We start from the raw sequence: 41,772 nt of genomic DNA, 5'->3' as shown, positions 1-41,772 counted from the left end.
GCTTCAGCGCCGCCTCGAAACCGAGCAGTCCCAGGCCATCGAGCGAGAAGATCACCTCGATCAGCATGGATGATGTGAACAGGATACCAATGAAGGCAGCCGGAAAACCGGCAATCACGATCAGCATGGCATTGCGGAACACATGGCCATACAGCACCTGATTTTCCGGCAGGCCCTTGGCACGCGCGGTCTGCACATAATGTTTGTTGATCTCTTCCATGAAGGAATTTTTGGTCAGCATGGTGAGGCTGGCAAAGCCGCCCACCACCATGGCGGTGACCGGCAGCACCAGATGCCAGAAATAATCCAGCACCTTGCCCAGCAGGCTGAGATCGGCCCAATTGTCGGATGTCAGCCCGCGCAAAGGAAACCATTGCAGAAAACTGCCACCGGCAAACAGCACCACCAGCAACACGGCAAACAGGAAGCCGGGAATGGCATAGCCCACCACGATCACCGCCGAGGTCCAGATATCGAAGCGGCTGCCATCGCGCACCGCCTTGGCGATGCCGAGCGGGATCGAGATGAAATACACCAGCAGGCTGGTCCACAGCCCGAGCGAAATCGAAACCGGCAGCTTCTCGACAATCAGGTCGATCACCGGCCGCGAGCGGAAATAACTTTCGCCAAAATCCAGCCGGGCGAAATTGCCCAGCATCAGGAAGAACCGCTCATGCGCCGGCTTGTCGAAGCCGAATTGCTGCTCGATCTTTTTGATGAAAGCCGGATCGAGCCCCTGGGCGCCGCGATATTTGGCACCGGCATCGCCGCTGGCGCCAAGCACGCCGGGTGTTGGGCTGCCGCCGCTCATCTCACCGCCGCCGGCTGTGCCGGAAAGCCGGGCGGTGGCATCCACCGCCGTGCCGGTGACCTGGGCGATCACCTGCTCCACCGGTCCGCCCGGCGCAAACTGCACCACCACAAAATTGATCACCATGATGCCCAGCAGCGTGGGCAGGATCAGGGCTAGGCGACGGGCGATATAAGCGAGCATGGGCCTCGGGCGCTGGTTTTTGACACGGCGTCAGACACTACCGATAGCAGCATAACCGAGCTGCGGCCGCAAAGCATTGGGTTCAATGCCAGGACAGACAATTCTGCTTGATTGTTCGTTTTATGTTCTATATCATTATGGGCGAGGCGGGAAACCAGAAACAACCGGAATGCATCATGACCGACAACCACACCGCCGCTGACCATCTCAGCGAAGCCAAGCTCAAATTCCTGATGCGGGACAAGCGCTACTGGCATCCCCGCCATGCCGATCCGGCCTTCCAGGCCATGATCACCAGTGGTTTCCGCCGCCTTTATCCCACGCCCGGGCAGGCACACGATGCGGCAACCGACGAGACCAGCAATGGCCCGGTGCATGTGGATGCACACAAGCGCAGCGGCATCCCGGTAAGTGACTATTATCGCAGCCGGCCCGGTCAAGCTGACGCGCCCACCCCATCGACCACGAAACACAAGCAGCGCAAGCACCTCCCCCCACCCGACCGCGATGACATCACGCCGGAGGAATTATACGATATTTTGGATTTCGATCCGAATGGAGCGGGCAAGTATCAAGTCGGCATTAAACATCCAGCGTATGCGACTATCGCATCCCAGATTCTGACGCCGAGGGCCCACTCTATAACAAAAGAAGAGTATGGCTCTGCAATAGCCAAAGATGACGAAGCGGATGCGTTTCGTCACGCCTACATATCTTTCGAAATGACAAAAAACTTTGGACCTGAGGTAGCAAAAGCTTTTGGCGACGCCCATGAAATTAGCCACCCAAATAATGGGCCAGAACGGATGATGGATTTGTATAACAATTATATTGGGCGGCAATTAGCCTCTGATGAGGCAAACAAGAAACGCTCGACCAGGGACGAAGTACGGCAAGCAATTCAGGAAGGGCGCCTTCGTCTAAAACCCTATACTTTATCGCAAAAAAATCACCACAATGAATAAAGCAGCCTTCTTGGGAAAACTACTTAAGGCAATGGCCGCAGTTGCGGGTATTTATATGATTCTACCGGAATGCCTGTCGCAGCGGGTGATCCTGGTGAATGCCGGCAGCTCTCCGCTCGAAAAGCTCACTCTTTCTCTAGCTGACAGCCAAGGTAGAGAAATCGCCTTATGGCAAGGCAGCCTGCCAGCTGCACGCACCATCTTCCTTGGTTTTGATGCCCCTTATGCCCCCTTCACCCATATCCTGGCCGGGCAACGCAGCGGAGCGGCATTTCGCCACGAGTTCGGCTATTTCTATGGGCAAAGCCGCGAAATGGTTATCGTCGCCGATAGCAGCCTTTCCAACCACCATTGGGATGATGAACTACCCGCCTGCATCATGGGCCGCGGCTTTGATTGCTGGATAGACCGCATCCTCGCACCCTTCCGCAGCCATGTCTGCCGGCCTTGGTAAACGCTGCTGCTTCAGCGCCGCAGGCCCACGGCGCGGTCCTTGGCCGGATCGATCCACCAGGTTTCGAGCAGGCCGAGATCATAAGCCGGTTTTTTCGCCGGGCGGCCGAAGCGGTCCCAATAAGCCAGCTTGTAGGTGCCGCTATACCAGTTCGGGATCACGTAATAGCCCCACATCAGGGCGCGATCCAAGGCGCGCGCGGCAGTGACTGATTCCTCACGGCTGCGGGCGCCGACAATACGCTCCACCAGCGCATCCACCGCCGGATTCCGGATGCCGGAAAAATTGAAGCTGCCGGTGATTTCGGCGGCACGGCTGCCCCAGTAATTGCGCTGCTCAACGCCAGGGGTGAGCGGCTGTGCGAAGCGGCGCATGATCACATCGTAATCGAAGGCGCGCATGCGGTTTTCATAGGCTGAGACATCGACGCTGCGGATCGTGGCCTGCACGCCGATACGTTGCAGGCTGGCGATATAGGGATTGAGGATGCGCTGAAAGCTCGGCTCAAACAGCAGGAATTCGATGCTGAGCGGTTCGTTGCTGCCCTTCAGATACGCTTTGCCATCGCGGATATCGTAGCCGGCCTGGCGCAGCAAAGCCTGTGCCTTGCGCAGATTGTCGCGGTTGGCGCCGCTGCCGTCACTTTGCGGCGGCTGGTATTCCTGAGTGAAAACCCGGGGCGGCAAGGCGGCGCGATGCGGCTCCAGCAAGGCCAGTTCGGCTGCACCCGGCAAACCGCTGGCAGCAAGATGTGAATTCTCGAACATCGAGCGGGTGCGTTTATACAGGCTGTAGAACAGCGTCTTGTTCATCCACTCATAATCGAAGGCGTAATTCAACGCCTCACGCACCAGCGGATCGGCCAGATGCGGCCGGCGCGTATTGAGGAAAAACGCCTGCACGCCGGAGGGTGTTTCATCGGGCAGCACCTCGCGCTTGATGCGGCCCTGCTGCACTGCCGGCTTGCCATCATAGCTGGTGGCCCAAACCCGGGCGGTGATCTCAAGGCGGAAATCATATTCGCCGGCAAAGAAGGCTTCTGCGGCGATATCGCGGTCACGATAATAATCGTCGCGCACGCTGTCGAAATTATAGAGGCCGCGATTGACCGGCAGGTCGGCAGCCCACCAATCCGTCACGCGGCGGAAGGTCAGGCTGCGGCCGGCATCCACACGATCGATGCGATACGGCCCGCTGGCCAGCGGTGGTTCGCTGGTGGCGCGGGCGAATTCACGGCCCTGGAACCATTTTTTCGCCAGGATCGGCATCCCGGCCACAATCAGCGGCAGGTCGCGCCGGCTCTCGCTCGGCTTGAAATGAAACACCACCCGGCGCGGCCCTTCGGCTCGCACGCTCTCCATATCCGCCAGCACCAGCTGATATTGCGGGTGGCCTTCCTTCAGCACGGAATCGAAAGTGAAAACCACATCCTCGGCGGTAATCGGGCTGCCATCATGCCAGCGCGCCTTGGCATTGATCGTGAAGGCGGCCCAGGCGCGCTCCGGTCCCAGCTCCACGCTTTCAGCGATCTGGCCATACATCGCGTCCGGCTCATCCGCCGCGCGGCTCATCAGGCTCTGATAGACCAGAGCAAGGCTCTGCGCCGTAACCCCCTTGAGGATCAGCGGGTTTAGGTTGTCATAGCTTTCAAGCTGCCACTGGCGCAATTCGCCGCCCTTGGGCGCCTTGGGATCGACATAATCGAAATGTGCAAAGCCGGGCGGGTATTTCAGATCGCCAAAAGCCGAAAGACCATGGGAGCCTTGCGCGAAGGCAGGCAGGGCGGCAATGCCGAGCATCAGCCCGGCCAGGATCGATATGGCTCGCATCAGCCCATCGTAGCGCGTGGATGCGCATTTTTATAGACTTTTAGCAACGCTTCGGCATCCACATCGGTATAACGCTGGGTGGTGGATAGCGAAGCATGGCCAAGCAATTCCTGAATGGTGCGCAGATCGCCGCCCTGGCCGAGCAGATGGGTGGCGAAGCTGTGGCGCAGGGCATGCGGCGTGGCGGTTTCCGGCAGCATCAGGGCGCGGCGCGCATCGCGCATCGCCTTCTGCATGATGGCCGGATCAAGCCGCTTGCCGCGCACGCCAAAAAACAGCGGCCCATCGGGCGTGATGGCATAGGGGCAGAGCCGCACATACTCGGCCACTGCCTGGCGCACCACCGGCAGGATCGGCAGCAGGCGCTGCTTGTTGCCCTTGCCGGTCACGGTCAGGCTGTCGCCACGCGGCTGGTCGCGGCCATTCAGGCCGATGGCTTCGCCCAGGCGCAAGCCGGCGCCATAAAGCAGCAGCAAGACTGCCGCGTCGCGGGCTTGCAGCCAGGGCTCGTCGCGCGCCGCCTCGGCTTCGCCAATCACTGCCTGCGCGCCTGAAAGGCTCAGCGGCTTGGGCAAAGCCTGCTTGCGCTTGGGCGTGCGGATCAGGTTGGCGGCGGCATTCACGGCATGGCCCTGGCGTAGCAGGCGGCGGAAAAATCCGCGCACACAACTGAGCTGGCGTGCCAGCGAGGTGGCCTCCAGGCCATCCAGGCGGCGCCGATTCAAAAACGCGCGGAAATCCGCCGGGCGCAAAGCCGCCAGATCGGCCAGGCTGGCCGGGCCGCCGAGATGCTCGGCCAGGAAAGCGAAAAACGCCGCCATATCCTGGCCATAAGCGCGCAATGTGTGGCGCGAATAGCGTTTTTCCTTGGCCAGCCAATCATACCAGCCCCGCGCCGCCAGGGTGGCATCCTCGGCCGCCAGCACAAAAAAGGCCGGCGCGGGCTGGGCTGCGCCGTCGCTCACTGCCGTGGCAGGTTGAGCCATGCGCGGATGCTCCGTTCCAGCACCCCGGCCAGGAAATTCAGCAATTCGGTGCCATGCTCGGGTTCAAACTTGCCCTTGTCACGCGAGCCGAGCGCCAGCAGCGCCGGCGGCGTGCCGGGGCCAAAATGCAGCCGCGCCAGCGCATCGGATTGCACCAGATCCGCAGCCGGGCCGTAGATGCCCGGCGCCACACCGCTTTCGGCACGCAGCAGGCTGGGCACGGCAAAGCCGAGCAGATCGTCGATACTGCCCGGCGGCAGTACATAGACGCTGCCTGAGGCCAGCCCCAGCATCTGGCGCGGATCGCCCTCGACGCACAGGCTGATCACATCCACGTCCAGCAGATCGGTCCAATCCTGGGTGGCGATATGCACCAGATGCTCAAAACTGGCGGCTTCCATCAGCATCAGCACCGCTTCATGCACGCGGGCGGTTATGCTCATATTCTGCCGCCCGGCATCAATCAGCGCCACGCCAACCTGGTTGGCACGCGCCAACTGGCCTTGCAGCCGCTGCACCATGATGCGTTGCAGGTCGGTAACATTATCCGCCACCGGTTCACGTTCCGGCGGCAGCAGCACGGCGCAAAGCTCGGGATGCCGCACCAGCAAATCGGGATGCTGTTTCAGCCAGGCAATGACGCGCGCCTCATCCAATTCACCCGCGCCCAGGTTGGCGGCAGCCGGCAGGCGGTCCGGGGCCGACATCAGGCTTTGCCCAGAATGCTCTGGCCGCTGGCCTTCCAATCGGCCAGGAAGGCATCCAGGCCCTTGTCGGTCAACGGGTGTTTGTAGAGCTGCTTCAGCACGTTCGGCGGCAGGGTGCAGATATCGGCGCCCAGCTTGGCGGCCTGCACCACATGGATCGGATGGCGCACGCTGGCCACCAGCACTTCGGTCTTGAAATCGGTGTAATTGGCGTAAATCTGCACAATATCGGCAATCAGGCCCATGCCATCCTGGCCGATATCATCCAGCCGGCCGACAAAGGGCGAAATGAACGTGGCGCCAGCCTTGGCGGCCAGGATCGCCTGCGCCGGCGAGAAGCACAGCGTCACATTCACCATGATGCCCTGGTCCGACAAAACCTTGCAGGTGCGCAGGCCATCCGGTGTGAGCGGTACCTTGATGCAGACATTGGCAGCCAGGCCGGCCAGGCGGCGCGCCTCTTCCATCATGGTGGCATGATCGGTGGCGGTGACCTCGGCCGAGACCGGCCCGGGCACCAACCGGCAAATTTCCTTGATCGTGGTCAGGAAATCCTTGCCGGTCTTGGCCACCAGAGAGGGATTGGTGGTGACACCGTCAAGCAATCCCGATTCGCTCAAAGTGGCAATTTCGGCGACATCCGCCGTATCGACAAAGAATTTCATGGTCCTCTCAACTCGTTCTGGCCCAGACCGCCCCAATCCGTGGGCGCCTGGGTGGCACTTGCATCGGCCCGGATGGTATAAGCCGTTGGTTAATAATATCCGATCAAACCGGTCCTGTCCGCCCAATGTCTGCGCCTCACCCTAATCTGCTGCGTGTGCTGCTGCCGCTGCCGCTGGGCCAGCCGCTCAGCTATCTGCCGCCGGCTGACAGCCCTGTGCCGGTGCCGGGCCAATTGGTGCGTGTGCCGCTGGGCAACCGCGACCTGCTGGGCGTGGTGTGGGACGGCGCCGCCGAGCCGCTGGCGCCCGGCAAGCAGGCCAAGGCGATCATGGCTGTGCATGATGAAATGCCGGCTTTGCAACCGGCCTTGCGGCGCTTTATCGACTGGATGGCAGGCTACACCCTGAACCCGCCTGGTGCCGTGCTGCGCATGTGCCTGCCGATGCCTGACGCGCTGATCGGTCCGCCACCCAGCCGCAGCGTGCTGGATGCCGCGCCGCTGCCGCCGGAGCTGCGGCTTTCCGCCGCCCGCCAGCGTGTGCTGGCCGTGGCGGCCGAACGATCCGGCCTGAGCCAAGCTGACCTGGCCGAAGCCGCCGGGGTCAGCCCCGGCGTGGTGCGCGGCCTGGTCGATCTGGGCGCCCTGCGGCAACGTGCCGTGCCATCCGACCGCCGCAAGCAGGAGCCCGATGGCGCCGCCATCGGCCCGGCCTTGAGCGATGGTCAGGCGGCAGCGGCACAGCAACTGGCGGCGGCAGTGGCGGCGCGTGAATTCTCGGTGCTGCTGCTGGAAGGCGTGACCGGCGCGGGCAAGACCGAAGTGTATTTCGAGGCTGTTGCCGAGGCTTTGCGGCTGGGGCGCCAGGTGCTGGTGCTGATCCCGGAAATCGCTCTGACGCAAGCCTGGCTTGATCGTTTTGAGCGCCGCTTCACCGGCCAGGCTTGGCCATGGCATTCAGAACTCAGCCCCGGCCGCCGCGCCGAAACCCTCCGCGCCATCGCCGCCGGCAGCGCCCGCGTGGTGGTGGGCGCACGCTCGGCTTTGTTCCTGCCCTATGCCGATCTGGGCCTGATCGTGGTGGACGAGGAGCATGATGCCTCCTACAAGCAGGAGGAAGGCGCGATCTATAATGCGCGCGACATGGCGGTGGTGCGGGCCAAGCATCAGGCCCTGCCGGTGATCCTGGCCTCTGCCACGCCAAGCCTGGAAACCCTGCATAACGCCAAGCGCGGGCGCTATGTGCATGTGCCGCTGCCCGAACGCCATGGCGGCGCCAGCATGCCCGAGATTGCCGCCATCGACATGCGCAAGCAGCCGATCTCGCGCCAGCGATTCATCAGCCCGGCGCTGCAAACGGCAATGCAAACCACGCTGGCGCAAGGCGAACAGGGCATGTTGTTCCTGAACCGGCGCGGCTATGCACCCCTGACCTTGTGCGGCGCCTGCGGCCATCGCCTGCAATGCCCGAACTGCACCGCCTGGCTGGTGGAACATCGCGCCAAAGGCCGGCTGCAATGCCATCATTGCGGCTTTCAGACCCGGCTGCCGGAAACCTGCCCCTCTTGCGGCGAAGCCGACCGTTTCAAACCCTGCGGCCCGGGCGTGGAAAGGCTGGCCGAGGAAGCCGCCGAACTTTTCCCCGAAGCGCGCATTGCAGTGATGGCTTCCGACACCATGACCACGCCGCGCCATATCGTGGAATTGCTGGAACGGGTTGAGCGGCGCGAGGTGGATATCCTGATCGGCACCCAGATTGTGGCCAAGGGGCATCACTTTCCGCTGCTCACCCTGGTGGGTGTGATCGATGCCGATCTGGGCCTGGCCGGCGGCGATCCGCGTGCCGCCGAACGCACCTGGCAATTGCTGACCCAGGTGGCCGGCCGAGCCGGCCGCGCCGAACGCCCCGGCCGCGTGCTGCTGCAAAGTTTCATGCCGGAACATCCAGTGCTGGCAGCCATGGCGCGCGGCGACAGCGCCGGCTTCCTGGCCGCCGAACTGGACGAGCGCCGCCGCGCTGGCATGCCGCCCTTTGGCCGTCTGGCGGCTCTGATCGTCAGCGGCCCGGATCAGGCCCGGGTCACCCAGACCGGGCGCGACCTGGCCCGGCTGGCGCCCGGCCATGGCAACAGCGACCTGCGTGTGCTCGGCCCGGCCCCCGCACCGCTCGCCTTCCTGCGTGGCCGGCATCGCGAAAGACTGTTGCTCAAAGCCCAGCGTAATACCGATATTCCCACCGTGCTGCGAGAATGGCTCTCGAAGGTAAAGCTACCCTCAGGTGTAAAACTCAGCGTTGATGTCGATCCATATAGCTTTTTATGAGCCGGCGCCTATACAACGTCTCCATGCTCAAGATTTCATCTTCTGCCCGCACCACCGCCGCACTCCTTGCCTTGCTGCTGCTTGCCGGTTGCAACGAGGACACATCGGCGCCGACCAAACGCCATACCGGCATTTCCGATTTTGAGCGTTTCATCAACAAGACCGGCGGCATGAAGGGCTTACGCACCTATCCCAAGTCGCGCACCCAGATTCTGGCCGATAGCGGCCTGGGCGTGATTTATGACGGCGCCCGCACCGAGGCTGAAGTGTTCCGCTTCCGCGATACCAAATCAGCCGATGAAATGCTGCCGGCGCTCAAGGCCGTGCGCCAGAGCCTTGGCGAAAGCGAAAACTGCGTCAAACGCGGCTATTTCATTGCTTGCGGCGAAGAAAAATTCGTCGACGTTTTCCGCAAGTGGGAATGAGGCGGGGCCGATAGGCCTGCTGCCTCATTCGTAACGGCCCGCTTTATTTCCGCGCATAACCGATTGGCACCAATGCCTGCTCGATCTCGCTGAGGATGGCGGGATCGTCGATGGTGGCCGGCATACGGAATTCTTGGGCATCGGCCAGTTTCTGCATGGTGCCGCGCAGGATTTTGCCCGAGCGTGTCTTGGGCAGGCGCTTGACCACAACAGCCTGTTTGAAGGCGGCCACCGGGCCGATCTTCTCACGCACCAATCCGACCAGCTCGCGCAGGATTTGATCCTCGCCCTTCACCGTGCCGGATTTCAGCACCACAAAGCCAAGCGGCACCTGGCCCTTGAGCGGATCGGCCACCCCCACAACGGCACATTCCGCAACATCGGGATGACTGGATAGCACTTCCTCCATGCCGCCGGTGGATAGCCGGTGGCCGGCGACATTGATGATGTCGTCAGTGCGACTCATGATGTAGATGTAGCCATCTTCATCGATGAAGCCGGCATCCCCGGTATTGTAATAACCCGGGAAGCGCGCCAGGTAGCTTTTCTTGAAGCCTTCGTCATTCTGCCACAGGGTTGGCAGGCAGCCCGGCGGCAGCGGCAGCTTGATGGCGATATTGCCGATGGTGTTCGGCTCGAGCACCTGCACGCCATCATCGTCCAGCACCTGCACGTCATAACCCGGCACCGCACAGGTGGCCGAGCCATGTTTCACCGGCAGCAATTCCAGCCCCATGAAATTGGCCGAGACCGGCCAGCCGGTTTCGGTCTGCCACCAATGGTCGATCACCGGCTTGTGCAGGATATCCTCGGCCCAATGCACTGTATCCGGATCGGCGCGCTCGCCGGCCAGGAACAGGGCGCGGAAAGCCGAAAGATCGTATTTGCCGATCAGTTCGGCGCGCGGGTCTTCCTTCTTGATGGCGCGGAAAGCGGTCGGCGCGGTGAACAGCGCCACCACCTTATGCTGCTCGATCACGCGCCAATAGGCGCCGGCATCCGGCGTGCCGACCGGCTTGCCTTCATAGAGCAGCGAGGTGGCGCCATAAATCATCGGCGCATAAACGATATAGGAATGCCCCACCACCCAGCCGACATCCGAAGCGGCCCAGAACACTTCGCCGGGCTTGACGCCATAGATATGCTCCATCGACCAGTGCAACGCCACAGCATGGCCGCCATTCTGCCGTACCACGCCCTTGGGAATGCCGGTGGTGCCAGAGGTGTAAAGCACATAAAGCGGATCGGTGGCCGCCACCGGCACACAATCCACCGGCGCTGCCGCAGCCATGGCGGCATAAAAATCATGGTCGCGGCCGGCAATCATCTGCGCTTCGCACATCGGGCGTTGATAGATCAGGCAGGCCGATGGCTTATGCGTCGCGATCTCGATGGCCTGATCCAGCAGCGGCTTGTATTCCACCACCCGGCCCGGTTCCAGGCCGCAGGATGAGGCGATCATCAGCACCGGCTTGGCATCATCGATGCGGGTGGCCAATTCACGCGGCGCAAAACCGCCAAACACCACCGAATGCACCGCGCCGATACGGGCACAGGCCAGCATCGCCATCACCGCTTCCGGCGTCATCGCCATGTAGATGATGACCCGATCACCCTTTTTCACGCCCAGGGCGCGGATGGCGCCGGCCAGCTTGGCCACGCTGTCGCGCAATTCGGCATAGCTGTAGCTGCGGATGGTGTTGGTCACCGGGCTGTCATAGATCAGCGCGGCGCGATTGCCATGGCCTGCTGCCACATGGCGATCCAGCGCATTATGGCAGGTATTCAGCTCGGCGCCGGGATACCAGCGATAGAAGGGCGGATTGCTGCCATCGAATACCTGATCCCAGGGCTTCGACCACTCGATACGCGCCGCCTGGCGCTGCCAGTAACCCAACGGATCGTTCTTGGCTTCGGCATAGGTTGCCTTGTAGAGCCCTTGCATTTTTATCCTCCCGCTAACTGGCGCCGCTTCAGGCCGCAACCAGGGCCGCCTTGGCGGCATCATATTCGCGCTTCATCCGCGCCACCAACTCGGCCACCGGCAATACATCCTGGATGCTGCCGGTACCCTGGCCAGCGCTCCAGATATCGCGCCACACTTTCTTGTCGCCGCCGCCTTCGGTGCCAAAATTCATCTTGCTCTTATCGGCTTCCGGCAGGTTCTCCGGGTCCATGCCCGTGGCCGCCACGCTTTTTTTCAGGTAATTGCCATGCACGCCGGAGAATAGCGAGGTATAGACAATATCGGCCGCCGCGCTGTCGATAAGCATCTGTTTGTATTCCGGCACCGCATTGGCTTCCTCGGTGGCGATGAAGCGCGTGCCGATATAAGCGAAATCGGCGCCCATCGCCTGTGCCGCCAGAATCTGCGCGCCATTCGAGATCGTGCCTGACAGCGCAATCGGCCCATCAAAGAAGCTGCGCACTTCGGCCACCAATGCAAAGGGTGAATGCGTGCCGGCATGGCCGCCAGCCCCGGCGCAAACCAGGATCAGGCCATCAACGCCGGCTTCCAGCGCCTTTTTTGCATGGCGCACATTGATCACATCATGCATCACAATGCCGCCATAGCTATGCGCTGCCTGCACCACTTCGCTGGGCGCACGCAGCGAGGTGATGATCATCGGCACCTTGTGCTTGACGCAGATTTCCATGTCATGCATCAGGCGGTCATTGGAATGATGCACAATCTGGTTGACCGCAAACGGCGCCACCGGCTTGTCGGGAAACTTGGCAGCATAGTCGCCCAATTCGCCGGTAATGCGCGTGAGCCATTCCTCCAGCACATGCTTGGGCCGCGCATTGAGCGCCGGAAACGAACCGACCACACCGGCCTTGCATTGGGCGATCACCAGATCGGGGGTCGAGACGATGAACATCGGCGAGCCGATCACCGGCAAGGACAGCCGGCCCTTGAGCAAGGCGGGGACAGACATGGCAACTCCTCGTTTCTGCGTTTCCGGTATTGAGATTAACGGCAGCGGCCGGTCCAGCGCAACGCCGCCACCCGGCCCGGCGCGACAACGCCACCCGCATCCAATTCACAAATCGGCGCGTATATCGCTATGCTATGCCGATGCTGAAAATCATCCTTGTCATGCTGTTTGCTGTTGCCGTGATCCTGGTTGGCCTTGCCGGTGCCAGCCGCTGGCTGACCGGTCGCGCCGAAGCCGCTTATCCCCCCAGCGGCCAGATCATCAGCGCCGCCGGGCGCCAGGTGCACGTCATCCGCCAACAACCAAAGGCAGCAGGGCAATATCCGCCGCTGGTTTTTATCCATGGCGCCTTTGGCCAGGCCGAGGATTTCCGCCTCAGCCTGATGCCACAAACCTCCGAACGGCATGACAGCATCGCCATCGACCGGCCCGGCCATGGCTATAGCGAACGCGGCGAAGCAGCCGCCACGCCGGCACAGCAGGCCGTCATGCTGCGCGCCGGGCTGCAAGCCCTGGCGCTACAGCACAAGCCGATCCTGATCGGCTTCTCTTATGGCGGCGCCGTCGCCCTGGCCTGGGCGCTGGCTTACCCCGACGAGGTTGCCGGCATCCTGCTGATCAATCCGGCATCGCATCCCTGGCCAACGCCGATTGATACCAGCTATCGCCTGGCCGGCCTGCCGGTGCTGGGTCCATTGATGCTGCACAGCATCGTCAGCCCGCTGGGCCATCTGGTGATGCAGAAAAGTGCTGCCGGCGTGTTTGAGCCGGCAGCCGTGCCGGCGGCATTCGCCGGCGTGCCGCTGGCGCTTACTGTGCGCCCCGCCACCTATGCCGCCAATGCCGAGGATATCCGCAGCCTGAAACCATTTCTTGCCGAGCAGGCATTGCATTACAGCAAGCTCAAGCCGCCCTTGCTGATCCTGGTCAGCGACCGCGACAATTCAACCTCGCCGCAAATCCACGCCCATGCCCTGGCGCGGCAAGTGCCGAATGCAACATTGATCGAGGTGAAGGGCGGCGGCCACCCGCTGCATTTCAGCCGCCCGACTGAGGTGCTGGCAGCCATCGCCCAGTTGAGCGAACAGGCGGTGCGCTAAACCTCGGCCTCTTCCAGCGGCAGGCCGGCGAGCACGGCTTCGCGGCGGCGCAGGATATCGGCGGCGGCGGCAATGGCAATTTCGCCCGGCTGTTTGCCCTCGATGCCCTTGATGCCGATCGGGCAGACCAGGCCGGCAATGCGCTCCTCGGCGATGCCCAGGTCGCGGAAGCGCTTCTCGAATCGGGCGCGCTTGGTGGCGGAACCGATCAGGCCAATATAGGCAAAGCGGTTTTCCTGCAATGCGCGCGCCACGATGCCGAGATCAAGCGCGTGGTTATGCGTCATCACCAGCAGCCAGGCGCCATCGGGCAGGCCGGCCACCTCGCGTTCCGGCGCCGGGCTCACCTCCACCGTCACATTCGGCGGCACGTGATCGGGGAAGGCATCGGGGCGCGGATCGATCCAGCGCACCCGGCAGGGCAATGTGCCGAGAATGCTGACCAGGGCACGGCCGACATGGCCGGCACCGAATAAAGCCAGGGTGAAGTTCTCGGCCCGGCGCGGCTCGAACAGCAGCGTGACATGGCCGCCGCAGCATTGCCCCAGGCTGGGGCCAAGCGGAAAACGCCGTAGGCTGGGGCCGGCCTGGCCACGCAGCATTTGCCGGGCAATGCGGATGGCCTGGAATTCCAGTTCGCCGCCGCCGATGCTGCCGCTGCTGTCGGCAGCCGTCACCACCATCTTGGCGCCGGCCTCGCGCGGCGCCGAGCCATCCACTGCCGCCACAGTCACCAGCACGGCGGCCACGCCAAGCTGCTCCAGGGTGGCGAGGCGATCCAGCCAGTCGCTCATGCCACCGGCACCTTGGCCGCTGCCGCCTTGCGCTTCAGCATGTCCTGCACCGCAAACAGCACGCGCTCGGGCGTGGCCGGCGCATCCAGTTCCGGCACCAGCTTATGCCCGGCCACAGCGGCCACTGCATCCTTGAGCGCCAGCCAGGCCGAAACACCGAGCAAGAAGGGCGGTTCGCCCACCGCCTTGGAACGGAAGATCGTATCGGCCGGATTGGCGCGGCCGCGCAGCAATTCAACGCGGAAATCCGCCGGCAGGTCGCGCGCGGTGGGAATCTTGTAGGTGCTGGGCGCATGGGTGCGCAGCCGGCCCGCCGCATCCCACCACAATTCCTCCATGGTGAGCCAGCCCAGGCCTTGCAGATAGCCGCCCTCCACCTGGCCACGATCAATCGCCGGATTGAGCGAATTGCCGCAATCATGCAGCAGGTCGGCACGCGGAAAGCGATATTCGCCGGTCAATGTATCGATCAGCGCTTCGGTGGCCGCCACACCATAGGCGAAATAGTAAAACGGCGTGCCGGTGGCGGTGGTGCGATCAAAACTCAGGCCCGGCGTGGCATAGAAGCCATTGGCAGAGAGCGGCACGCGGCGCAGATAGGCCTGGTGCACAATCTCGGCAAACGGCGCGGTCTTGCCGCCGCCGCTGACCATTCCCTCGGCAAAAACCACTTCCGCCACAGGCGCGCCGAATAATTCTGCCGCCACCTCGGCCAGCCGCTGGCGCAGGATCAGCGCGGCATTTTCCGCCGCCTTGCCATTGAGGTCGGCGCCGGATGAAGCAGCGGTGGCGGATGTGTTCGGCACCTTGTCGGTGCGCGTGGCCGTGATGCGCACGGTTTCCGGCGCGATCCCCAGCACTTCGGCCACCACCTGCGCCACCTTGATATAGAGGCCCTGCCCCATCTCGGTGCCACCATGATTGAGCTGCACCGAACCATCCTCGTAGATCAGCACAAGCGCGCCGGCCTGATTGAGAAAACTGGTGGTGAAGGAAATGCCGAATTTCACCGGCACCAGCGCCAGCCCCTTCTTGAAATGGGTGTTGGCGGCATTGAAGGCATCGATCTCGGCGCGGCGACGGCGATAATCCGCGCTCTCCACCAGTTGCGGAATCAGATCGGGCAGGATGTTGTCGGTGATGGTCTGGCCATAGGGCGTGATGTTGCGCCCGGTTTCGCCATAGAGGTTGGCCAGCCGCACATCTAGCGCATCAAGGCCGAGATGGCGCGCGATATGATCCACCACATATTCGGTGGCGGCCATGCCCTGCGGCCCGCCAAAGCCGCGAAACGCGGTGTTGGACACGGTATTGCTGCGGCAACGCAGCCCGGTGATGCGCACATCCGGCAGGAAATAACTGGAATCGGCGTGGAACATGGCGCGGTCCACCACCGCATTAGTCAGATCGGCCGAGCAGCCACCGCGCCCGGCCAGGGTCACGTCATAACCCAGGATGCGGCCGGCATCGTCAAAACCGACAGCGTAGCGCACCAGGAAATCATGCCGTTTGCCCGTGGTGATCATATCCTCGTCGCGATCAAGGCGGAATTTCACCGGCCGGCGCGTGCGGGTGGCAAACAAAGCGGCGAGGCAGGCGAATTGCGCTGCCTGGGTTTCCTTGCCGCCGAAGCCGCCGCCCATGCGCCGGCATTCCACGGTCACGGCATGGATCGGGCGGGCCAGCACCCGCGCCACCAGCTTCTGCACTTCGGACGGATGCTGCGTGGAACACCAGACATGCACATCGCCATCTTCCAGCGGCTGTGCCAGGCTGATCTGCCCTTCCAGATAAAAATGATCCTGGCCGCCCAGGCGCAGTTCGCCTTGCAGCCGATGCGGCGCGGCGGCAATGGCGGCTGCGGCATCGCCCTGGCGCATGGTGAGCGGCTGGCCGACCCATTGCTCACCCGCGATGGCATCTTCCAACGCCAGCAGGGGCGGCAATTCCTCGTATTCCACCCGCACCAGCCGCGCCGCGGCGCGCGCCGTGTGCAGGTCGCGGGCTACAATGGCCGCCACCGGCTGGCCATGGAATTGCACCATGCCCTGCGCCAACAGCGGATCGCCCGGAAATACCGGCGCGATATCGGGATCACCCGGCACATCCACCACGGTGATGGCATCCACCACGCCGGGCATGGCCCGTGCCGCAGAGAGATCGATGCTCAGGATACGGCCATGCGTGATGCCGGCCAGATGCAAGGCGCCATGCAGGCAGCCTTCCGGCTCGGGCAGGTCGTCGATATAGCGCGCCGCGCCGGCCACATGCTTGTCGGCGCTGTCATGCTTGATTGGCTGCGCCACCACCCGGGTCATGACACTGCCTCAAGCCGCAGCGCCTGGCCGCTACTGGCCTCGATGGCGAATTTGCGCAGCAGATTCTGCGCCACCAGCAGGCGATAGGCAGCCGAAGCGCGCATGTCGCTCAGCGGCGCAAAATCCTCGGCCAGCGCCAGCACGGCGGGTTCAACAGATGCCATATCCAGTTTCTGGCCCAATAAAGCGGCTTCGGCGGCATGGGCGCGCTGCGGAATGGCAGCCATGCCGCCAAAGGCGATACGCGCCGCCGCGATGCGGTCATTATCCAGCTGCACCTGGAAAGCCCCGAGCACAGCCGAAATATCCTGATCGAAACGCTTGGCAATCTTGTAAACGGCAAAGCGCGTATCCGGCCCCGGGCGCGGCACGATCACCTTGGCAACAATGCCGCGTGGCCGCAGATAGGTTTTACGATAACCAAGGAAAAAATCTTCCAGCGGCAGGAACCGCTCGCCTTCCGGGCTGAGCAATTGCAGCCGGGCGCCGAGCGCGATCAGCGGTGGCATGCTGTCGCCGATAGGTGAGGCATTGGCAATATTGCCGCCGATAGTGCCGGCATTGCGCACCTGAACCGAGCCGAGCCGGCGCAGCATGGCGGCGAAATCCGGATGCAACGCCGCAATGGCATCAGCGGCATCGCTATAGGTGACACCGGCGCCGATGCTGATTTCATCCGGCAGGATTTCGATCCGGCGCAAGGCGGCGATCTGGCCCAGATGAATGATGGTGCCGATGCGACGCTGCTGCTTGGTGATCCACAGGCCCACATCGGTGCCGCCGCCAAGCAGCCAAGTATCCTCCCAGTTGGCGCCGCGCAAAATGGTGAGCAATTCATCCAGGCTGGTCGGCGCCAGAAAACGGCCTTCAGCGGTTTCATGGCGTAAAGCCTGCCGGCGCCGCAGCTTTTTCAGCCTGGCGATGGTTTCGGCTTCGGTGGAGGAAAACTGATCCGGCCCACGGCCCATCTGCTGGCCGGCTTCCAGGATCGGGCGATAACCGGTGCAGCGGCACAGATTGCCGGCCAGGGTGTCGCACAGGCTTTCTGGATCGGTCGGCGCCCCGGTTTTGTAATGCGCAAACAAGCTCATCACAAAGCCGGGCGTGCAAAAGCCGCATTGCGCGCCATGATGATCCGCCAAGGCCTGCTGCACCGGATGCAGCCGGCCATCGGGCGCGGCCAGGTCTTCCACCGTGATCAGCGCCTTGCCATCCAGCTGGCCAACAAGCTGAATGCAGCTATTCACCGCGCGGTAGCGTAGGCTTTCCTGGCCCTCAGGGCCATCCAGTTCAGCCAGCACCACAGTGCAGGCACCGCAATCGCCCTCGGCGCAGCCTTCCTTGCTGCCGGTGCGGCGCTGATTCAGGCGCAGGTAATCCAGCACCGTCATGGTGGGGGGCACATCACTGCCCGCCGTCACCACCTCGCCACCCAACAGGAACCGCAGCGCTTCCGGCATCCGCTTGCCTCCCCCGGCCGTGTGCCGGATCAGGTCATCAAGTCGCTGCCGCGGAAGGCCCAGCCGGTCATCCGGCGCTCAAAGGCAGCAGCCACCGCGTACATCAGCACACCCATGATACCCACGACCACCAGGCCGGAAAAGACCAACGGCACGTTATAGCTGGAGGAAGCCGACAGCATCAGGTAGCCAATGCCCTCGTTCGACGCCACCGTTTCGGCGATCACAGAGCCGACAAAAGCCAGCGTGATGGCGATCTTGAGCGAGGCAAACAGATAGGGCATGGCGCGCGGAATGCCGATCTTGAACAGGATTTCGGTGCGCGTGGCGCCCAGGCAGCGCAGCACGTCACGTAATTCCGGTTCAATGGTGGCAAGCCCGGTGGCAACATTCACCACAATCGGAAAGAACGAGATCACGAAGGCGGTGATAATGGCCGGAATAGTGCCGATGCCGAACCAGATCACCAGCACCGGCACGATGGCCACTTTGGGGATCGAGTTGAAACCCACCAGCACCGGATAAAGCCCGGTATAAACCAGTTTGGATGCGCCGATGAACACACCCAGCAGCATGCCGCCAACCACGGCTAGGATGAAGCCCGCAGTAGTGGTGTAAAGCGTCTGCAACGAATGATGCAGGATTTGCGGGGCGAATTTCACCGTTGCGGCCCAGACCGCGGTGGGCGCCGGCAGCACAAATTCGGCCACGCCGGTAATCCGGCAGGCCAGTTCCCAGAATACAAACAAGCCGATGGTGACCGCCCAGGGCATCAGGCGCAGGATGATCTTCTCGCGGTTCATGAGTGTTTGACCTCCACGATACGCTCGCGCAGTTCATGCACGATCTGGCCAAAATACGGCTCGAATGTCGTGTCCAGCGTGCGCGGCCGGGGGATGTCCACCTCGCGCTCATAGACAATACGGCCGGGCCGCTTGCTCATCACAAACACGCGGTCGGCCAGAAACACCGCCTCGCGCAGATCGTGGGTGATCAGGATGGCGGTGAATTGCCGCTCCATCCACAATTTCTGCATGACGCCCCAGAGTTCCTCGCGGGTGAAGGCATCAAGCGCGCCGAATGGCTCGTCGAGCATCAGCAGGCTGGGATCGTGGATGATGGCGCGGCACACATTGGCGCGCTGCTGCATGCCGCCGGAAAGCTGCCAGGGGAATTTGTCGGCGAATTCATGCAGGCCCACAGTGCGCAGCAGATTCATCGCCCGCGCCTCGTATCGGTCGCGTTCGCGGCGCAATTGGTGCTTGTGCGGCGCCACGATCTCCAGCGGCAGCATCACGTTGTCGATGGTGGAACGCCAGGGCAGCAAAGTGGAATTCTGGAACGCCATGCCGACACCCTGGGTCGGCCCCTTCACCGGCTTGCCGCCGATGCCGATGGCGCCCTTGGTGGCCGGGATCAGGCCGGTGACCAGCTTCATCAGGGTAGATTTGCCGCAGCCCGACGGGCCAACAACGGCAACAAATTCGCCCTTCTTGATGCCGAGGGTCAAATCCTCCACCGCCAGGGTGGCCGTTTCAGCCTGCTGGTAGACCAGGGAAACATTGTCGAGAGTGACAAAAGCCTGATCCGCCATCACAGCCCCCGCCCGAATACACGCTGCGCCATGCCGATCCCCCTGTTGCGCTGCACACAAACAAGGATTGTAAGCATGTTGGGCATCGAAGTGTAACCAAATTTTGGGTGTTTTTTATGCGGCAAAGCTATTGCTCAGAGAATCGGCAATGTTTCGCATTAACCACTTTTTGTTCTTTTAATGTACGATTTATATTGACCTTCCGCTGGCCCAGAATAGAGTCCGGCCATGAAACCGGCCTGGGCCTCATCCAGCCTTTCCTGGCTGTATCTCGACCTCAACAGCTACTTCGCCAGCGTGGAGCAGCAGGAGCAGCCGCGCCTGCGCGGCAAACCCGTGGCGGTAGTGCCGGTGATGACCGACAGCACCTCGGCCATCGCCGCCAGCTATGAGGCCAAGGCTTTCGGCATCCGCACCGGCACACCGATCTGGGAGGCCAAGCGGCTCTGCCCGCAAATCCGCCTGGTGCCGGCGCGCCATGATGTTTATGTCGACTATCATCACCGCATCCTGAAAGAGATCGACAACCATATCCCGGTGGCGCGGATCGGCTCGATTGACGAAATGGCCTGCGAATTGATGGGCCGCGAAAAGCTGAAAAGCGAAGCCATGGCCCTGGCGCAACGTCTCAAGGATGGGCTGAGACGCAATGTCGGCGACTGCATCCGCTGCTCCATCGGCATTGCGCCGAACGGTTTCCTGGCCAAGGTGGCCAGCGACCTCAAGAAACCCGATGGCCTGACCGTGCTGGAAGCCGCCGACCTGCCCGGGCCATTGCTCAACCTGAAACTGCGCGATCTGCCCGGCATCGGCGCCAATATGGAACGCCGGCTGCTCGACGCCGGCATCGACAGCCTGCCGGCTTTGTGGGAACTCGGCCCACGCGAAGCCCGGCGCATCTGGGGCGGCATCGGCGGCGAGATGTTCTGGCGCGAATTACGCGGCGAGATCGTGCATCACGCGGCGCAGGGCCGCCATAGCGTGAGCCATAGCCATGTGTTGCCGCCAGCTTTGCGCCCGGCCGGCCAGGCCGAGGCCGTGGCGCGGCGCCTGGCCGCCAAGGCGATCACCCGGGTGCGACGCATCGGCTGCGCGGCCCGCATGCTGCATCTCTCGGTACGCTTCGACGACATGGCGCGCGAGAAATGGACGGCGGATTTCCGCCTCACCGAGACCCAGGACAGTTTTGTGGTGCTGGATGCGGTGGCCCAGCTCTGGCGCCGCATGTGCGCCGAAACCAAGGCCCTGCATGGCCGCCGAGTGCACAAACTGGGCGTGGCGCTCACCGATCTGGTGCCGGAAGCCGAAACCACCGGCGACCTGTTTGGCGGCGGCAGCGGCTTCGAGGCGGACCCGGCGCAAAGCGAAAAGCGCGTCAAGCTGGCCAAGGCCATCGACAAGCTGAATGCCAAATACAAGCGCGATACTGTGCATATCGGCCCCCTGCCCGGCACCGGCAGCGACCGCCAGAAAACCGGCAAAGGCGATTTCATGGGCGCCAAGATCGCCTTCAACCGGATACCGGATCAGGCTGAATTCAACGAGTGAATTGCCGCCAGCTCAGAGCCCGAGAATCTTGAGCTGTTCCTCAAGTTCGCCCTTGCCGACCGGATAGTCGGTGCCATTTCGGGCGTTCAGCATCATCTTGGGCGGCACTTTGGCAATGTCGCGCTGCACCATCACGGCGGTGCGCATGCTGAATTTGGCGCGCCAGACCAGCGCCGTGATCAAGCGGCCATTACGGGTTTCCAGCGCCCGCAGCACCACCGGCACCGGGGTGCGGCCGGCCTGCGCCAGGGCCTGGATGACAAAATTGCGATCCAGCCGCTCGATAGCATCCTGAACGGTATCGTTATCCAGCCGATTGGCTTTGATCAGCTTGGTCACCGCTACCTCGGCTTCCGCCATTGCCGATGTGGCATCCTTTTCCCGCGCGGCTTCACGCCCCGGCGGGGCAGCTTCCGGCACTTCCTTGGGTAATTCCACATGCAGGCGGCGCTGCACCACCTGCCGGATTTCGCTCAGCGCCTCGGGCGGCAAATCCGTGCGCAGGCTCAGGCGATCCAGCAGCGATTGCGCCACAAAACCGGCAATGCGCTTGGCCGCCGCACCCGGCAGGTTGGGGCGCTGCACCAGCGGTTCGTGCCAGGCTTCAACGCTGGGCGCGGCATCCAGGATCAGGTCCAGTGTCTCTTCCCGAATCTGCGCCGAGTCATTAGCCAGCAGGGCCGCCACAGCCGAGACATCGCGGGTGGCAACGATGGCATCCGACACCCCGGCGCCAAGGCCGACACGGCGGGCAATCGCCGAAAGCGCACCCGATTGCGCCGCGCCTTCAACAATCTCGCGCAGATCGTCATCGGTTAGCAGCGGCGAGAATTCCAGCACCGGGGCGGAGACAATCAGCTCCACATCCAGCGCCAGCTGCTTCACCACATGATGCGGCACATTGACCGCCGCCTTCAGCGCTTCCGACAGGATGGCGCGGATGCGGGTCAGCTCATCGCGGGCGAGCAATTCCACGGTCTGCACCGCATAGTCGCGCGCCGCACCGGCCGCTTCATCATCGGCCATGCTGGGCAGCAGGCGGGCCACCTTGTCGGCAAGCTGGGCGCGCACTTCCTCGTCGGCATCATTTGCCAGAACAAGATGGGCCTGGCTCGGCGTGGCAACATTGGCAGCGATGGCACGCCGCACCGTCGGCGCCTCGTCCACCGCCAGGAAATACAGGATTTCCGGCCGCACATCCTGACGCTGCGCCAGTTCCAGGCGCACTGCCGGATCGGGAGAGGCGGCAAGCTGCTTGGCGCTTTCGTAATCCATCAGACTGGGTCCACTTCCTCGGCAATATGGGTGCGGCCCTTGCCGCCCTTCTTGGCCACATACATCGCGGCATCGGCCCGCGCCACCAGCGCCTCGGCGCCCTCAACTGCTTCCAGCCGTGAGAAAACCGCGCCAATCGAGAAGCCGAGCGGAAAGCCCTCAACACCCCATTGTTTGTTGATTTCAGCCGCCGCTTCCATCAGCCGGGCAGCCATCGAGGCGGCACTGTCGCGCCCGGTTTCTTCCAGCCAGAGCAGGAATTCGTCGCCGCCGATACGCGAGGCCAGATCAACCACGCGCAGGGTCTTGCGCACCGCCTCGGCCACCGCCTTGAGCACCTCGTCGCCGGCCTGATGGCCGCGCACGTCATTCACTTTCTTGAAATTGTCGAGGTCGAAATAAATCAGCGTGCCGATCAGGCGGTTGCGATGATGCCGTGACAGGCGCTTTTCCAGTTCATCCAGAAAGGCGCGGCGGTTGAGCAGCCCGGTCAGGCCATCGGTATTGGCCAGGGTGTTGAGGGTCTTATGCGCCCGGCGCAAAGCCTCAACCCGCTCACGCGCCTCGGTCACATCACGCGCCACGCCGCGCGTGCCGGCCCACTCGCCCTTGCCATCCCGTACTGCCACGCAGGATACTTCAAAACAGCCCACACTACCGTCCTTGCGGCGCAGAAACACCTCCACCGCCTCCTGCGGTGCCGTGGCCGTGAACGGCCACAACGTGGGACGCGGCGTTTCCGGGCTGTCGGGCGCGGCAAAATCGGTTGGCACATGGCCTTCCAGTTCGCGCGCCGTGTAACCCATGGCGCCGCGCGGCGAGACAAAGCCGAAACGGCCATCCGGCTTGGTTTCCCAAGCAAAATCCGTGGAACAGGCCACCAGATCACGGAAAAGCTGGCGCGACTGCATCAGCGCCTGCAACAGATTGCGTTCCAGCGTGGTATCGCGGCCCAGCAGCAGCAGCTGGCCGCCATGCGGCAGCAAAGTCAGATGCAGCGCCGTGCCGCCGCGCAGGCCGGGCAGATCGGCTTTTTCCTGGCGCGGCAGGCCATCGGCCAGCGAGGCATCCAATGCGGCGGCCAGCGCCACCAGCCTGTCGGCCGCCAAAGCATCCAGCAACGGCCCGGCGGCGCGGTTGGCGAACAAGACGGCGCCATTTCCATCAAACAAGGCCGCGGGCCCCGGAAAAACCGGAATCAGCGCCGCCGGCTCCAGGGCCGCTGCGGCGATCAGGTCGAGGCTCGGATTGCTGGCAGGTTCCATGGCGGCGATGATGATCTCCCGCTCTGTTTATAACCGTGTTGCCCCGGCCTCGTCATCGGGCTTGGTTTGGCTTATTTTGCCCGCCATGCAAACTGATCCCGCCCCCACCTTAGAACGCCTCGCCGCCACCGAAACCTGGCTGTTTGACCTCGACAACACGCTGTATCCGGCGGAATGCAACCTGTTCGCCCAGATCGACCGGCGCATGGGCGAATTCATCTCGCGCCGCTTCGGCATTGACGCCGTGGCCGCCAAGCAGCGCCAGAAGGGCTTTTTCCAGCAGCACGGCACCACCTTGCGCGGCCTGATGGTGGACCACGGCGTTGATCCGGCGGATTTCCTGAATTATGTGCATGACATTGACCTGAGCGTGCTGCCGGCCCTGCCCGAATTGCGCCAGGTGTTGCAGGCCCTGCCCGGCCGCAAGCTGATCTTCACCAATGGCACCGTGGCCCATGCCGAGCGTGTACTCGGCCGCATTGGGCTGGCGGATTGCTTCGAGGCGGTGTTTGACATCGTGGCCTCGAATTACCTGCCCAAGCCGCGACCCGAACCCTATGACAAGCTGCTGGCCGCCCATGGCGTGGATCCGCGCCGCGCCACCATGGTGGAGGATATGGCGCGCAACCTGGCCCCGGCCGCCCGGCTCGGCATGGCGACAATCTGGGTGCCGACCCATTCCGACTGGGCGCAGCCGGTTGCCGGGGAAACCGACCATATCCACCATGTTGCCCCCGACCTGACTGGTTTCCTCAGCGCCCTGAGCAATATCGGCCGGAATGCCGAGCCGGCGGCAAAAGGTTGACGGGCCAGCCTTGGCGGTTATTGTCTCGCGGCTTTTATTGCGCTTTTTAAAGGAATGATGCCATGACCGACGCCGCCACCCTTGCCGGCCAATTGCAGCCCATCATCGACGCCGCCTGGGAGGCGCGCGCCGATATCGGCATCAATACCAAGGGTGAAGTGCGCGAAGCCGTGGAAGCAACCCTGGAAGCCATGGATGCCGGCATCGTGCGCGCAGCACAGAAGCTGGACGGCCAATGGCAGGCGCAGCAATGGGCCAAGAAGGCTGTGCTGCTGTCTTTCCGCCTGACCGACAATATGCTGATTTCCGACGCGCCGGGCGGTGCCAACTGGTTTGACAAGGTGCCGTCCAAATTCGTCGGCTGGAACGAACAGCGTTTCCGCGCCGCCGGCTTCCGCGCCGTGCCAGGCGCCGTGGTGCGCCGCTCGGCCTTCATTGCGCCGAATGTGGTGCTGATGCCCAGCTTTGTAAATGTAGGCGGCTATGTTGATAGCGGCACCATGGTGGATACCTGGGCCACGGTAGGTTCCTGCGCCCAGATTGGCAAGAATGTGCATCTTTCCGGCGGCGTCGGCATCGGCGGCGTGCTGGAACCGCTGCAAGCCAACCCGGTGATCATCGAGGATAACTGCTTCATCGGCGCGCGTTCGGAAGTGGTGGAAGGCGTGATCGTGGAAGAAGGCGCCGTGCTGTCCATGGGCGTATTCATCTCGGCCACCACGAAGATTGTCGACCGCAGCAGCGGCGAGGTGATCTATGGCCGCGTGCCGGCCTATTCGGTGGTGGTGCCGGGCAGCCTGCCGGGCAAGCCGCTGGCCAATGGCGAGCCCGGTCCGTCGCTGTCTTGCGCCGTGATCGTCAAGCGGGTGGATGCGCAGACCCGCTCCAAGACCTCGATCAACGAATTGCTGCGCGACTGACCGCACGGCTGAGCCCGCAGCTGCATTTTTTTGCAGCGAATCGGGCCACGACCAGGGCTAGTATTACGCTTCCTTAACCCCCGCATGCCAAATTTATCGGCATGATGATGCGCTCAATTGGCAAACCCGATAGCAAAACCCGTCCCGGCAGCCAGCCGGCGGCACGGCCGGGTGCGGAGAAATTCCGCACCTGTAGTGTGCTGGTGGTCGATGAGAACCGGGCGACGCGCAACGGCCTGCGTGACGTGCTGATCGGCATGGGCTTCAGCGCCGTGTTTCAGGCCGCCGATGGCAAGCAGGCTTTGCTGGAAGTGGCCGCGCATGAGCCCAGCCTGATACTGGTGGATTACCGCCTGCCGAAAATGGACGGGCTGATGTTTACCGAACGGCTGCGCCGCGACCCGGGCCTGAACAACAATGCCATGCCGGTGATCCTGATGGCGGCCGATGTGGATTCCACCCTGGTGGTGGCAGCGCGCGATGCCGGCGTGAACGAAGTGGTGGTAAAACCGATTTCGATGCAGGTGCTGGTGCGGCGCCTGCTTTATGCCTTGCAGGCACAGCGGCCGCTGGTGCGTGGAGGCGGCTATGTCGGCCCCGACCGGCGCCGACGCAGCGAACGCCGCCTGGGCGACCGGCGCGGCAATGCCGGCCAGGAAGCCGATCCGGATCGCCGGCAAAGCGAATCCCGCCGACGGGCGGAGCGGCGCAAACTGCCGGTGCAGACGCTCGCCGAAGCCTGCTAATGACGCTTTAATTTCCGGCCGCCAGCATGGCGAAGGCTGGTCGCACCATGCCGCGCAGCAAGGCCGGTTCCGGCCGGCAACGGGCCAGAACACGCAATCCCAGATGCAGGCCCAACAACATCCGGGCCAGATCCACTGCCGCCGCTTGCCGGGTGATGCTGCCCGCCCGCTGCCCAGCCTGAATACAGCGCAGGAAGAATGCTTCGATCTGCTCCAGCACCGAGGCAACAATCTGGCGGAATTCCGCATCCTTCGGCGCCAGTTCCAGGGCTGAATTGACCAGCATGCAGCCTCTTGCCTGGCTATCCGCCACGGAATGCTCAACAACTTCATCAAAAAACGCCGTGATCGCCATCAGCGGCGGCAGGCGACCTTCCAGGCGTTCAACACGATCGAGGAAACTACTGGCGACATAATGCTGCAAGGCACGGCGATAAAGTGTGTGCTTGTCGCTGAAAGCGTTGTACAGGCTGGCACCACTGATCGCCATGGCATCAGCCAGCGCACGCATCGATGTGGCTTCATAGCCATGCACCCAGAAGAAATGCATAGCTGCATCCAATGCCTGCATTTCATCAAATTCGCGCGGTCGCGCCATCCGCCCCTCCGCTGCTTTCGCCGCGTATTGCCTTTTCTGTTTGGTCGCACCATTTTATAACGAATGCTCTAAAATTCAATAAAAGCTTGGCTTTATGACCGACATACCCTCCCCGAACACACCGGCCGGCACCCTGCCGCTTGGAGTTTTGCTGCGTGGCCTGCTGTGGGCCGGCACCACTGTGGCGATTTTCTCCGGCTGGTTCGTGGTGACGCGCTTCGGCATGGCGCATCATATGGGGGTGTGGGATGTGATGGCGCTGCGCTTCGGCGGCGGCGCTTTGCTGCTTATGCCGGTGCTGCTTTTGCCGGCCCACCGATTGCCTGCGCGTGCCTGGGCAGAAGGCTTGCTGCTGGCCGTGTTATGGGGCGGCCCCTTCGTTTATCTGGTGGCACTGGGCCTGCAACTCACCTCGGTGGCTCAGGTGGCCACCACTACGCCGCCGCTGATGCCGGTTTTTGCCGGCCTGATCGGCTGGTGGCTGTTGCGGGAAAAGCCCGGGTTACCGCGCCTGATCGGCTATGGCGTCATCATTGCCGGCATTGCGACGCTATTCGTCAGCCAGCTTCAGGCCCGCGGCATGCCAAGGCTGGATGGCGTGGTCGTGCTGATCCTGGCTGCAATCCTGTGGGCACTCTACACCCTGCGCTTCCGGCGCAGCGGCCTCAACGCCATCCAGGCCGCAGCCCTGATCTGCTTCTGGTCAGCATTGTTTTTCCTGCCGGTCTATTATTTCGCCGGATTATCACATCTGAACGAGGCGCCCATGCAGGCGCTGGTATTCCAGATGGTGTATCAGGGCTGCCTGATGAGTGCCGTGGCTATAGTCACCTTCAACCGCGCCGTAACACTGCTGGGCGCCGGCGCTGCCGCCGCGATCATTGCCCTGATCCCGTGCCTCGCCACCTTGCTGGCCGTGCCTTTCCTGGGCGAAGTGCCGAGCCTGGTGGATGCCATGGCCACCGGCGCCATCGCACTTGGTGTGATCTTCGCGGCGCGCCCAACCCCATCCAAGCCGGCTCAGACCGCACCATAACGTGCATCCAGCGAAGCGCGTGTATTCAGCGCATCCTTGTCAAAACCGGCAATCAGCTTGTAATCCTTGGCCGAGGCTTCAAGTTCGGCGCGGCTGATGATGTCATCCAGCTTGGCATAGCCCTTGGGCGCCCTCTCCTCAACATATTGCATCACCCGCTCCGGCCCGTTGGCGCGATTGGCCAGCACAATGCGCGCGGTGGCCGGCAGGCGCTCGGCCTCATAGGCGCGCAGAGCGGCGAGCGGATCGTGAATCGTGGCCAGGCGATGCGCCAGCACACGCGCATCAATGATCGCCTGGCTGGCACCATTGGAGCCGATTGGATACATCGCATGCGCCGCATCGCCCAGCAGGGTGACACGGTCAAAGCTCCAATGTTCCACCGGGTCGCGGTCCACCATGGGGAATTCATAGATCGCCTGCGCACCCCGGATCAGCCCGGGCACATTGAGCCAGCCGAAATTCCAGCTCTCAAATCGCGGCAGGAAATCCTCAATTCGGCCCGGCCGGTTCCAGTCCTCGCGGTTCCACGGTGTATCGTTGGGATAGCGCAGTTCTGCGATCCAGTTGACCACACTGCGGCCACGCCCGGCAGCTTCGGGGTCAATCGGATAGCAGACAAATTTCTGATCCTGATGCCCGGCCATGATCATCGAGCGGCCGGAAAGATAGGGCGCCGCCTCGGTGGTGGCGCGCCACAGCACGGCGCCATTCCATTTCGGCGCCCCTTCATCCGGGTAGAAAGCCGCCCGCACGGCTGAATGGATGCCGTCCGCGCCGATCAGCAAGGCGGAACGCTGCGCCGGCAGCGCCGCACCATCCGAACGGCGCCGCAGCCGAACCGTGACGCCCGTGGCATCCTGCTCAAAGCCGAGCAGTTCAGTGTCGGTCTGCACTGCTTCGGCGCCAAGCCGTTCGCGCACCGCGTCAAACAACAGCATCTGCAAGGCGCCGCGATGCACAGAGAATTGCGGCCAGTTGTAGCCGGCATCCAAACCGCGTGCCTCACGCCAGATTTCCTGGCCGAATTTGTTGGTGTAGATCAGCTCCTTGGTGCGGATAGCGCGGGCTTCCAGGCGTTCGGCCAGGCCGAGCTCGGTCAATTCGCGCACCGCATGCGGCAGCACATTGATGCCGACGCCCAAAGGCCGGATACTCGGCACGGCTTCCACCAGGCGGGCCGGAATGCCGGCGCGATGCAGGCTGAGCGCCAGGGTGAGGCCGCCGATACCGGCGCCAACGATCAGCACATCCGGGGCTTGAGAACCGGCCATCTGCTTCCTCCCATGATTTTTAATTTTACCGGTGATTTTTGAATTGTATGGTTGCATTACAATTAGCTGAAGCTAGAATGCCTGGCAAGCGTGAGCTGGGCCAACCAGCCGCAGAGCAACATTCAGGGGGCACGGGAACAGCCTATGGCAGCCGGCAAGGCGGAACATTCTGCCAGCAGCGAGATCGATTACGGCGACCTGCCGGATTTGATCGGTTATGTGCTGCGCCGCGCCCAATTGCGGCTCTATGAGGATTTCTACGCGGCTTTGCATGGCACGGGCATCAGCCCGGCGCTGTTTTCCGCCCTGGTGCTGGTGGAGCGTAATCCCGGTTTGCAGCAGGGCCGGCTCGGCCAGGCGCTGGGTGTGGCGCGTTCCGGCGCCATGACCATGGTGGACCGGCTGGAGCGGCTGGGGCTTGTGCAACGCCAGCCGGCGCCGCATGACCGGCGCGCCTATGGTCTGCACCTGACGCCAAAGGGCCAGAAGCAGGCGGCCAGCCTGCGCGCCAGGGTGAGCGAGCATGACCAACGGATCGGCCATCGCATGGATGCCGCCGAACGCCGCAAGTTGATGGAACTACTACAAAGGATATAGAGCCTAGACGCTTTTTGGGTGGCGGATGATCCGCTAAGGTTACAAACAAGGCCGGGGCGCAACAGCCCTGGCGACCATCGGGAGGGACCATGACCAAGAAACTTACCCGCCGCCAGTTCGGCCAGACGGCAGTTGCTACTGCCGCGCTCACCGCTGGCATCGCGCCGTTCAATATCGGCCGCGCCCAGTCGCGCGTGCTCAAGATCGGCTCGATCCATCCGCGTTCCGGCTTCCAGGCCCAGCTTGGCCTGGCCTGCCAGCGCGGCATCGACATCGCCCCGCGCGTGCTGAAATCGCTCGGCATCAATGCCGAGGTCGAGATCATGAATGCGGATACCGAGTCGAATGTCGACATCGCCCGCAGCCGCGCCGAGAAGCTGGTGAATGACGGCGCCCAGGTGCTGATCGGCGCCTTCGATAGCGGCCAGTCTGCCGCCATCGCCCAGGTGGCAGAGCAGAAGGGCGTGCCCTACATCATCAACGTGGCTGCCGCGCCGCAGATCACCGAGCAGGGCTACAAATACGTCTTCCGCAACTTCCCCACCGCGCCGATGCTGGTGGGCGATGGCCTGGCGCTGATGAAGACGGTGTTCGAGCATAGCGGCGTAACGCCGAAGACCGCCGTATTCATGCATGCCAATGACACGTTTGGCCAGGCCATGGCCGGCGCGATCAAGGCGATGGCGCCGCGCTTCAACCTGCCATTCCAGATCGTCGAGACGATCAGCTACGATCCGCAGGCCAAGGATTTGTCGGTGGAAATCGCCAAGGCCAAGGCCACCAATGCCGACATGGTGATGCCGGTGACCCGCCTCAACGATGCCATCCTGCTGATCCGCGAAATGGTGAAGCAGCGCTGGGAGCCGAAGGTGATCATGAGCCCCGGCGCCCCGGGCTTTTATGAAGGCCAGTTCTACCGCACGCTCGGCAAGTATTCCGATTACCTGCTGACCAATGTGCCCTGGTACAATCCGCGCGCCAGCATCACACAGAAGCTGCTGGAGGAATTCACCAAGAGCTACAAGAACGAGCTGTTCGAGTTGAATGTCGGCTTCTCGTTTGAGGCCATGATGGTGGCGGTGGATGCCTTCAACCGCGCCAAGAGCACCAATGGCAAGGAACTGGCCGATGCCATCCGCGCCACCAAGATCACCGATCATGTGATGGCCGGCGGCACGCTCGAATTCAACGAGAAGGGCCAGAATGTCAACATCAAGTCGGTAACGCTGCAAAATATCGGCCAGCGCCCGAAGGTGGTGTTGCCGCTTAATGTGTCGGAAGACAACCTGCTGCTGCCGATGCCGGGCTGGACCAAGCGCGGCTGACAGACTTAACCAAGGGGGTGGCACCCACGGCGCCAAAAGCGCCGTGGGTGTTTTGACGGAATGCCGATAGAACTTATACTCAATGTTACTTTGCAGGGTCTGCTCACCGGGCTGGTTTATGGCCTGATGGCGCTTGGCCTCAGCGTCATTTTCGGCGTGGTGCGGGTGGTCAATTTTGCCCATGGCGAAATGATGACCATCGGCATGTATGGCGCCATCGTAGCCTTCGGGGCCTGGAATATCGATCCGCTGGTGGCCATGGTGCCGATTGCCATCCTGCTGTTTGCACTTGGCTATTTGATGCAGTCGCTGCTGATCAATCCTTTTATCAACCGGCCGGAGCACAGCCAGTTCATGCTGCTGGCCGCCGTGGCCATCATCATGGTGAACGGCCTGCTGATGATTTTCGGCCCGGATGCGCGCACCACGCTGGTGGATTATGCGCTTGATTCGGTGGAGATCGGCCCGCTGCTGGCCGACAAGGTGCGCCTGATCACTGCCGGCCTGGCCTTGCTGATCACGGCCGGGCTGTTCGCCTTCTTCCGCCTCTCGCTCACCGGCAAGGCGATCCGGGCCTGCGCCGACAATTACCTCGGCGCCCTGGTGGTCGGCCTTAACGTCAAACGGCTCTATGCCTTCACCTTCGGGCTTGGCTCGGCCTGCGTCGGCGCTGCCGGCGCCATGATGGTGCTGCTGATCGACGTGACGCCCAATCTCGGCCCTGCCTTCACGTTGCAGGCTTTTGTCATCGTTATCGTGGGCGGCCTCGGCTCGATGCCCGGCGCGCTGCTTGGTGGTGTGCTGATCGGCCTGTCGGAAGCGCTGTCCGGCCTGTTCTTTGCGCCCTCGGCCAAGAGCATGTTCGCCATCGCGCTGCTGATCCTGGTGCTGCTATTCCGGCCGCAGGGCCTGCTCGGGAGGAAAGCCTGATGCGCGCGCTGTATGATCGCCTGCTGGATGGTGTGCCGCGCCGCGCCCTCAGCCTGCTTGCCCTGCTGCTTGCCGCCCTGCTGGTGGCGCCGCTGCTGGTGGATGCCTATATCCTGTCGATCCTGATCCTAGTGCTGTATTTTGCGTATACCGGCCAGGCCTGGAATGTGATGATGGGCTTCTGCGGCCAGCTCTCCCTGGGCCATTCGCTTTATGTCGGTCTGGCCGCCTACACCGCCGCCGCGCTGTATGTACATTTCAAACTGCCTCCCAGCCTTGGGGTATTCGCCGCCATCGGCGTCAGTATGGCTTTTGGCGCCGGCATCGGCTTTCTGGCTTTCCGCTTCGGCATCGGCGGCACTTATTTTGCGCTGCTCACCATCGCCTTTGCCGAATTCACCCGGGTCGGCTTCGATCATTTCGCCTGGGTCAACGGCTCGGGCGGTTTCTTCCTGCCGGTGGAGCAATATACCCGCAACGATGTGCTGAACCTGCGCGGCCGGCCGGTGATGTTCTATTATCTGCTGCTCGGCTTCACTGCCGCCGCCTTTGTGTTCTGCCGCTGGCTGCTCACCGGCCGCATCGGCTATTACTGGCTGGCGATCCGCGAGGATCAGGAAGCCGCGCAAACGCTTGGCATCAACACTTTCCGCTACAAGATGCTGGCGGTGCTGATTTCCAGCGGCATGACCGCGATCAGCGGCGTGTTCTTTGCCTTCTACTACAACAACCTGTTCCCCGAGCAGATTTTCAACATCAGCCGCTCGATCGAACTGATCCTGGGGCCGATCATCGGCGGCCTGGGTTCGCTGTTTGGCCCGATCCTGGGCGCCTTTGTGCTCACTGTGCTGGCTGAAGGGCTGTATGAACTGCTGCATGGCCTGGGCTACGACATCCCTGGCGTCAAGCATGTTTTCTACGGCATCTGCCTCGCCGCCGTGATCATGTATCTGCCGCACGGCATCTGGCCGCCCTTGCGCCGCCGCCTGGGGCTGGAGACCAAGTCATGAATGCCGCGCCTTTGCTTGCCGTCAACGGCATCTCAAAGAGTTTCCGTGGCCTCAAGGCCGTGTCAGGCGCCAGCCTGACCGTGCCGCGCGGTGGCATTGTCAGCCTGATCGGGCCGAATGGCGCCGGTAAAACCACCTGCTTCAACATGATTGCCGGTGTGTTCAAGCCGGATGAAGGCAGCATCATGCTGGATGGCCGCAGCATCGGCGGCCTGCGCCCGGACCAGATCTGCCATGCCGGCATCGGCCGCACCTTTCAGCTGGTGAAGCCGTTCAAGGAACTCAGCGCGCTGGATAATGTGATTATCGGCGCGCTGCGCAGCGAAACCGATACCCGCAAGGCGAAACGCGAGGCCGAGGCGGTGCTCGACCGGCTCGGCATGCTCGACAAGCGCGACCAGCCGGCGGCGCAGCTGACCCTGCCGGAACGCAAGCGGCTGGAAGTGGCGCGTGCGCTGGCAACACGGCCCACCATCCTGCTGCTGGATGAAGTGATGGCCGGCCTGCGCCCCACCGAGACCGACCAGATGGTGGCGGTGTTTCGCGAGCTCAATCGCGGCGGCCTGACCATCCTGCTGATCGAGCATGTGATGCGGGCGGTGATGGCTTTGTCGCAGCAGGTGGTGGTGCTGCATCATGGCGAGGTGATTGCGCGCGGCGAACCCGACGCGGTGGTGCGCGACCCGGCTGTGCTGGAATGTTATCTCGGCGAGGAGGCCGCCGTATGAGCCTGGAAATTGAAGGCCTCGACGTATTCTACGGTGATGCGCAGGCGCTGGATGGGGTCAGCCTGACCGCGCCTGCCGGCGAGATTGTTGCCATCGTCGGCGCCAATGGCGCCGGCAAATCCACCCTGATCCGCACCATTGCCGGCATCGAACCGCCGCGCCAGGGCCGCATCCGCTATAACGGCAAGGATATCGCCGGGCTGCCAAGCTACAAGGTGTGCGATCTCGGCATCGGCCAGGTGGCCGAGGGGCGTCAGGTGTTTCCTACCCTCACGGTAATGGAAAACCTGCAAATGGGCGCCTTGCTGCCACGCGCTAAGGGCAAGGAAAAGCAGACGCTGGATGAGATATTCGGCCTGTTCCCGCGCCTCGCCGAACGCCGCGGCCAGTTGGCCGGCACCATGTCGGGCGGCGAACAACAGATGCTGGCCATCGGCCGCTGCCTGATGGGCCAGCCGGAACTGATCATGTTCGACGAGCCCTCGCTCGGCCTGGCGCCGGCCGTGGTGCAGGAAGTGTTTCGCATCATCCGTCTGCTGCATGAGCGCGGCCTCAGCATCATCCTGGTGGAGCAGAATGTTGCCGTGTCGCTGAAACTGGCACAGCACGCCTATGTGCTGGAAAACGGCCGCATCGCCATGCAGGGCAGCGGCGACGCCCTGCTGCATGATGACCGCGTGCGGCAAGCCTATCTTGGATTGTAAGAGAATACGTTCTACCGGTACGGGTTAAGGGAAGTTTCACCAAACTTTGGTGCAGTGGCGCCCGCATTGTTCAGTAAGCGGAGCATGACCCTGTTGACCACCCGTACCACCGATCTCCTCCAGCGGGGCGATACACTTGATGCAAGCCTTTGGCACCCCTTCTGCCGCCAGCTTTTTGACTACTGGCGCAGCCTGCCCCCTGCCGATCCGGCGCTGAGTTCATTGCCGGGGCGCGACAAGTTTGATCCCATCGCGGTGCGTGGCCTGCTGCCCTATATCACCATGCTGGATGTGCAGGCCGAACCGCTGCGCTTCAGGCTGCGGCTGGTCGGCACCATGATGACCACCTGGCTGCGCCAGGACCCGACCGGCCGCTGGCTGGATGAACTGAGCGGCGACATCACGAATATGCATGAGCGCCTGGCCTGGGTGGTGCAGCATGGTCAGCCAAGCTGGCGGCACGGCAGCAAACGCATCGGTCCGGGCCGCGATTATGGCAGCAGCGAAACCTTGGCATTGCCGCTGGCCGGCAATGGCGCGGCGGTGGACCGGCTGCTTTGCATCGGCATGGTTTACAATCCCGATGGGCAGCCGGTGTTGCGCTGAAGCGCGTCAGCTCATGCCGGCAAAGAAATCGTTGCCCTTGTCGTCCACCACGATGAAGGCGGGGAAATTTTCCACCTCGATCTTCCACACCGCTTCCATGCCGAGCTCCGGATATTCCAGCACTTCGACATGCTTGATGTTGTTCTTGGCCAGGATCGCGGCCGGGCCGCCGATCGAGCCGAGATAGAAGCCACCATATTGTTTGCAGGCTTCGGTCACCTGCTTGGAGCGGTTGCCCTTGGCCAGACTGATGAAACCGCCGCCATGCTGCATCAGCAGCCCGACATAGGAATCCATCCGGCCGGCGGTGGTGGGGCCGAAGGAACCCGAGGCATAACCATCCGGCGTCTTGGCCGGGCCGGCATAGTAGATCGGGTGGTTCTTGACGTAATCCGGCAGCCCCTCGCCGCGTTCGATCCGTTCGGCCAGCTTGGCATGGGCCAGGTCACGGGCCACGATCAACGTGCCGCTGAGCGACAGCCGGGTCTTGATCGGATGGCTCGACAGCAGCTTGCGGATTTCGCTCATCGGCTGGTTCAGGTCAACCTGTACCACGGTGGCGGAAAGCGCATCTTCGCTGGCTTCGGGCAGATACTTGGCCGGATCGGTTTCAAGCTGCTCCAGAAACACGCCATCCTTGGTGATCTTGCCCAGAATCTGGCGATCCGCCGAGCAGCTCACCGCCATGCCAATCGGCACGCTGGCGCCATGGCGCGGCAGACGGATCACCCGCACGTCATGGCAGAAATACTTGCCGCCGAATTGCGCGCCGATGCCATTGTTGCGCGACAATTCGAGCACCGTGCGCTCCATCTCCAGGTCGCGGAAGGCATGGCCGCCGGGGCTGCCCTCGGTCGGCAGATTGTCGAGATAGCGCGCCGAAGCCAGCTTGGCGGTCTTGAGATTGTGTTCTGCCGAGAGGCCGCCAATGACAATCGCCAGGTGATAAGGCGGGCAGGCAGCCGTGCCCAGGGTCTTGATCTGGGTGTCGAGGAACTTGACCAGATTCTCGCCGCGCAGAACCGCCGGGGTCTGCTGGTAGAGGAAGGTCTTGTTGGCCGAGCCGCCACCCTTGGCCATGAACAGGAATTTGTAGGCATCGCCCTCGGTGGCATAAAGCTCGATCTGCGCCGGCAGGTTGGTGCCGGTATTCACTTCCTTGAACATGCTCAAGGGCGCGAGCTGGGAATAACGCAGGTTGGTCTCGGTATAGGTGCGATAGACGCCGTGGCTCAGCGCCGCTTCGTCATTACCCTCGGTCCAGACATACTGGCCCTTCTTGCCGATCACGATGGCGGTGCCGGTATCCTGGCAGGATGGCAGCACGAAGCCCGCCGAGATATTGGCATTCTTGAGCAGTTCCAGCGCCACGAAGCGGTCGTTATCAGACGCATCCTTGTCGTCCAGGATGGCGCGCAACTGCGCCAGATGGCCGGGGCGGAACAGATGCGCGATATCGCGCATGGCGGCAAAGCTCAGATCGCTCATCGCCTTGTCGCTGACTTTGAGAATCTTGCGCCCGGCCGCCTCAATCACCTCAACGCCTTCGCTGCTCAGCTTGCGGTAGGGCGTGGTGTCGGGGCCAAGCGGAAAAAGCTCCTGGAACTGGAAATCAGGCATGGCGGGTCTCGCTGGTTCTGGGGCAGACGATGAGAGGCTAGGCGATCAGGTCTTTTTCTTGCGGAAGGCATCCAGTGCCACCACTTCGCCAGTGGCCGGCTTGGCCGGTTCGCCGGATGGCTCACCAGCTTGCTCGCCGGCCTTGTCGCCAGCTGGCTTGTCTGTATCGCTGGCCAATGCGGCTTCCGCCAGGGCGGCGCCACGCGCCAGACTCTCTGCCGAAGGCTGCACACGGAATTGCAGGCCGAATTGCACACTGGGATCGGCAAAGGCGGTCAGCGCTGCATAAGGCACCACCAGACGCTCCGGCACCTTGTTGAAGCTGAGGGTGACCTGGAATTTATCCTCGCCCGGCTCCAACCCCCAGAACTGGTGCTGCAACACGATGGTCATCTCGTCCGGGTAGCGTTCATGCAGGTAGGGCGGGATTTCCACCCCCGGCTGGTCGGTGCGGAAGGTGACATAAAAATGATGATTGCCTGGCAAGCCGAATTCGGCCGCGCGCTTCAACGCCTCGCGCACAGCGCCGCGCAGGGCATTTTCGACCAGGAGATTGTAATCGAGCAGCTTGCCGGCCATACCTGGACACACGCCTTGGGGGTTTCCTATGCCGGCTATCATAGCGCATCCGCCCGCCGCTATTCAATTACGGGCGTAGCGCCAAGCCGATCAACAGGATAGCGGGTCAATAGGGGCCCGCCGAGGGGAAGATTTAAGTGGGGGAGCTTCTGTTGCCCGGCGCTCCCCCGAGCCGCGCTTACCTAATTAGGCAGCGAGTGCTACGGAGTTATCGTTCGCACTTGTGATTTGACCCGATAACGGCGGTATCATGCCGGGCAAAAACCGGTCCTTTATTGCGCATGTCAAGCCTGATTCGCCCCCATCATCAAGCCAGCGTGGTTCCCCGCCCCCGGCTGGGGCGGCAGGCTGGCTTCATGGTGGAGGCGCCGGGTACTGCCCCCGGGTCCATTACGCCTATTCCGAGCGGCGTTTATCGCCATAGCCGGCAAGCCGGCCCACCACATATAAGCCTTTGCCCTGCACTTTTGAAGGGGGACGCGGCGGTTCTATCCGGGCCGAAACCACTTTATAAAGGCCGGCATCCTCCCGGGAGACCGATTCCATGTCCGTGACGCCTGAACAAGCCGCCGAAATCGAGGCATTGCGCGCCCAGAGCCAAACCACCCGCCGCGCCACCGTGCCGGCACTGGAAGCCATGCTCTATCAGCCGCTGCCGCTGCTGGACCACGGCTTTGTGCGGGTGATCGATTATATGGGCGACGATGCGGCAGTGGTGCAGGCAGCCCGGGTCTCCTATGGCCGCGGCACCAAGAAGGTCAGCGAAGATCGGGGCCTGATCAACTATCTGATGCGGCACCGCCATACCACGCCGTTTGAGATGTGCGAGATCAAGTATCACGTCAAGCTGCCGATCTTTGTGGCGCGGCAATGGATCCGCCACCGCACCGCCAATGTGAATGAATATTCGGCGCGCTATTCGATCCTGGACAAGGAATTCTACCTTCCCGGCCCGGAGCAGCTCGCAGCGCAATCGAATGCCAACCGCCAGGGCCGTGGCGACCTGCTGACCGGCGCCGAGGCCGCCCGCGTGCTGGAACTGCTGAAGCGCGATGCCAGCCAGGCGTATGATTCCTATGAGGAAATGCTCAACGAGCGGCCCGATGGCAGCCGTGTTGACGAGGACCGTTCAGGGCTGGCGCGCGAACTGGCGCGCATGAATCTGACGCTGAATTACTATACGCAATGGTATTGGAAGACCGATCTGCTGAACCTGCTGCATTTCCTCAGCCTGCGGGCCGACAGCCATGCACAATATGAAATCCGCGTCTATGCCGAAGCCATGCTGGAGACCGTGAAAAACTGGGTGCCGGCCTGCTACGAAGCTTTCATGGAATACCGTGTCGGCGGTGCCAGCCTGTCGGCCACGGCGCTGAAATGTGTGCGCCGCATGCTGGCTGGCGAAAGCGTGGACCAGGCCAATTCCGGGCTTTCGGCGCGCGAATGGCGTGAATTGCAGGCGGTGCTGAAGCCGGAATAGGCTGCGGCTTCAATCATCCTTCAGCGAGGCTTCGGCCTGGCGCCGGTTGAGCGACCAGCCGATCAGCCCGAATAGTGTGGTGCCGGCCAGCGCCAGCGCCATTGCCAGACCGCTGCCGGCCGGCAGGAAGCCGGCCGACATCGAACCCAGCCCGCCGCCGACATTCTGCATGAACCCGGCCAACGCTGCCCCGGCGCCCAGCGCGGCGCGATTGACGCCAACCGCGCCAGTGACCGAATTGGGCAGCGCCAGGCCCATGCCGGCAGCCCAGACAAGGCGCGCCAGCACGATGGCACTGATGCTATCGCCCCACAAAGCCGTGTAGAGCGCCAGCCCGCAGCCGCCGGCCAGCAGGCAGCCAACCCCGGCATCGATCAGCCGGGCGCTGCCAAGCCGGCGCGACAATACCGACGACAATACCGAACCGATGAAAAAGCCGGCGCTGCCGGTTGCGGCCAGGGCGCCATAAGCCACCGGCGACAGCCCCATGGTTTCGATCATCACCGCCGGTGCTGCGGCATTGAAGCCGTGCAGGCCAGCGAAAATCGCCATATTCACCAGGCAGAAGGCCATGAAGGCGCGTGAATTCAGCAGCAAAGCATAATCCCGCCGGATGCCGGCAAACAGCGATGTGACACTTGGCCCCGGTCGGTGGGTTTCCGGCAGGCCCCAATACAGCACCAGCACAACCAGCGCCGTGATGACGGCGGAGATCAGGAAATTGCCGCGCCAGCCAATATATTGCTCCACCAACCCGCCCAGCACCGGCGATATGATCGGCGCCAAAGCCAAGGCGGCAGACACCACCGAGGTGGCCCGGGCGGCCTCGGCGCGATTATATACATCGTTCAACACGGCACGGCCGATCACCATGCCGGCGGCAGCGCCGAAGCCCTGCGCCGCCCGCATCCAGAATAATTCGGCCAAGCTATCAACATAGGCGCAGCCAACCGAGGCAACTGCCATCAGCACCAGGCCACCCAACAACAGGTTGCGACGGCCCCAGCGGTCACTGAGCGGCCCGAAAATCAGCTGCCCACCGGCAAAACCGGCCAGATACACCATAAGCGTGAAGGGCAGCGCATCCACCGGCACGCCAAGCACCCGTCCCAGCGTGGGCAGCGACGGCAAATACATCGTCGCCGCCATGATGCTGTTGGCGTTGATGATCGTCAGCAGAAGGAGCAAACCGGGCGGGCGGGACGCAGCGGTGGCAGGCGGCATGATCACTATTCTAGCAGGGGGGAACCGGGGCAGCCCAGGTTGTATACCAGCTTTATTATCAGGCGCTAACAAGCGCCAGTAGAACCAAGCAACATGTTGGCTTCGTTGGGGTTAGAGTATATAGAGGTTTCAGCGGTACAGCCATGTCTGCCGGCGCCAACCGCCGGGCCGGGAGCGTTAGAAAGTCGCATGTCGGAAAAGATTGATTTCAGCCATGTGCGTTTCCTCATCGTCGATAACAATCGGCTGATGGGAAAGCTGGTTAAAGATATCCTGGCCATGCTGGGCGCTAGCCAGATTTCGCTCGCCCGCGATTATGAACATGCCCTGGTTGCCTTGCGATCGGGCAGCATCGATGTGTGTATCACCGAGTGGAACCTGAAGCCGCGTAGCGGCCTGGAATTGCTGGATTTCATTCGCAATGACGCCACCTCGGCCGACCGCCTGCTACCGGTAATCATGCTGACCGCCAATTCCGAGATGGAATATGTGGTTGAATCACGTGATGCCGGGGTCACCGAATTCCTTGCCAAGCCCTTCACTGCCGACGGTCTGTATCGCCGGCTGGTTTCAGTGATCGCCCGGCCGCGCGATTTTGTCAGCGTGCGCGGCTATTTCGGCCCCGACCGGCGGCGCCAGCAATTGCCTTTTGATGGTGCCGACCGCCGCGTGAAGGACTGACGCCGTGTCAAGCGATGCGCGCCCGACGCGCCCGGTTCATATCCCCAATCGCGGCGACTTGAGGCGCAAGGCGGTCAATTACAAGAAGGGGCTGGACCTCAAGCTGGACGACACTCTGCGCGCCAAGATGGAAGCGCTGGTGCAATCCTCGGCCAACGCCTTCCTGGATGAATCTGCCGAGCATATCAAGGATTTGCGCGAGCGGGTCAGCGCCATGCAAACCAGTGAGCCTGAGGCCCGCCGGCTGCTGGTGGAGGATGTGCGCGAACAGGCTTTCCAGATCAAGGGTATGGGCGGGGTGTTCGGCTATCCCCTGCTGACCGAATTCGCCAAATCGCTGCATGATTTCCTCAAGACCATCGATGGCGATCTGGATGAATTGCAGCAGGAAATCGTCTCGATCCATATCGACACGCTGTATGTTGTGATCGCGCACAAGATTGCCGGCTCAGGCGGCATGCTGGAGGCGCAATTGCGCGCCTCGCTGAAAGCTGCCGTGGAAAAGGCCAAGGGCAAGGACTGAACCCCGCCCCTGGCATCAAGCAACAGCTATGCCTGGCTGTTGGGCCCGCTGAGCAGCAATGGAGCTGGAGCCGCCCCTTGCCTGCGATATATGCGCCAGCGCCGCAGGATGCCGGCAAAAATCGCCGCCAGCATCGTGAGCAGCATGCCCCCAGCCATCACCAGCAAGACCAGGCCGAACAGGATCATTCTGGGCAGGCGCCGTGCCTGTTGCCAGGCGCGCAGCAAAAGCCGACGCATCAACGCATCCGGCTGTGCAGGATTTCGCCGCTGACCGGATCAACCGCCAACTTAACCTGGCGGCCCTCGGCATCCAGCGCCTTAACCTCGTAGCAGCGGCGCTCGCGTTCCACTTTCTGGATATCGCGATAGCCTTTGGCTTCCAGCTTGCCGACCAGCGTACTCAGCCCAAGCCAGCTACCCTGGCTGCTTGCCGCATCGCAATGCCGGTCGCCGGCCTTGGCCGGCATGGCGGTAAAGATCAGCGCGGCAGCGGCGGCGGTCGTAAAGAATTTCGTGAACATCTCAACATCCCTTGGTTTTGGGCCACCCGTTGCAGCCCGACCCCGTTGTTATGCCAGCGCTTGGCTGAACTGATCCTGAGCCCCATATTCATCTGGCGTTCAGCAAACCATGCTAAAAAAACACTATACTTTTCCGCGCCTTGATCCTTACCCTGGCCTTGCTGTGGCTGCCGTCGCCGGCTTTCGCCGACAAGGATGCCGAGCGCGCGCGCGCGGCATTGCAG

At 62.6% G+C, this 41,772-nt stretch carries 42 protein-coding genes and 1 other RNA gene; 20 read left to right on the top strand and 23 right to left on the bottom strand.

Features of this window, described 5'->3' with window-relative positions:
- A partial coding sequence (gene yejB / locus KBB36_RS14160) for a microcin C ABC transporter permease YejB (RefSeq protein WP_290982039.1) occupies nt 1-994 on the bottom strand: 994 nt, incomplete at its 3' end.
- A 176-nt stretch (nt 995-1,170) separates the two neighbouring features.
- On the opposite strand from yejB, the gene KBB36_RS14155 reads away from it, so the two are divergent.
- Both KBB36_RS14155 and KBB36_RS14150 read left to right on the top strand, forming a co-directional pair.
- Complete coding sequence (locus tag KBB36_RS14155; protein ID WP_290982036.1) at nt 1,171-1,959, top strand: hypothetical protein; 789 nt, start codon at nt 1,171-1,173, stop codon at nt 1,957-1,959.
- Nucleotides 1,952-2,413, top strand: coding sequence for a hypothetical protein (locus tag KBB36_RS14150; protein WP_290982033.1), 462 nt, complete (start codon nt 1,952-1,954; stop codon nt 2,411-2,413). Before KBB36_RS14155 ends, KBB36_RS14150 begins: the two co-directional genes overlap by 8 nt.
- Nucleotides 2,414-2,424: 11 nt before the next feature.
- On the opposite strand, the gene KBB36_RS14145 is transcribed toward KBB36_RS14150, so the two are convergent.
- From KBB36_RS14145 to fsa, 4 genes are read right to left on the bottom strand one after another with little or no spacing between them, the layout of a single operon-like run.
- The gene (locus KBB36_RS14145) at nt 2,425-4,242 is read right to left on the bottom strand and encodes an extracellular solute-binding protein (protein ID WP_290982030.1); all 1,818 of its coding nucleotides are present in this window, start codon (nt 4,240-4,242) and stop codon (nt 2,425-2,427) included.
- Nucleotides 4,242-5,228: a tyrosine recombinase XerC gene (locus KBB36_RS14140; protein WP_290982027.1), complete on the bottom strand. Its 987-nt coding sequence runs from the start codon at nt 5,226-5,228 to the stop codon at nt 4,242-4,244. The genes KBB36_RS14145 and KBB36_RS14140 overlap by 1 nt, the downstream gene beginning before the upstream one ends.
- Nucleotides 5,204-5,935 (bottom strand): DUF484 family protein, encoded by a 732-nt coding sequence (locus tag KBB36_RS14135; RefSeq protein WP_290982025.1) that lies wholly within the window; start codon nt 5,933-5,935, stop codon nt 5,204-5,206. The genes KBB36_RS14140 and KBB36_RS14135 overlap by 25 nt, the downstream gene beginning before the upstream one ends.
- The gene (gene fsa / locus KBB36_RS14130) at nt 5,935-6,600 is read right to left on the bottom strand and encodes a fructose-6-phosphate aldolase (protein WP_290982022.1); all 666 of its coding nucleotides are present in this window, start codon (nt 6,598-6,600) and stop codon (nt 5,935-5,937) included. The genes KBB36_RS14135 and fsa overlap by 1 nt, the downstream gene beginning before the upstream one ends.
- A 125-nt stretch (nt 6,601-6,725) precedes the next feature.
- On the opposite strand from fsa, the gene KBB36_RS14125 reads away from it, so the two are divergent.
- On the top strand, nt 6,726-8,921 hold the full coding sequence (locus KBB36_RS14125) for a primosomal protein N' (RefSeq protein WP_290982019.1): 2,196 nt from the start codon (nt 6,726-6,728) through the stop codon (nt 8,919-8,921).
- Between the two features lie 23 nt (nt 8,922-8,944).
- Nucleotides 8,945-9,346, top strand: coding sequence for a hypothetical protein (locus tag KBB36_RS14120; protein WP_290982016.1), 402 nt, complete (start codon nt 8,945-8,947; stop codon nt 9,344-9,346).
- Between the two features lie 43 nt (nt 9,347-9,389).
- Here KBB36_RS14120 and KBB36_RS14115 read toward each other — a convergent pair whose 3' ends face one another.
- Both KBB36_RS14115 and KBB36_RS14110 read right to left on the bottom strand, forming a co-directional pair.
- The gene (locus KBB36_RS14115; protein WP_290982013.1) at nt 9,390-11,291 is read right to left on the bottom strand and encodes a propionyl-CoA synthetase; all 1,902 of its coding nucleotides are present in this window, start codon (nt 11,289-11,291) and stop codon (nt 9,390-9,392) included.
- A 28-nt stretch (nt 11,292-11,319) separates the two neighbouring features.
- On the bottom strand, nt 11,320-12,285 hold the full coding sequence (locus KBB36_RS14110) for a nitronate monooxygenase family protein (protein WP_290982010.1): 966 nt from the start codon (nt 12,283-12,285) through the stop codon (nt 11,320-11,322).
- A gap of 140 nt (nt 12,286-12,425) precedes the next feature.
- Here KBB36_RS14110 and KBB36_RS14105 point away from each other — a divergent pair, with 140 nt between their 5' ends.
- Nucleotides 12,426-13,385 carry an alpha/beta hydrolase gene (locus KBB36_RS14105; protein WP_290982007.1) on the top strand — a complete coding sequence of 320 codons (960 nt, stop codon included), beginning with the start codon at nt 12,426-12,428 and terminating at the stop codon, nt 13,383-13,385.
- On the opposite strand, the gene xdhC is transcribed toward KBB36_RS14105, so the two are convergent.
- Genes xdhC through KBB36_RS14080 form a run of 5 tightly spaced genes read right to left on the bottom strand, consistent with a single transcriptional unit; the run spans nt 13,382 to nt 19,551 of the window.
- Nucleotides 13,382-14,179 (bottom strand): xanthine dehydrogenase accessory protein XdhC, encoded by a 798-nt coding sequence (xdhC, locus tag KBB36_RS14100; RefSeq protein ID WP_290982004.1) that lies wholly within the window; start codon nt 14,177-14,179, stop codon nt 13,382-13,384. The two genes, KBB36_RS14105 and xdhC, sit on opposite strands and share 4 nt — an antisense overlap.
- Nucleotides 14,176-16,497: a xanthine dehydrogenase molybdopterin binding subunit gene (gene xdhB, locus KBB36_RS14095; RefSeq protein ID WP_290981997.1), complete on the bottom strand. Its 2,322-nt coding sequence runs from the start codon at nt 16,495-16,497 to the stop codon at nt 14,176-14,178. The genes xdhC and xdhB overlap by 4 nt, the downstream gene beginning before the upstream one ends.
- Nucleotides 16,494-17,957 (bottom strand): xanthine dehydrogenase small subunit, encoded by a 1,464-nt coding sequence (gene xdhA / locus KBB36_RS14090; RefSeq protein WP_290981994.1) that lies wholly within the window; start codon nt 17,955-17,957, stop codon nt 16,494-16,496. Before xdhA ends, xdhB begins: the two co-directional genes overlap by 4 nt.
- A 29-nt stretch (nt 17,958-17,986) precedes the next feature.
- Entirely contained in the window at nt 17,987-18,760 is a 774-nt protein-coding gene (locus tag KBB36_RS14085; RefSeq protein ID WP_290981991.1) for an ABC transporter permease, read from the bottom strand.
- Nucleotides 18,757-19,551, bottom strand: coding sequence for an ABC transporter ATP-binding protein (locus KBB36_RS14080; RefSeq protein WP_290981988.1), 795 nt, complete (start codon nt 19,549-19,551; stop codon nt 18,757-18,759). Before KBB36_RS14080 ends, KBB36_RS14085 begins: the two co-directional genes overlap by 4 nt.
- Before the next feature lie 228 nt (nt 19,552-19,779).
- On the opposite strand from KBB36_RS14080, the gene KBB36_RS14075 reads away from it, so the two are divergent.
- Entirely contained in the window at nt 19,780-21,099 is a 1,320-nt protein-coding gene (locus KBB36_RS14075) for a hypothetical protein (protein ID WP_290981985.1), read from the top strand.
- 12 nt (nt 21,100-21,111) lie between these two features.
- Here the strand turns inward: KBB36_RS14075 and KBB36_RS14070 are convergent, their stop codons facing one another.
- Both KBB36_RS14070 and KBB36_RS14065 read right to left on the bottom strand, forming a co-directional pair.
- Complete coding sequence (locus KBB36_RS14070; RefSeq protein WP_290981982.1) at nt 21,112-22,374, bottom strand: DUF2336 domain-containing protein; 1,263 nt, start codon at nt 22,372-22,374, stop codon at nt 21,112-21,114.
- A complete protein-coding gene (locus KBB36_RS14065) occupies nt 22,374-23,639 on the bottom strand; it encodes a sensor domain-containing diguanylate cyclase (protein ID WP_290981979.1) in 1,266 nt (421 codons plus the stop codon). The genes KBB36_RS14070 and KBB36_RS14065 overlap by 1 nt, the downstream gene beginning before the upstream one ends.
- Before the next feature lie 85 nt (nt 23,640-23,724).
- Between KBB36_RS14065 and KBB36_RS14060 the strand changes: the two genes are divergently transcribed.
- The 3 genes from KBB36_RS14060 (at nt 23,725) to KBB36_RS14050 (ending at nt 26,110) form a co-directional block, all read left to right on the top strand.
- Entirely contained in the window at nt 23,725-24,444 is a 720-nt protein-coding gene (locus tag KBB36_RS14060) for a pyrimidine 5'-nucleotidase (RefSeq protein WP_290981976.1), read from the top strand.
- Nucleotides 24,445-24,506: 62 nt separating this feature from the next.
- Complete coding sequence (dapD, locus tag KBB36_RS14055; RefSeq protein ID WP_290981973.1) at nt 24,507-25,364, top strand: 2,3,4,5-tetrahydropyridine-2,6-dicarboxylate N-succinyltransferase; 858 nt, start codon at nt 24,507-24,509, stop codon at nt 25,362-25,364.
- A gap of 101 nt (nt 25,365-25,465) precedes the next feature.
- On the top strand, nt 25,466-26,110 hold the full coding sequence (locus KBB36_RS14050) for a response regulator (RefSeq protein WP_290981970.1): 645 nt from the start codon (nt 25,466-25,468) through the stop codon (nt 26,108-26,110).
- 7 nt (nt 26,111-26,117) lie between these two features.
- Here KBB36_RS14050 and KBB36_RS14045 read toward each other — a convergent pair whose 3' ends face one another.
- The gene (locus tag KBB36_RS14045) at nt 26,118-26,708 is read right to left on the bottom strand and encodes a TetR/AcrR family transcriptional regulator (RefSeq protein ID WP_290981968.1); all 591 of its coding nucleotides are present in this window, start codon (nt 26,706-26,708) and stop codon (nt 26,118-26,120) included.
- Nucleotides 26,709-26,802: 94 nt separating this feature from the next.
- Between KBB36_RS14045 and KBB36_RS14040 the strand changes: the two genes are divergently transcribed.
- Nucleotides 26,803-27,744 carry a DMT family transporter gene (locus KBB36_RS14040; protein ID WP_290981965.1) on the top strand — a complete coding sequence of 314 codons (942 nt, stop codon included), beginning with the start codon at nt 26,803-26,805 and terminating at the stop codon, nt 27,742-27,744.
- Here KBB36_RS14040 and KBB36_RS14035 read toward each other — a convergent pair.
- Nucleotides 27,729-29,018 carry a flavin-dependent oxidoreductase gene (locus KBB36_RS14035; RefSeq protein WP_290981962.1) on the bottom strand — a complete coding sequence of 430 codons (1,290 nt, stop codon included), beginning with the start codon at nt 29,016-29,018 and terminating at the stop codon, nt 27,729-27,731. The two genes, KBB36_RS14040 and KBB36_RS14035, sit on opposite strands and share 16 nt — an antisense overlap.
- A gap of 144 nt (nt 29,019-29,162) precedes the next feature.
- Between KBB36_RS14035 and KBB36_RS14030 the strand changes: the two genes are divergently transcribed.
- The 7 genes from KBB36_RS14030 to KBB36_RS14000 all read left to right on the top strand — a co-directional run bounded on the left by KBB36_RS14030 (nt 29,163) and on the right by KBB36_RS14000 (nt 34,918).
- Nucleotides 29,163-29,615, top strand: a complete 453-nt coding sequence (locus KBB36_RS14030; RefSeq protein ID WP_290981959.1) for a MarR family transcriptional regulator — start codon at nt 29,163-29,165, stop codon at nt 29,613-29,615.
- 89 nt (nt 29,616-29,704) lie between these two features.
- A complete protein-coding gene (locus tag KBB36_RS14025) occupies nt 29,705-30,940 on the top strand; it encodes an ABC transporter substrate-binding protein (protein ID WP_290981956.1) in 1,236 nt (411 codons plus the stop codon).
- 60 nt (nt 30,941-31,000) lie between these two features.
- Nucleotides 31,001-31,870, top strand: a complete 870-nt coding sequence (locus KBB36_RS14020) for a branched-chain amino acid ABC transporter permease (protein WP_290981953.1) — start codon at nt 31,001-31,003, stop codon at nt 31,868-31,870.
- Nucleotides 31,870-32,880 carry a branched-chain amino acid ABC transporter permease gene (locus tag KBB36_RS14015; protein ID WP_290981950.1) on the top strand — a complete coding sequence of 337 codons (1,011 nt, stop codon included), beginning with the start codon at nt 31,870-31,872 and terminating at the stop codon, nt 32,878-32,880. Before KBB36_RS14020 ends, KBB36_RS14015 begins: the two co-directional genes overlap by 1 nt.
- Nucleotides 32,877-33,608 carry an ABC transporter ATP-binding protein gene (locus KBB36_RS14010; RefSeq protein WP_290981947.1) on the top strand — a complete coding sequence of 244 codons (732 nt, stop codon included), beginning with the start codon at nt 32,877-32,879 and terminating at the stop codon, nt 33,606-33,608. The genes KBB36_RS14015 and KBB36_RS14010 overlap by 4 nt, the downstream gene beginning before the upstream one ends.
- Nucleotides 33,605-34,312 carry an ABC transporter ATP-binding protein gene (locus tag KBB36_RS14005; RefSeq protein WP_290981944.1) on the top strand — a complete coding sequence of 236 codons (708 nt, stop codon included), beginning with the start codon at nt 33,605-33,607 and terminating at the stop codon, nt 34,310-34,312. The genes KBB36_RS14010 and KBB36_RS14005 overlap by 4 nt, the downstream gene beginning before the upstream one ends.
- Nucleotides 34,313-34,396: 84 nt before the next feature.
- A complete protein-coding gene (locus KBB36_RS14000) occupies nt 34,397-34,918 on the top strand; it encodes a PAS domain-containing protein (RefSeq protein ID WP_290981941.1) in 522 nt (173 codons plus the stop codon).
- Nucleotides 34,919-34,924: 6 nt separating this feature from the next.
- On the opposite strand, the gene KBB36_RS13995 is transcribed toward KBB36_RS14000, so the two are convergent.
- The 3 genes from KBB36_RS13995 to ssrA form a co-directional block, all read right to left on the bottom strand.
- The gene (locus tag KBB36_RS13995; RefSeq protein ID WP_290981938.1) at nt 34,925-36,538 is read right to left on the bottom strand and encodes a fumarate hydratase; all 1,614 of its coding nucleotides are present in this window, start codon (nt 36,536-36,538) and stop codon (nt 34,925-34,927) included.
- A gap of 45 nt (nt 36,539-36,583) precedes the next feature.
- The gene (locus KBB36_RS13990; protein WP_290981935.1) at nt 36,584-37,117 is read right to left on the bottom strand and encodes a ClpXP protease specificity-enhancing factor SspB; all 534 of its coding nucleotides are present in this window, start codon (nt 37,115-37,117) and stop codon (nt 36,584-36,586) included.
- Between the two features lie 136 nt (nt 37,118-37,253).
- Nucleotides 37,254-37,593, bottom strand: a transfer-messenger RNA (tmRNA) gene (ssrA, locus tag KBB36_RS13985).
- A 68-nt stretch (nt 37,594-37,661) separates the two neighbouring features.
- Between ssrA and thyX the strand changes: the two genes are divergently transcribed.
- Nucleotides 37,662-38,597 (top strand): FAD-dependent thymidylate synthase, encoded by a 936-nt coding sequence (gene thyX, locus KBB36_RS13980; RefSeq protein WP_290981932.1) that lies wholly within the window; start codon nt 37,662-37,664, stop codon nt 38,595-38,597.
- Between the two features lie 9 nt (nt 38,598-38,606).
- Here the strand turns inward: thyX and KBB36_RS13975 are convergent, their stop codons facing one another.
- Nucleotides 38,607-39,821 (bottom strand): multidrug effflux MFS transporter, encoded by a 1,215-nt coding sequence (locus tag KBB36_RS13975; protein WP_290981929.1) that lies wholly within the window; start codon nt 39,819-39,821, stop codon nt 38,607-38,609.
- A gap of 189 nt (nt 39,822-40,010) precedes the next feature.
- On the opposite strand from KBB36_RS13975, the gene KBB36_RS13970 reads away from it, so the two are divergent.
- Both KBB36_RS13970 and KBB36_RS13965 read left to right on the top strand, forming a co-directional pair.
- Complete coding sequence (locus KBB36_RS13970) at nt 40,011-40,502, top strand: response regulator (protein WP_290981926.1); 492 nt, start codon at nt 40,011-40,013, stop codon at nt 40,500-40,502.
- Nucleotides 40,503-40,506: 4 nt separating this feature from the next.
- Nucleotides 40,507-41,025: an Hpt domain-containing protein gene (locus KBB36_RS13965; RefSeq protein ID WP_290981922.1), complete on the top strand. Its 519-nt coding sequence runs from the start codon at nt 40,507-40,509 to the stop codon at nt 41,023-41,025.
- Nucleotides 41,026-41,051: 26 nt separating this feature from the next.
- On the opposite strand, the gene KBB36_RS13960 is transcribed toward KBB36_RS13965, so the two are convergent.
- From KBB36_RS13960 to KBB36_RS13950, 3 genes are all read right to left on the bottom strand, one after another.
- Nucleotides 41,052-41,264 carry a hypothetical protein gene (locus tag KBB36_RS13960; protein WP_290981919.1) on the bottom strand — a complete coding sequence of 71 codons (213 nt, stop codon included), beginning with the start codon at nt 41,262-41,264 and terminating at the stop codon, nt 41,052-41,054.
- The gene (locus KBB36_RS13955) at nt 41,264-41,548 is read right to left on the bottom strand and encodes a PepSY domain-containing protein (protein ID WP_290981917.1); all 285 of its coding nucleotides are present in this window, start codon (nt 41,546-41,548) and stop codon (nt 41,264-41,266) included. Before KBB36_RS13955 ends, KBB36_RS13960 begins: the two co-directional genes overlap by 1 nt.
- A partial coding sequence (locus tag KBB36_RS13950; RefSeq protein WP_290981914.1) for a hypothetical protein occupies nt 41,506-41,772 on the bottom strand: 267 nt, incomplete at its 5' end. The genes KBB36_RS13955 and KBB36_RS13950, both read right to left, overlap by 43 nt.

The sequence above is a fragment of the Ferrovibrio sp. genome, from assembly GCF_017994015.1.
Taxonomy (GTDB): domain Bacteria; phylum Pseudomonadota; class Alphaproteobacteria; order Ferrovibrionales; family Ferrovibrionaceae; genus Ferrovibrio.
The sequence above is the reverse complement of the archived record's forward strand: the minus strand, read 5'-3'. Positions and strand labels throughout refer to the sequence as shown.

What these genes read in the sequence shown, in the direction of transcription:
- KBB36_RS14020 (WP_290981953.1), top strand. Translation starts at nt 31,001, where the DNA reads ATGCCGATAGAACTTATACTCAATGTTACTTTGCAGGGTCTGCTCACC.
- KBB36_RS13970 (WP_290981926.1), top strand. Translation starts at nt 40,011, where the DNA reads ATGTCGGAAAAGATTGATTTCAGCCATGTGCGTTTCCTCATCGTCGAT.
- KBB36_RS14025 (WP_290981956.1), top strand. Translation starts at nt 29,705, where the DNA reads ATGACCAAGAAACTTACCCGCCGCCAGTTCGGCCAGACGGCAGTTGCT.
- KBB36_RS14065 (WP_290981979.1), bottom strand. Translation starts at nt 23,639, where the DNA reads ATGGAACCTGCCAGCAATCCGAGCCTCGACCTGATCGCCGCAGCGGCC.
- fsa (WP_290982022.1), bottom strand. Translation starts at nt 6,600, where the DNA reads ATGAAATTCTTTGTCGATACGGCGGATGTCGCCGAAATTGCCACTTTG.
- KBB36_RS14045 (WP_290981968.1), bottom strand. Translation starts at nt 26,708, where the DNA reads ATGGCGCGACCGCGCGAATTTGATGAAATGCAGGCATTGGATGCAGCT.
- KBB36_RS14080 (WP_290981988.1), bottom strand. Translation starts at nt 19,551, where the DNA reads ATGGCGGATCAGGCTTTTGTCACTCTCGACAATGTTTCCCTGGTCTAC.
- KBB36_RS14110 (WP_290982010.1), bottom strand. Translation starts at nt 12,285, where the DNA reads ATGTCTGTCCCCGCCTTGCTCAAGGGCCGGCTGTCCTTGCCGGTGATC.
- KBB36_RS14035 (WP_290981962.1), bottom strand. Translation starts at nt 29,018, where the DNA reads ATGGCCGGTTCTCAAGCCCCGGATGTGCTGATCGTTGGCGCCGGTATC.
- KBB36_RS13990 (WP_290981935.1), bottom strand. Translation starts at nt 37,117, where the DNA reads ATGGCCGGCAAGCTGCTCGATTACAATCTCCTGGTCGAAAATGCCCTG.
- KBB36_RS14120 (WP_290982016.1), top strand. Translation starts at nt 8,945, where the DNA reads ATGCTCAAGATTTCATCTTCTGCCCGCACCACCGCCGCACTCCTTGCC.
- KBB36_RS14005 (WP_290981944.1), top strand. Translation starts at nt 33,605, where the DNA reads ATGAGCCTGGAAATTGAAGGCCTCGACGTATTCTACGGTGATGCGCAG.
- KBB36_RS14015 (WP_290981950.1), top strand. Translation starts at nt 31,870, where the DNA reads ATGCGCGCGCTGTATGATCGCCTGCTGGATGGTGTGCCGCGCCGCGCC.
- KBB36_RS14075 (WP_290981985.1), top strand. Translation starts at nt 19,780, where the DNA reads ATGAAACCGGCCTGGGCCTCATCCAGCCTTTCCTGGCTGTATCTCGAC.
- KBB36_RS14140 (WP_290982027.1), bottom strand. Translation starts at nt 5,228, where the DNA reads ATGGCTCAACCTGCCACGGCAGTGAGCGACGGCGCAGCCCAGCCCGCG.
- KBB36_RS14085 (WP_290981991.1), bottom strand. Translation starts at nt 18,760, where the DNA reads ATGAACCGCGAGAAGATCATCCTGCGCCTGATGCCCTGGGCGGTCACC.
- KBB36_RS14135 (WP_290982025.1), bottom strand. Translation starts at nt 5,935, where the DNA reads ATGTCGGCCCCGGACCGCCTGCCGGCTGCCGCCAACCTGGGCGCGGGT.
- KBB36_RS14145 (WP_290982030.1), bottom strand. Translation starts at nt 4,242, where the DNA reads ATGCGAGCCATATCGATCCTGGCCGGGCTGATGCTCGGCATTGCCGCC.
- KBB36_RS14150 (WP_290982033.1), top strand. Translation starts at nt 1,952, where the DNA reads ATGAATAAAGCAGCCTTCTTGGGAAAACTACTTAAGGCAATGGCCGCA.
- KBB36_RS14060 (WP_290981976.1), top strand. Translation starts at nt 23,725, where the DNA reads ATGCAAACTGATCCCGCCCCCACCTTAGAACGCCTCGCCGCCACCGAA.
- KBB36_RS14105 (WP_290982007.1), top strand. Translation starts at nt 12,426, where the DNA reads ATGCTGAAAATCATCCTTGTCATGCTGTTTGCTGTTGCCGTGATCCTG.
- xdhA (WP_290981994.1), bottom strand. Translation starts at nt 17,957, where the DNA reads ATGCCGGAAGCGCTGCGGTTCCTGTTGGGTGGCGAGGTGGTGACGGCG.
- KBB36_RS14000 (WP_290981941.1), top strand. Translation starts at nt 34,397, where the DNA reads ATGACCCTGTTGACCACCCGTACCACCGATCTCCTCCAGCGGGGCGAT.
- KBB36_RS14040 (WP_290981965.1), top strand. Translation starts at nt 26,803, where the DNA reads ATGACCGACATACCCTCCCCGAACACACCGGCCGGCACCCTGCCGCTT.
- KBB36_RS14030 (WP_290981959.1), top strand. Translation starts at nt 29,163, where the DNA reads ATGGCAGCCGGCAAGGCGGAACATTCTGCCAGCAGCGAGATCGATTAC.
- KBB36_RS13995 (WP_290981938.1), bottom strand. Translation starts at nt 36,538, where the DNA reads ATGCCTGATTTCCAGTTCCAGGAGCTTTTTCCGCTTGGCCCCGACACC.
- KBB36_RS14070 (WP_290981982.1), bottom strand. Translation starts at nt 22,374, where the DNA reads ATGGATTACGAAAGCGCCAAGCAGCTTGCCGCCTCTCCCGATCCGGCA.
- thyX (WP_290981932.1), top strand. Translation starts at nt 37,662, where the DNA reads ATGTCCGTGACGCCTGAACAAGCCGCCGAAATCGAGGCATTGCGCGCC.
- KBB36_RS14125 (WP_290982019.1), top strand. Translation starts at nt 6,726, where the DNA reads ATGTCTGCGCCTCACCCTAATCTGCTGCGTGTGCTGCTGCCGCTGCCG.
- KBB36_RS14010 (WP_290981947.1), top strand. Translation starts at nt 32,877, where the DNA reads ATGAATGCCGCGCCTTTGCTTGCCGTCAACGGCATCTCAAAGAGTTTC.
- dapD (WP_290981973.1), top strand. Translation starts at nt 24,507, where the DNA reads ATGACCGACGCCGCCACCCTTGCCGGCCAATTGCAGCCCATCATCGAC.
- KBB36_RS14050 (WP_290981970.1), top strand. Translation starts at nt 25,466, where the DNA reads ATGATGATGCGCTCAATTGGCAAACCCGATAGCAAAACCCGTCCCGGC.
- xdhB (WP_290981997.1), bottom strand. Translation starts at nt 16,497, where the DNA reads ATGACCCGGGTGGTGGCGCAGCCAATCAAGCATGACAGCGCCGACAAG.
- xdhC (WP_290982004.1), bottom strand. Translation starts at nt 14,179, where the DNA reads ATGAGCGACTGGCTGGATCGCCTCGCCACCCTGGAGCAGCTTGGCGTG.
- KBB36_RS13955 (WP_290981917.1), bottom strand. Translation starts at nt 41,548, where the DNA reads ATGTTCACGAAATTCTTTACGACCGCCGCCGCTGCCGCGCTGATCTTT.
- KBB36_RS14155 (WP_290982036.1), top strand. Translation starts at nt 1,171, where the DNA reads ATGACCGACAACCACACCGCCGCTGACCATCTCAGCGAAGCCAAGCTC.
- KBB36_RS14115 (WP_290982013.1), bottom strand. Translation starts at nt 11,291, where the DNA reads ATGCAAGGGCTCTACAAGGCAACCTATGCCGAAGCCAAGAACGATCCG.
- KBB36_RS13975 (WP_290981929.1), bottom strand. Translation starts at nt 39,821, where the DNA reads ATGCCGCCTGCCACCGCTGCGTCCCGCCCGCCCGGTTTGCTCCTTCTG.
- KBB36_RS13960 (WP_290981919.1), bottom strand. Translation starts at nt 41,264, where the DNA reads ATGCGTCGGCTTTTGCTGCGCGCCTGGCAACAGGCACGGCGCCTGCCC.